Annotated in this window: 48 protein-coding genes, 1 tRNA gene and 1 pseudogene (2 of these 50 only partly in view); 25 read left to right on the forward strand and 25 right to left on the reverse strand. The window is 61.1% G+C overall.

Annotated elements, in window-relative coordinates; genetic code table 11:
- Window positions 1–45: the 3' end of an HlyU family transcriptional regulator gene (locus tag NL532_RS11445; RefSeq protein ID WP_023701148.1), read on the forward strand. 249 nt of this gene lie to the left of the window's left edge; only the last 45 of its 294 coding nucleotides appear in the window; the start codon falls outside the window, past its left edge; its stop codon occupies window positions 43–45.
- 101 nt (window positions 46–146) lie between these two features.
- A complete protein-coding gene (gene greA / locus NL532_RS11450) occupies window positions 147–629 on the forward strand; it encodes a transcription elongation factor GreA (protein ID WP_023683799.1) in 483 nt (160 codons plus the stop codon).
- Between the two features lie 47 nt (window positions 630–676).
- Here greA and NL532_RS11455 read toward each other — a convergent pair whose 3' ends face one another.
- A complete protein-coding gene (locus tag NL532_RS11455; RefSeq protein WP_245263542.1) occupies window positions 677–1,255 on the reverse strand; it encodes a hypothetical protein in 579 nt (192 codons plus the stop codon).
- Window positions 1,256–1,473: 218 nt separating this feature from the next.
- A complete protein-coding gene (locus tag NL532_RS11460) occupies window positions 1,474–2,109 on the reverse strand; it encodes an FMN-dependent NADH-azoreductase (RefSeq protein ID WP_023672454.1) in 636 nt (211 codons plus the stop codon).
- A 109-nt stretch (window positions 2,110–2,218) separates the two neighbouring features.
- Here NL532_RS11460 and NL532_RS11465 point away from each other — a divergent pair, with 109 nt between their 5' ends.
- Window positions 2,219–3,175, forward strand: coding sequence for a LysR family transcriptional regulator (locus NL532_RS11465; protein WP_023734949.1), 957 nt, complete (start codon window positions 2,219–2,221; stop codon window positions 3,173–3,175).
- On the opposite strand, the gene NL532_RS11470 is transcribed toward NL532_RS11465, so the two are convergent.
- Window positions 3,108–3,734 carry a TetR/AcrR family transcriptional regulator gene (locus NL532_RS11470; protein ID WP_023828076.1) on the reverse strand — a complete coding sequence of 209 codons (627 nt, stop codon included), beginning with the start codon at window positions 3,732–3,734 and terminating at the stop codon, window positions 3,108–3,110. The two genes, NL532_RS11465 and NL532_RS11470, sit on opposite strands and share 68 nt — an antisense overlap.
- Before the next feature lie 66 nt (window positions 3,735–3,800).
- Between NL532_RS11470 and NL532_RS11475 the strand changes: the two genes are divergently transcribed.
- Window positions 3,801–4,226 (forward strand): VOC family protein, encoded by a 426-nt coding sequence (locus NL532_RS11475; RefSeq protein WP_023748200.1) that lies wholly within the window; start codon window positions 3,801–3,803, stop codon window positions 4,224–4,226.
- Between the two features lie 94 nt (window positions 4,227–4,320).
- Window positions 4,321–5,232: an arginase family protein gene (locus tag NL532_RS11480; protein ID WP_023828075.1), complete on the forward strand. Its 912-nt coding sequence runs from the start codon at window positions 4,321–4,323 to the stop codon at window positions 5,230–5,232.
- Window positions 5,233–5,236: 4 nt separating this feature from the next.
- Here NL532_RS11480 and NL532_RS11485 read toward each other — a convergent pair whose 3' ends face one another.
- Window positions 5,237–6,187: a S1C family serine protease gene (locus NL532_RS11485; RefSeq protein WP_023828074.1), complete on the reverse strand. Its 951-nt coding sequence runs from the start codon at window positions 6,185–6,187 to the stop codon at window positions 5,237–5,239.
- Window positions 6,188–6,356: 169 nt separating this feature from the next.
- On the opposite strand from NL532_RS11485, the gene NL532_RS11490 reads away from it, so the two are divergent.
- The 3 genes from NL532_RS11490 to NL532_RS11500 all read left to right on the forward strand — a co-directional run bounded on the left by NL532_RS11490 (window position 6,357) and on the right by NL532_RS11500 (window position 8,933).
- Window positions 6,357–7,229 (forward strand): S1C family serine protease, encoded by an 873-nt coding sequence (locus NL532_RS11490; protein WP_023689760.1) that lies wholly within the window; start codon window positions 6,357–6,359, stop codon window positions 7,227–7,229.
- An 8-nt stretch (window positions 7,230–7,237) separates the two neighbouring features.
- Window positions 7,238–7,948 (forward strand): helix-turn-helix transcriptional regulator, encoded by a 711-nt coding sequence (locus NL532_RS11495; protein WP_196813812.1) that lies wholly within the window; start codon window positions 7,238–7,240, stop codon window positions 7,946–7,948.
- A 118-nt stretch (window positions 7,949–8,066) separates the two neighbouring features.
- Window positions 8,067–8,933, forward strand: coding sequence for an SDR family oxidoreductase (locus NL532_RS11500; protein WP_023744356.1), 867 nt, complete (start codon window positions 8,067–8,069; stop codon window positions 8,931–8,933).
- Window positions 8,934–9,062: 129 nt separating this feature from the next.
- Here NL532_RS11500 and NL532_RS11505 read toward each other — a convergent pair whose 3' ends face one another.
- Both NL532_RS11505 and NL532_RS11510 read right to left on the reverse strand, forming a co-directional pair.
- Entirely contained in the window at window positions 9,063–9,578 is a 516-nt protein-coding gene (locus NL532_RS11505) for a TIGR00645 family protein (protein WP_023672463.1), read from the reverse strand.
- Window positions 9,579–9,904: 326 nt separating this feature from the next.
- Window positions 9,905–12,115, reverse strand: coding sequence for an OmpA family protein (locus NL532_RS11510; protein WP_023828073.1), 2,211 nt, complete (start codon window positions 12,113–12,115; stop codon window positions 9,905–9,907).
- 202 nt (window positions 12,116–12,317) lie between these two features.
- Here NL532_RS11510 and NL532_RS11515 point away from each other — a divergent pair, with 202 nt between their 5' ends.
- Window positions 12,318–12,764 (forward strand): YcgN family cysteine cluster protein, encoded by a 447-nt coding sequence (locus NL532_RS11515; protein ID WP_023672465.1) that lies wholly within the window; start codon window positions 12,318–12,320, stop codon window positions 12,762–12,764.
- A gap of 220 nt (window positions 12,765–12,984) precedes the next feature.
- Entirely contained in the window at window positions 12,985–13,329 is a 345-nt protein-coding gene (locus NL532_RS11520; protein ID WP_023672466.1) for a hypothetical protein, read from the forward strand.
- A 268-nt stretch (window positions 13,330–13,597) separates the two neighbouring features.
- On the opposite strand, the gene NL532_RS11525 is transcribed toward NL532_RS11520, so the two are convergent.
- Window positions 13,598–14,308, reverse strand: coding sequence for an SIMPL domain-containing protein (locus tag NL532_RS11525; protein WP_023672467.1), 711 nt, complete (start codon window positions 14,306–14,308; stop codon window positions 13,598–13,600).
- A 134-nt stretch (window positions 14,309–14,442) separates the two neighbouring features.
- On the opposite strand from NL532_RS11525, the gene NL532_RS11530 reads away from it, so the two are divergent.
- Window positions 14,443–14,518: transfer RNA gene (locus NL532_RS11530), tRNA-Ile, on the forward strand.
- A 21-nt stretch (window positions 14,519–14,539) separates the two neighbouring features.
- On the opposite strand, the gene NL532_RS11535 is transcribed toward NL532_RS11530, so the two are convergent.
- The 3 genes from NL532_RS11535 to NL532_RS11545 form a co-directional block, all read right to left on the reverse strand.
- Window positions 14,540–15,772 (reverse strand): tyrosine-type recombinase/integrase, encoded by a 1,233-nt coding sequence (locus NL532_RS11535; RefSeq protein WP_023828072.1) that lies wholly within the window; start codon window positions 15,770–15,772, stop codon window positions 14,540–14,542.
- A complete protein-coding gene (locus tag NL532_RS11540; RefSeq protein WP_031202594.1) occupies window positions 15,769–16,020 on the reverse strand; it encodes a helix-turn-helix transcriptional regulator in 252 nt (83 codons plus the stop codon). The genes NL532_RS11535 and NL532_RS11540 overlap by 4 nt, the downstream gene beginning before the upstream one ends.
- Window positions 16,021–16,466: 446 nt before the next feature.
- The gene (locus tag NL532_RS11545; protein WP_196813811.1) at window positions 16,467–16,637 is read right to left on the reverse strand and encodes a hypothetical protein; all 171 of its coding nucleotides are present in this window, start codon (window positions 16,635–16,637) and stop codon (window positions 16,467–16,469) included.
- A 63-nt stretch (window positions 16,638–16,700) separates the two neighbouring features.
- Here NL532_RS11545 and NL532_RS11550 point away from each other — a divergent pair, with 63 nt between their 5' ends.
- The 6 genes from NL532_RS11550 (at window position 16,701) to NL532_RS11575 (ending at window position 21,906) form a co-directional block, all read left to right on the forward strand.
- Window positions 16,701–16,913, forward strand: coding sequence for a hypothetical protein (locus NL532_RS11550; protein ID WP_245270161.1), 213 nt, complete (start codon window positions 16,701–16,703; stop codon window positions 16,911–16,913).
- A 96-nt stretch (window positions 16,914–17,009) separates the two neighbouring features.
- Window positions 17,010–17,720: a dCTP deaminase/dUTPase family protein gene (locus NL532_RS11555; RefSeq protein ID WP_031202592.1), complete on the forward strand. Its 711-nt coding sequence runs from the start codon at window positions 17,010–17,012 to the stop codon at window positions 17,718–17,720.
- The gene (locus tag NL532_RS11560) at window positions 17,720–18,658 is read left to right on the forward strand and encodes a thymidylate synthase (protein WP_286488112.1); all 939 of its coding nucleotides are present in this window, start codon (window positions 17,720–17,722) and stop codon (window positions 18,656–18,658) included. Before NL532_RS11555 ends, NL532_RS11560 begins: the two co-directional genes overlap by 1 nt.
- A 129-nt stretch (window positions 18,659–18,787) precedes the next feature.
- Window positions 18,788–19,810: a toll/interleukin-1 receptor domain-containing protein gene (locus NL532_RS11565; RefSeq protein ID WP_196813810.1), complete on the forward strand. Its 1,023-nt coding sequence runs from the start codon at window positions 18,788–18,790 to the stop codon at window positions 19,808–19,810.
- A 512-nt stretch (window positions 19,811–20,322) separates the two neighbouring features.
- The gene (locus tag NL532_RS11570) at window positions 20,323–20,538 is read left to right on the forward strand and encodes a hypothetical protein (RefSeq protein ID WP_023828065.1); all 216 of its coding nucleotides are present in this window, start codon (window positions 20,323–20,325) and stop codon (window positions 20,536–20,538) included.
- 141 nt (window positions 20,539–20,679) lie between these two features.
- Window positions 20,680–21,906: a hypothetical protein gene (locus tag NL532_RS11575; protein WP_155923726.1), complete on the forward strand. Its 1,227-nt coding sequence runs from the start codon at window positions 20,680–20,682 to the stop codon at window positions 21,904–21,906.
- Window positions 21,907–22,291: 385 nt separating this feature from the next.
- Here the strand turns inward: NL532_RS11575 and NL532_RS11580 are convergent, their stop codons facing one another.
- Window positions 22,292–22,540 (reverse strand): conjugal transfer protein TraD, encoded by a 249-nt coding sequence (locus NL532_RS11580; RefSeq protein ID WP_023828063.1) that lies wholly within the window; start codon window positions 22,538–22,540, stop codon window positions 22,292–22,294.
- 1 nt (window position 22,541) lies between these two features.
- Window positions 22,542–22,868 (reverse strand): conjugal transfer protein TraD, encoded by a 327-nt coding sequence (locus NL532_RS11585; protein ID WP_023828062.1) that lies wholly within the window; start codon window positions 22,866–22,868, stop codon window positions 22,542–22,544.
- Between the two features lie 172 nt (window positions 22,869–23,040).
- Between NL532_RS11585 and traA the strand changes: the two genes are divergently transcribed.
- Both traA and NL532_RS11595 read left to right on the forward strand, forming a co-directional pair.
- Window positions 23,041–26,094, forward strand: a complete 3,054-nt coding sequence (gene traA, locus NL532_RS11590) for a Ti-type conjugative transfer relaxase TraA (RefSeq protein WP_023828061.1) — start codon at window positions 23,041–23,043, stop codon at window positions 26,092–26,094.
- A gap of 127 nt (window positions 26,095–26,221) precedes the next feature.
- Entirely contained in the window at window positions 26,222–26,425 is a 204-nt protein-coding gene (locus tag NL532_RS11595; RefSeq protein WP_023828060.1) for a helix-turn-helix transcriptional regulator, read from the forward strand.
- Here the strand turns inward: NL532_RS11595 and NL532_RS11600 are convergent.
- A pseudogene (locus tag NL532_RS11600) lies at window positions 26,416–26,622 on the reverse strand (helix-turn-helix domain-containing protein); the annotation flags it as partial. The gene NL532_RS11595 and the pseudogene NL532_RS11600 overlap by 10 nt on opposite strands.
- Before the next feature lie 100 nt (window positions 26,623–26,722).
- Here NL532_RS11600 and NL532_RS11605 point away from each other — a divergent pair.
- A complete protein-coding gene (locus NL532_RS11605) occupies window positions 26,723–27,148 on the forward strand; it encodes a hypothetical protein (RefSeq protein WP_245270159.1) in 426 nt (141 codons plus the stop codon).
- A 225-nt stretch (window positions 27,149–27,373) separates the two neighbouring features.
- On the opposite strand, the gene NL532_RS11610 is transcribed toward NL532_RS11605, so the two are convergent.
- From NL532_RS11610 to NL532_RS11635, 6 genes are all read right to left on the reverse strand, one after another.
- Entirely contained in the window at window positions 27,374–28,171 is a 798-nt protein-coding gene (locus NL532_RS11610; protein WP_050590917.1) for a DUF6339 family protein, read from the reverse strand.
- A complete protein-coding gene (locus NL532_RS11615; RefSeq protein WP_023828058.1) occupies window positions 28,168–29,076 on the reverse strand; it encodes a hypothetical protein in 909 nt (302 codons plus the stop codon). The genes NL532_RS11610 and NL532_RS11615 overlap by 4 nt, the downstream gene beginning before the upstream one ends.
- Window positions 29,073–30,911, reverse strand: a complete 1,839-nt coding sequence (locus NL532_RS11620) for a hypothetical protein (protein WP_023828057.1) — start codon at window positions 30,909–30,911, stop codon at window positions 29,073–29,075. Before NL532_RS11620 ends, NL532_RS11615 begins: the two co-directional genes overlap by 4 nt.
- A complete protein-coding gene (locus NL532_RS11625) occupies window positions 30,893–31,873 on the reverse strand; it encodes a PD-(D/E)XK motif protein (RefSeq protein WP_050590915.1) in 981 nt (326 codons plus the stop codon). The genes NL532_RS11620 and NL532_RS11625 overlap by 19 nt, the downstream gene beginning before the upstream one ends.
- Before the next feature lie 22 nt (window positions 31,874–31,895).
- On the reverse strand, window positions 31,896–34,514 hold the full coding sequence (locus NL532_RS11630; protein WP_023828055.1) for a Z1 domain-containing protein: 2,619 nt from the start codon (window positions 34,512–34,514) through the stop codon (window positions 31,896–31,898).
- 170 nt (window positions 34,515–34,684) lie between these two features.
- A complete protein-coding gene (locus tag NL532_RS11635; RefSeq protein ID WP_023828054.1) occupies window positions 34,685–36,289 on the reverse strand; it encodes a DNA cytosine methyltransferase in 1,605 nt (534 codons plus the stop codon).
- Window positions 36,290–36,365: 76 nt separating this feature from the next.
- On the opposite strand from NL532_RS11635, the gene NL532_RS11640 reads away from it, so the two are divergent.
- From NL532_RS11640 to NL532_RS11655, 4 genes are all read left to right on the forward strand, one after another.
- The gene (locus NL532_RS11640; RefSeq protein ID WP_023828053.1) at window positions 36,366–36,872 is read left to right on the forward strand and encodes a very short patch repair endonuclease; all 507 of its coding nucleotides are present in this window, start codon (window positions 36,366–36,368) and stop codon (window positions 36,870–36,872) included.
- A 133-nt stretch (window positions 36,873–37,005) separates the two neighbouring features.
- Window positions 37,006–37,626, forward strand: a complete 621-nt coding sequence (locus NL532_RS11645) for a type IV toxin-antitoxin system AbiEi family antitoxin domain-containing protein (protein WP_023828052.1) — start codon at window positions 37,006–37,008, stop codon at window positions 37,624–37,626.
- Window positions 37,619–38,488: a nucleotidyl transferase AbiEii/AbiGii toxin family protein gene (locus tag NL532_RS11650; RefSeq protein ID WP_023828051.1), complete on the forward strand. Its 870-nt coding sequence runs from the start codon at window positions 37,619–37,621 to the stop codon at window positions 38,486–38,488. The genes NL532_RS11645 and NL532_RS11650 overlap by 8 nt, the downstream gene beginning before the upstream one ends.
- Before the next feature lie 164 nt (window positions 38,489–38,652).
- Entirely contained in the window at window positions 38,653–40,203 is a 1,551-nt protein-coding gene (locus NL532_RS11655) for a restriction endonuclease (protein ID WP_023828050.1), read from the forward strand.
- A 212-nt stretch (window positions 40,204–40,415) separates the two neighbouring features.
- On the opposite strand, the gene NL532_RS11660 is transcribed toward NL532_RS11655, so the two are convergent.
- Window positions 40,416–41,696, reverse strand: coding sequence for a hypothetical protein (locus tag NL532_RS11660; protein WP_023828049.1), 1,281 nt, complete (start codon window positions 41,694–41,696; stop codon window positions 40,416–40,418).
- 617 nt (window positions 41,697–42,313) lie between these two features.
- On the opposite strand from NL532_RS11660, the gene NL532_RS11665 reads away from it, so the two are divergent.
- A complete protein-coding gene (locus tag NL532_RS11665) occupies window positions 42,314–42,982 on the forward strand; it encodes a hypothetical protein (protein WP_023828048.1) in 669 nt (222 codons plus the stop codon).
- A gap of 19 nt (window positions 42,983–43,001) precedes the next feature.
- On the opposite strand, the gene NL532_RS11670 is transcribed toward NL532_RS11665, so the two are convergent.
- From NL532_RS11670 to NL532_RS11690, 5 genes are all read right to left on the reverse strand, one after another.
- Window positions 43,002–44,651, reverse strand: coding sequence for a DUF4403 family protein (locus tag NL532_RS11670; RefSeq protein WP_081730885.1), 1,650 nt, complete (start codon window positions 44,649–44,651; stop codon window positions 43,002–43,004).
- Window positions 44,652–44,761: 110 nt separating this feature from the next.
- Complete coding sequence (locus NL532_RS11675) at window positions 44,762–44,995, reverse strand: Sec-independent protein translocase subunit TatA (protein WP_023828046.1); 234 nt, start codon at window positions 44,993–44,995, stop codon at window positions 44,762–44,764.
- A 175-nt stretch (window positions 44,996–45,170) separates the two neighbouring features.
- The gene (locus tag NL532_RS11680) at window positions 45,171–45,713 is read right to left on the reverse strand and encodes a M35 family metallo-endopeptidase (RefSeq protein WP_031202583.1); all 543 of its coding nucleotides are present in this window, start codon (window positions 45,711–45,713) and stop codon (window positions 45,171–45,173) included.
- Window positions 45,714–45,765: 52 nt separating this feature from the next.
- Complete coding sequence (locus NL532_RS11685) at window positions 45,766–51,315, reverse strand: hypothetical protein (protein ID WP_023828044.1); 5,550 nt, start codon at window positions 51,313–51,315, stop codon at window positions 45,766–45,768.
- Window positions 51,312–57,671 carry the 3' portion of a hypothetical protein gene (locus NL532_RS11690; RefSeq protein WP_286488113.1) on the reverse strand. 2,352 nt of this gene lie beyond the right edge of the window, so only the last 6,360 of its 8,712 coding nucleotides appear in the window; the start codon falls outside the window, past its right edge; its stop codon occupies window positions 51,312–51,314. The genes NL532_RS11685 and NL532_RS11690 overlap by 4 nt, the downstream gene beginning before the upstream one ends.

Below are 57,671 nucleotides of genomic sequence, written 5' to 3' on the forward strand. Positions count from 1 at the left end.
GGCATGCAACTGGTCGACGAGCAAGGCGAGAGGATGTTCGGGTAAGGGCCGAACTGGTCGAGGCGCCGAACATAGGTTTTGCGCCGGTCATCCGTCGCCAGAATCTCGAATAACGGCAGTGGGCGGCAAGCAGAAAGTATCGACAATTGAGCGTAGCGTTTGCCAAGGAGGAAAGCGCCGAGGCAGCATCGGAAACCATCCTGCCGGCTCGCCCTGTCTCCGATCGGGTCAACCTTGTCACGGAAGCGGGCCTCAAGACGCTGCAGGTTGAATTGACTCGCGCCCAGCAAGCTCTCGAGGCCGCTAGCGTGCTGGAAGATGTCAATGAGCGGCGACGCCAGTCAGCGGTTCCGGTTCGAGATATGCGTTACTATGCCGAGCGCGTCCGTACGGCACAGCTTATGCCGGTGCCCACCTCTAATGAGGTGATCGCCTTCGGGCACACCGTTACCTTCAAACGTGATGATGGCCGCACTCAGACCTTCCGCATCGTCGGAGAGGATGAGGCCAACCCGTCTGAAGCTTCCATATCGCATGGTTCGCCGGTTGCCATCGCGCTGACCGGAAAAACCGTTGGCGACTTTGTCCAGCTAGGGCCGCGCGAACTTGAGATCCTGTCCATTTCCTAGGACGCAGGTATGATGCGCGACCGAGGCCGGTGCACCTTGAGACGTGATCAGATGCCCGCAATTGCCAAAAGCCAAGCCAGGATGTCGAGCAGCAGAAAAACCAGCGCAATCTGCAACGCCAGCCGGAGCCGCTGGATAATTCGCCAGTTGCCGGCCATGTCCGCCTTGATCCGAAGGGCAAGCGCGCGGCGCATGGCCGACATTGTCGTCGGCCTGTCGCTGTCGACATATTGATCAAGCAGATCTTCCGGATCGAAGCGGAATGTATATTGGTGATAGGGCCAAAGCATGAAGACGATCAGCCCGCCGATGCCGAACAACAGGGCCACTGCGGTCCAATCCCAAAGCCCAAGCCCGTTGGAAAGCGCCGCACCGCCGAGTAGCGAGTTGGCAAATGCGGTGGCCAAGACAAGGCTGCCGGCGCGGGTGCTCATGTTCTCCACAAGCGTCTGCTGTTGAGTGAGACCTCTCACCGCCTCCTGATAGATGAACGCGAGACGCGGATCGTCGTCGGCAACAGCGCTTGCGACAATTCCGTTGTTCTCTCCTCCACTCGGACATTCGGCCATAAGTTGCCTCTCTGTTTTGACAGGGTTGCACGAGTTTAGCCCGATCCGTCGGTGCAAAAACAGATTGGCCGTGGACCAACGGCAAATCCGATGGCGATGCCGGGGGCTCCAAGCCTATGAGGGCCAGCTGATGAACGGGCAAGAATAGTTGGCAGCCATCGAAAACCCCGCCACGAACACCACGCCATCTGCCGGTGGACCCTGCTCTCGGCCCCGGACAGCAAGAAGGCAGGCGCCGAAGCGCCTGCCTTTTCAATGCGAATGACGGGGTGTGCTTACGCGGCGATTTGCGCGCTCGCGGTCTTGGCCACCACGGCATCGACCTTGGCCGTCGCATTGGCGAGCGCGGCGGTGACGGCATCAGGGCCCATGCCGACGCCTTCGATGCGGATGACGTCGACATCGGTCATGCCGAGAAAGCCGAGCACGCCGCGCAGATAGGGGATGGCGTGATCGAACTGCACGGCCGCACCTTCGGAATAGATGCCGCCCGAGGCGAGTACGATATAGACCTTCTTGCCGGTGACGAGGCCCTTGGGACCACCCTCGCCATAAGAGAAGCTCTTGCCGGAGCGGGAGATGTGATCGACCCAGGACTTCAGGGTTGAGGAGATGTTGAAGTTGATGAAGCCGGTGGCCAGGATCACGGTGTCGGCTGCGAACAGTTCGTCAAGCACGATGTCGGAGACGCCGACGACTTCGGCCTGGCGCGGCGTGCGGGCTTCAACGGGGGTGTAGATGCCGGTCGCATAATCGGTGTCGATGTGCGGCAGCGGGTTGGCCACGAGGTCGCGTACGACGAGCGTATTCGACGGGTCGGCGGCGACGAGCTTTTCAGCGAATTCGGTAGCGATACGGGTCGAGTGCGAGGCAGCGCCGCGCGGGCTCGAGGTTACAAGCAGGATAGACATAGCGGTTCTCTCCAGTGGGAATTGATTTCTCCCGCCTGATATGGGCCTACCGACCCATTCAAAAAACTGGTATATTTTCTATACGATCCATCCATAAAGTAGGTATGCCGTGCAACCCAATCCGACGCTCGACCAATTGCAGATCCTGGTTGCGGTCGCCGACACCGGCAGCTTCTCAGCCGCCGGCCGCAAGCTTAACCGCGCGCAGTCCGTCATCAGCTACGGCATCGCCAATCTTGAAGCGCAGCTTGGCCTGAAACTGTTCGAGCGCGAGGGCACGCGCGAGCCGCAGCTGACCGAAATCGGCCGGGCGATGCTGGAGGACGCCCGGCGCATGGTCGGCGTGCTGCAGCGCATCCGTTCGCGTGCCGACGGTCACCATCAGGGGCTGGAGGCTGAAGTTGCGCTATCGGTTGACGCGGCGCTGCCCTCGCCGGTGCTGGTGCGGGTGCTGAAGGCGTTCGAGGCGCAGTTCCCGACCGTGATGATGCGACTGCATATCGGCACGCTCGGTCTGATCCCCGACCATGTCGTCAGCGGACAGTCGGATCTTGGCATCGGTGGCTTGCTGGGCGAGGTCGACGTGCATCTCGTGCGCATCGGCTTCATGTCGATCGTGCTGGCTGCCGCCCCCACCCACCCTCTGGCACTGCTGCCGAAACCGGTGGCGCTCGAGGATGCGCGAGAGCACACCCAGCTGGTTGTCAGCGACCAGTCGGAACGCACCAAGGGACGCGACTTCGGCGTCTTTGCCTATCGTACATGGCGGCTGACAGATGTGCGTATCAAGCATACGTTGATGCGCGAGGGGCTGGGCTGGGGCGGGTTGCCGCGCTGGCTGATCGCGGACGATTTGGCCAGCGGCAGGCTGGTCGAACTCGACCTTGAACCTTTTAGCGAGGTGCGCTCATCGCTCTACGCCATGCACCGCGCCGACCGCAGCCCGAAACCGGCGGCGGCCTGGCTGATCGACCAGTTCAAACGCCAGCTCGGCTGCTTCAACGAGTTCGAACCGGACGACCTGCCTGAGGGCGAGCCGGAGACAGCCCATCGATCAGAGCCATGAGCACGGCGCGATAGTCTTCGGCCGAGGCGCCGGCCTCGACGGCAAGTGCTGCGCGGTCGAAGGCGGCGGCGAGCAAAGCGGTCAGCGCATCGGCAGGCAGTCTGGTCATCGACTGTTCGCGCATCGCCGCAACCAGGCCTTCGCGCAGCGACCGGTTGCCGTGGTGATTGTCGATCGCATCCATGGCGGCGCGGCCAAGCACGGCCGGCCCGTCGAGCAGCAAAAGCCGCGTGCGGCCGGGCGCGCGCATGGCGGCGAGATAGGCGTCCGAGCCGGCAATCAGCGCATTGCGGGCAAACAAAGAAGGCGGCGAGGCGCGCTCGATCTCTTGCGCCACCGCCGCCGCCTCCTGCTCGACCACGGCGGCAAACAGCGCCTGCTTGTCGGCAAAGTGGTGATAGAGCGCGCCGCGGGTGACGCCGGCGGCCGCAACGATCTCCGGCGTGCCGGTCTCGGCATAGGACTTTTCGATGAACAGTTTGCGCGCCGCAGCGATCAGGTCGGCGCGCGTCGCTTCGGTGCGGTCGCGGTTGGAGCGGCGCGGGGTTTCTCGTTGCATACATGCAGCCTGTATGTTATTTCGAATTACATGCAAACTGTATGTTGGCTGACGGGAGAAAGAAAGATGAAGACGACGAGCTATTATCCGGTGCTGATGACGGGCGACGTAGCCGGCACGAAAGCCTTCTATATCAATCACTTCCGCTTCAAGCCGCTGTTTGCGAGCGACTGGTATGTGCATCTGCAGTCTGCCGAGGATCGCCGGGTCAATCTCGGTATCGTCCAGGGCGACCACGAGACGATCCCCGAGGGGGGGCGCGGCCGCACATCGGGGCTGCTGATCAATTTCGAGGTGAGGGATCCTGATGCTGTCTATGAACGGATCGTTGCGGCCGGCCTGCCGATCCTGTGCCCGCTGCGCGACGAACCCTTCGGCCAGCGCCATTTCATCACCAGGGATCCCAATGGCGTGCTGATCGACGTCATCAAGCCGATCCCGCTCGGCCCGGAATTTCAGGCGCAATTCGCGGCGGGCGCGGCGGGCGCCTGAACGATGGCAGCAAATGTCGGCAGCGGCTCCGGCCGCTGTGGCCGGACCCGCACCATGCGGTCTATGTTGGTGACGTTGAAGCTGGGCCTGCCGCATGCGTGACATCTGCCTTGTTCGGGCGCCATCCAATCTCGGCCTTCGGCCCTTGGAGCCGGGCCATGTGCCCGGCACCTGGCGTGCGCCGCAGGCGCTGAGCCAAGCTGGTTTGATCGAGTCGCTGGCGCCGGGGCGGGTGGTCGATCTCGACAGACCCGCCTACAGTACCGAACCGCAACCGGGCACTAGGCTGCGTAATGGTCCGGCGATCCGCCGCTTCAACCTCGATCTTGCCGAGATCGTCACCGGTGCGCTTGGGCAAGGCGAGTTCCCGCTGATCATCGGCGGCGACTGCTCGATCCTGCTTGGCGCACTGGTCGCCGCGCGGCGCTCGGGCGCGGTCGCCCTGGTCCATGTCGATGGCCACAGCGATTTCCGCCATCCCGGCAACTACGATGTCAATGCCTCACTCGGCTCGGTTGCCGGCATGGATCTGGCACTTGCCACCGGACGCGGCGAGGCTTTGCTGGCGCAATGGCCAGGTGTTGTCGGTCCGCTCGTCGCCGACGAGGCGGTGGTTCAGATCGGCGAACGCGAGAGCCGCGATGCCGATTTTGCCTGGCCCGACATCAATGCGACCGCCGTGACGCGCATCGACGTCTTTGCCGCGCAGGAACTCGGCGCGGCTGGAGTGTTGCAAAAGACAAGAGCGACGCTGGCGCGCGCCGGCTGTCCCTACTGGCTGCATCTCGATGTCGATGTGCTCGACCAGACGGTGATGCCGGCGGTGGATTCGCCCGGCAGCCCCGGCATCGACCCCGATGAACTCGTTGCCATTCTGTCGGCGCTGACAGCGGACCAGCGCTGCACCGGCTTGGACATGACGATCTACGATCCCGACCTCGACCCGACCGGTGACCTTGCGCGACTGCTGGTGTCGCTGCTCGGGCGGGTGCTCAATCCTCGATAAGGGCTCAACTCGCCCTTGCTACCGGCGTCACCGTCACCTGGCTGACGCCGGTGCGGCGCACCACGGTGCACAGCGTCTCGCGGCCGATGCGTTCGGCGTCGAGCATGCGCACGAGGTCGTCGACGCCGGTGACCGGGCGACCGTCTATTGACGCGATGATGTCGCCTTCCCTGAGGCCGGCCTTCGCCGCGGGTCCGTCTTTCTCGACGCTGCGCAGCCGTACCGCCGTACTGGTGGTCACTTGCGACAGAAGGGCGGCGCGGCGCGGCAGGTTGGTGGTGTCGGCGGAGATGCCGATGAAGGCACGGCGCACGCGGCCGAAGCGGATGATCTCCGAAATGACGAAATTGGCGGTGTTGGAAGCGACCGCGAAGGCGATGCCTTGCGCGCCGTGGATCATGGCGGTGTTGACGCCGATGACTTCGCCTGCCGACGACACCAGCGGTCCGCCGGAATTGCCGGGATTGAGCGCGGCATCGGTCTGGACGACATCGTCGATCAGCCGCCCGGTCGAGGCGCGCATCGAACGGCCAAGTGCGGAGACCACGCCTGACGTTACGGTCCATTCGAAGCCGAGCGGATTGCCGATGGCAATGGCGATCTGGCCGCGCCGCAGCCGCTTGGAATCGCCGAGCGGCGCGACTTCGGTGAAGCTGCCATCGGCGCGCACCAGCGCGATGTCGGTGTCAGGGTCGCGGCCTAGCACGCGGCCTTCGCTGGAGGCGCCGTCGGGCATAGAGACGCGCACCGTTTTGGCATCGCCAACGACATGGAAATTGGTAACGACCAGCCCGTCCGGCGCGATGACGAAGCCGGAGCCATGGCCACCTTGGCCACCGACGCGCTCGATGCGGCAGACGGCTGGGCCGATGCGGTCGACGGCGTCGGCGACTGTCGTCGAATAGGCGTCGAGCAGTGTGTCGTCGGTTTCGAATTTGTGGGCGGCGAGGGCCATTGGCGGGGCTCCGTGTTTTCAGGCGCGATGATGACTATATGTGCGGAGCGGCTCGAACTGCCGCGACCTGACCAGATGGCCAGTCACACCAGTAACTAGCCGTCAGACGAGTACCTCCGGGCGCACTGCCGAGCGATATCTGGGGCATGAGAAAACCCAGGAGATCATCATGAGTGACTTCAACCTTAATGCATTTTCCGACGCCATCGCCGATCTCGCCGCCAAGGCTGCGCCGGCAACGGCAAGTTTCACCACCCATCACCATCGCACCGCCAGCGCCTTCCACTGGCGTGACGGCTATTTCGTCACCGCCGAGGAAGCTGTCGAGGCCGGTGAGGAGATCGAATTGACATTGGCTTCGGGCGAAGCGGTGAAGGCCGAACTGGTCGGTCGCGATCCGTCGACCGGCGTAGCGCTTCTGAAGCCGGCCGGCGCTGCCGCAGCGCCTGCGCTGGCCAAGGCTGACGCGGTACGGCCCGGCAATCTTGCCATCGCCATCGGCAGTAGTCAGGGTTCGGCGCTGGCCGTATCGGGTTCGGTCGGCGAGGTCGGCCCCGCCTGGCGCTCGATGCGCGGCGGCAGCATCGATCGGCGCATCAATCTCGCCGTCAATGCCGGCGGCCGTTTCGAGGGCGGGCCGGTGCTTGACGCCAAGGGCGCGCTGATCGGCATGCTGCTGTTTGGGCCACGTGGTCGTGCGCTGGTCATGCCTTATGAGACGATCGAGCGGGCCGTGGCGACGCTGCGTGAAAAGGGCCATGTCGCGCGCGGCTATCTCGGCGCCGGCCTGCACCCGATCCGTGACGGCGCGGCGCGCGGCGCCATCGTCATGAGCCTCGACGACAATGGTCCGGCCAAGGCCGCCGGCCTTGCGCTGGGCGACATCATCGTGGCGTGGAATGGCGAGGCCGTGCACGGCCCGCGCGAACTGATCCGAAAGCTTGGGCCGGATAGCGCGGGCGCCGCGGTGACGCTCGGCGTGGTGCGCGGCGGCGAGCAGCGCGACGTCGCGCTGACCGTCGGTGAAAAACCGCTGAGCTGAGAGGGGCGATGGAAAGCGACACGCTGACAAGGCCGGAGGCGGGTGGGCCGGAGGTGGGTGGGCCGGAGGTGGCGGGCGGCGGACGCCAGCTCGTGGTGCTGATCGCGCTGCACGATGCCGCGCGTGCCGAGCGCCTGTCAGCTTCGCTTGCCATGGCGGACGATCTGCTTCCGGTCGTAGCCGGCAGCGGGATTGCCGACGTCGCTGTCTTCGATGACGCTGTTGCGAACAGTGCGGCCTGGCTCGATCGAGCCGATGGTGGCAACAGCGCAATCCCACGGGTGCTGCTATCCGCGAGCGCTGGCCGGCCGGAAAACCGGGTGCTTGCCGTGCTGCCTTTGGCGTCGGATGCGAATCTGGTCGCGGCTGCCGTCAGACTGGCGGCGGCCGGCTACCGGGTGTCCAGGGATGGGCGTTCGACGCCGGATCGTCATGGCGGTTTCGATCACATAGCGAGCGGAACTGAAACCGATAGCGGGCTGTTTGGCGAGGAATCTTTTGACGACGGCGCCGCCCTCCGACCAGCGCTGTCACCGCGCGAGACGGAAGTGCTGGCGCTGCTCGCCGAAGGCGCACCCAACAAGGTGATCGCCCGGCGGCTGAACATCTCCGTGCACACGGCGAAATTCCATGTCGCCGCGATCCTGATCAAGCTGGGTGCTGCGAACCGCACGGATGCCATCGCGATCGCAATGCGGCAGGGCCTGGTGCTGGTCTAACCCCCTTTTCCGTTTGAGCCTACGTTGCGTAACCCGTTGCAGGCTGCCGAGGCCTTGCGCAGTGCATTGCCGCCGCGCAATGGTTCGCGTCAGTGATGTAGCAGGGAGGTGCCAAGACATGTCGCTCAAGGGAAAGACGCTGTTCATCTCCGGCGGGTCGCGCGGCATCGGTCTTTCGATCGCGCTGCGCGCTGCGCGCGACGGCGCTAATGTGACGATCGCGGCCAAGACCGCCGAGCCGCATCCGAAGCTGCCGGGCACGATCTATTCGGCGGCTGAGGAGATCGAGCAGGCCGGCGGCAAGGCGCTGCCTGTTTTGTGCGACATCCGCGAGGAGGCGCAGGTGGCCGAGGCGGTTGCCAAGACCGTCGAAAAGTTCGGCGGCATCGATATCTGCGTCAACAATGCCAGCGCCATCCAGCTCACCGGCACGCTGGAGACCGACATGAAGCGCTACGATCTGATGCACCAGATCAACACGCGCGGCACCTTCCTGGTGTCGAAAATGTGCGTTCCGCACCTGAAGTTGGCTGAGAATCCTCACATTCTGAATCTGGCACCGCCGCTCGACATGAAGGCCAAATGGTTCAAGAACCATGTCGCCTACACCATGGCCAAGTTCGGCATGTCGATGTGCACGCTGGGGATGAGCGCCGAGTTTGCCAAGGACGGCATCGCGGTCAATTCGCTGTGGCCGATCTCGACCATCGACACGGCGGCGGTGCGCAATCTGCTCGGCGGCGCGACGGTCGCGGCGATGAGCCGCTTGCCCGACATCATGGCCGATGCCGCACACGCCATCTTCCTGCGGCCATCGCGCGAGACATCAGGCAATTTCTACATTGATGAAGAGGTGCTGCGGGCCGAGGGCGTGACCGATTTCGCGGTCTATGCGCCGGGCGCGACCGGGCCGCTGGCCGGCGACTTTTTCGTGCCGGACGCGGTATTTGCCAATTCGCCGACGAACGTCAAAAGCATCTACTGACGGAAATCACGGGCCGCCGGCGCTGCCCCCCATCCGCCTGCCGGCGTTTTTCGAAAAACCAAGCAATTGGCTTTTCGCCCGCTGTGCGGACCAGCCTCACCTCCCCATGAACGGGGAGAAAGGGGCTCATCACTCCTCGCCCTTCTTGCCTTTGCTCAGTCCCATCAGCCGGTCGATATAGGCCAGCATCAGCGCCGAGACGACGAAGGCGAGATGGATGATGGTCAGCCACATCAGCTGGTCGATCGTATAGGAAGACGAATTCAGGAACACCTGCAGCAGGTGGATCGAGGAAATGGCGACGATGGTCGAGGCGACCTTGACCTTCAGCGAGCCGACATCGATGGTACCCAGCCAGTGCACACCGCCATCCTGGTCGTCGAAACGGCTGACGAAATTCTCGTAGCCGGAGATGATCACCATCACCACCAGCGAGGCGACAAGTGCGGCGTCGATAAGGCCGAGCATCTTCAGGATGGTGTCGGTGTCGTCGAGTGTGAAGGCGACCATGACGAACTCGTAGAGTTTCTTGCCGAAGGACAGCGCATAGACGGCGAGCGCCAGGGCCAGCCCGATGTAGAAAACCACCAGCAGCCAGCGTGAGGCGAGGATGATCGATTCGATGGCGAGTTCGAGACGTTTCATGCAGCGGTTCCGGTGAGCTTTCTGAGGTCGACTGGGGTATTTCGGTCAGCTTGCCGCGGTTTGCAAGGCAAATTGCGGCGCAAAAAAACCCCGCCGGGAGGGCCGGCGGGGGTTCAATGCATCCCGCTGGAGTCGGGACGGGGCAGGGAACGCCCAGCCTTGAATCTGGGGAGGGCGGCCGCTCTATTCAATGAGCCGGTTCTAATACCAGTACAATTCTTGCTGACCGGGATTGCTGTCCGCAGCTCGACCCATCCCGGTCTGCCGGGATGGGTCCTTGTTGTCGATCTGATTCCAGAAAGCTGCTCAAGCCATTGGAAAGCAGATCAATTGTTACTCGCTACCGGTGCCACCAGCGAGGTGATGCGACGGATGCCGACACGGCGGTTCTCGCGGTTGGGCGCCGTGGTGTTGACCTTCAGGTATTCCTCGCCATAACCCTGAGTGGTCAGGTTTTCCGGCGGGATCCCGAAGGCATTGGTCAGCGCTTCGGCGACAGACTCAGCGCGCCGGTCGGACAGAGCAAGGTTTGCTTCCGGCGTGCCAACCGCATCGGTGTGGCCTTCGATCAGGAAGGTTTCGGCCGGGTTCTTCTTCAACAGTTTCTCCATGGCCGTGGCGACGCCTTCCAGTTTCTGCACTTCGGTGTCGGATATCGAGGCCGAGCCGAACTCGAAGTTCAATGTATCGAGGTCGACGCGACGGGCAATGTCGCGCACGCGCGCCGAACGCTTCACTTCGTCGATGGAATAGAGGCGCTGGACCTTCTCCACCGGCGGTTGTTCGAGGAACTCGTAATAATCGTCCGGGCTTTCGACATCTTCCGAATCGAGGATGTACTCGCGGCGCGGGATGGTGAGCCGCATCGGCGGCAGGTCGTCACCGGGATCGCGCCAGTCATTGTCGTCGTCATAGCTGCGCTCGTCGACATAGCTCAGCACATATTCGTGCCCATCCGGCGTAATGCGCGATCGCCTGATGACGTCGCCATTGCGGTTGCGGATGGTGACGATCTGGATGCCATTGTCGCGCTCGACGATTTCCCGAGAGCGATCGCCCGACAGTTCCTCATAGTAAACATTCCTGGCGCCGCGGTGCATGCGCGGAGCGTCATTGCTTTCCACGATCGTCTGGTTGTTGAACTGCAGGATGACGCGGTCGCCGAGTTCCTTGACGACGTCGACGCCTTTCGGACGCCGGCGGTCGCGGACGTTCTCATCGGGTGCACGCTCGACGCGTTTGCCTTTTTCCTCCGTCACCGGGGCGATCTTTTCTGGCTGAATTGCCTGCTGAGCTGACTTGTCGTCGGTGGGCGGCGGTCCCTGGTCGACCGGAGCCGGCTTCGGGGCTTGCGCCTCGGTGCCGCCCTGCGCGGGCTGCTCGCCCGTCTGGCCGCCAGCATTCTGGCCGTTCCCATTTTGGCCGTTCCCATTTTGGCCGTCGCCATTCTCGCTGTTGCCGCCCTGGTCCTTGCGGTGCTTGCGCCTGGCATCCTTCTGGCTGTCCAGGATGGGTGCTTCGTCGGGGTTGGCCGTGGCTTCGCCTTGCGCCGGCGTCTCACGTTGCGCGGGCTGCTCGGCATTGGCCGGTTGCTCCGCAGGCTGTGGTTCACCGGTCGCAGGCTGCTGTTCGCCCGTCACCGGCTGTTCGCCGACAGTTTTTTTGCCGTGCTTTTTCGCCTGATCCTTCGGCTGTTCACCTTCGGCGGGAGCCGCTTGCTGATCGGCCGGGGGCTGAATCGGCTCGGCCTGCGGCGCGGGCTCTCCGGCAGGCGCAACTTTGACGTCTGGCGCTTTGTCGGCAGGCGCGGCCTCAATCTGCTGATCCTGCTTGCGCTTTTTCTTGCCCGACTTGTTGTCGTTTGCCGGCGCCACCTGTTCGGTGGGCGCTGCCTGCTCGGCAGGCTGCTGGGCCGGCTGTTCAGCGGGCGCCGCTTCGATCTGCTGTTGGTCGCGCTTCTTCTTGCGTGGCTTTAGCGGCTGTTCTTCATTTGCCGGAGCTACCTGTTCGGCCGGTTGTTCAGCCGGTGCTGCCTCGATCTGCTGCTGGTCACGCTTCTTCTTGCGTGGCTTGAGCGGCTGCTCATCGGTCGCCGGCGCTGCCTGGGCGCCGCCCTCATCCGCAGGCGCCGCCTCGATCTGCTGCTGTTGATTGCGCTTCTTTTTGCGCGGCTGCTGTTCCTCGGCGGCAGGTGCGGCCTGTTCGGCCGGGGCCTGCTCGGTCTGCTGCTGATCCCGCTTCTTCCTGCGCGGCTGTTGTTCCTCGGCGGCAGGGGCGGGTTGCTCTGCAGCCGGTGCAGGCTGCTCGGCGGCCGGCGCTGCCTGTTCGGCCTGCTGGCGTTTCTTTTTGCGCGGCAGTTCCTGGTCGGTCTGCTGACCATCTGCAGCAGGGTCGTCCTGGACCAGGATCAGTGGCGCGGCCGTGTGCTGCAAGGGGCCGAAAACGGCGTTGCCCTGCAACGGGGATGCGCCCAACGGCGCGGATGCCATAAGCAGGCCAAGTGCCGTACCTGCCAGTACCCGTGGTTGGCGTTTCATCTTAAATTCTCCTTGTGGGGTCCCATCCCTGCCCAAACTGTCCTTGACCGGATTGGTTCCGGTTTGCAGGCATTACCCGCACCCAAGGACGATTGACCGGCGTTTTGAAGGCAACTTCATGTTTTTCCTATGGTGCGGCCGGAACTTGAAGTCACACAACAGCTTGACCTTGCCGCATGCGGAGGCCACATCTCGACCCATAATGGAAACGCCGTTCTGGAAGACCAAGACGCTGGAAGCGATGACGCCCACCGAGTGGGAATCGCTGTGCGACGGCTGCGGAAAATGCTGCCTGTCTAAACTCGAGGACGAGGATACCGGCGAGATCTACTGGACATCAGTCGGCTGCCGGCTGTTCGATGGGCAAAGCTGCCGCTGTTCGGACTATGCCAACCGGCTGGCGCGCGTGCCGGACTGTGTCGGGCTGACGCCGCAGAATGTGCGCACCATCACGTGGCTGCCGAAAACCTGTGCCTACCGGCTGGTTGCCGAGGGGCACGACCTCTATTGGTGGCACAGGCTGGTGTCGGGAAGTGCCGAGACCGTTCATGATGCCGGCATCTCCATGCGCGGCCGCGTCCGCGCCAGTGAGACCGATCTGGCCGAGCCGGACGATTATTTCGACTATATGCTCGACGACGAGCCCTGAGCATTCTGGAACGGACGTTGCCATAGGGCGTTCCGCGCCATTGGACGTTTTTGACGGTCAGGATCGTTTGCAGCGGTGGAAGGGGCGGTTGCTTTTGACCTGTCGGGCAGATTAACCGAAAATGAACGGCCGGTTCGCGAAGAGTTCAGATTGCAAGGAGCATTCTCCCCCCATCGGTTCGACCAAGACGGGCGCAAGCCCTCAACAAGGAGAGAAGACAATGTTCAACTCATTCAAGACGGCAGCCCTTTCGGGTCTCGTAGCTCTCGGCACCCTTGCCGCAGTGCCCGCCCAGGCGGACTCGATCTATCTCGGCTTCGGCAACAACCATGACCGCCGCGTCGGCGTCTACACCGGCGACGATGAGGACGGCTTTCGCCGTGACCGCAATTGGCGCCGCTGCTCGCCGGACCGCGCCCTCGACAAGGCCGAGCGCATGGGCCTGCACCGCGTCCGCATCGTCGATGTCAATCGCCGCGTGGTGAAGGTCGCCGGCCGCCAGTATGGCGATCGCGTAGTGGTCGTGTTCGCCAATGAGCGCGGCTGCCCGGTTATCTATCGCTAAGAGAACCAGACTGATCTTCTGCGAAGATCAGTCTGGGATACGACCTTCTGCGAAGGTCGATCCGGAGGCATGTTCCTCTGCCAGGATCAGCCTGGAGTACCTGGAGTAGCGGCATGACCCTTCTAGGGTCAGCCAGGAGCCCCTTTCCCTCCGCGGAAAGGTGCGGCTCGAAAAAACCCCGGAGGCCAGTCCTCCGGGGTTTTTCATGTCGGAAATCTGCGGTTCCGGCCGACGGGTTCAGCAGAACCGCGCCCAGCCCGGCGGCCTGCTACTTAAGCTCGAATGTCACTGTTACCTGCACGGCGTAGGCATTCTCGCCGGCCTGCACGGGAACCGCGGCGCCTGCCGCATCGAAGGCCTTTGCATTGATCGGCATCGGCGCCGGCGCAACGTTCTGGTCGGTGATTTCCAGCACCCGGCCTATGCTGACGCCGGCGGCTTCGGCCAGCGTCTTGGCCTTGGCCATGGCATCGGCGACCGCCTTCTTGCGGGCTTCGGTGACGGCAGCTTTCGGATCCTCGTTGGAGAACGAAATGCCTCCGCCCTGATTGACGCCGAGCGACACAGCCTTGTCGAGAATCTCACCTGTTTTGTCGATGTCGCGGATGCGCACCGAGAGTGTGTTGGTCACCTGGTAGGCTACAAGCTCGGCTTCCTGGCTGCCGTCCGGTTTGTTGGTGTAGTTGTAACGCGGGTTGATCTGGATGCCGGCGGTCTGCAGGTCGCGGTCCTTGATCCCTGCCGACTTCATTGCCGCGATCACGGCGGCCATGGCGTCGTTGTTGGCGTCGAGTGCCGCGCGTGCGGTCTTGGCCTCGCGCATGACGCTGAGCGTCAGCAGCGCCAGGTCAGGCGCCACGGTCGACTGGCCTTCACCCGACACGATGATGCGGGGCGGGGGCAGCGAATCGGCAGCGCTTGCCATCGCCGGAAAAGCGATCGCGGCGGCAAGTGCGAGCGGCAAAATATGTCTGGTCATGAAAATCTCCTCGGTGTGCGATCCAGTCGCGCCTGTCGACTAGGGCGCGAATATGGGCTGATTTGGGCGATCTCGGCCAGCCCGTCCGGAAAGCCTTGTGCCGCGCAAGGAAAAACACTAATCCAGCGCGCGTGGGGCCTGTAGCTCAATGGTTAGAGCCGGCGGCTCATAACCGCTTGGTTGGGGGTTCGAGTCCCTCCGGGCCCACCATTGGCTTTCGCTGCCGTTGATTTAACTGGGTTTTTTGTACTTTTTTGTCCCACTCTCTTCCACCCCCTCCAAAAGTGGGACATTTTTCTCGTTTCGATCGAATACCAGAAGCGTCCGGGCAGACTGCGCCACTATCCGGCGGCGTGCCTTACGGATGTAATGATCAGGCTGCTGATACGTCGTCCAGCCGTAAATCGCCTTCAGCTGTTCATGTGTGGCTCCGTTTTCTGCCGCAACGGTGGCGCCTGCCTTGCGGACCCCGTGGGCGCTGCAGCCCGGGAGCCCCGCTTCGTCGCACCATTGGCGCATCTTGTTACCAAGGCCGTTTTCCGAGAAAGGCCGACCATACTCGGTGACGAGGAATGTCAGGTTGCCGGCCGGGGCGAAGGAAAGCTCATCCTCGAGTTCTGGGAGCAGAGGCAGTTCGACGACAATCGCTTCCTTGCGCACCTTGCTCTTGTCGGTCTTGCCAGGCTTGATCCTGATCCACTTCTCCCAGGTCCCGGTATCCTTGTTGCGAACCTGGGTAATGTGTTGTCTGCCGAAGATTGCTGCATCGGACAGTCGCAAACCTGTGAACATGAAAATCGCCAGCGCCATACGAGCCATAGTGCCGCGCGCATGCCGTTTCTCATACTGGACGATCTCCGACACTTCCCAGGTGTGGAAACCTTCGCCATTGCCAGAAGTCAGGCGCTTTATTCCGTTTGCCGGATTGACCTCGACCATCTCGGCATCCTTGGCCCAAGCGAACATTGCGCTAATGGCTTTTATAATATTGTTGGCTGCCCCCGGAGCGTCTGACCGGGTATCACGGAGCTCCTTGACGTGAGCCCGCTTCATGGCCGCGAATGGTAATGAACCCTTCGTCGAGAAGTCCGGATTGACTGGCCCGCTCAGCGGGTGAGGCAGTTTGCAAACGCCCTCGAGTATTGTTCGTCGTCGAAGCATCGTGCCTTCGCCGACCTCTGCGCCACCGCGCCGGAAATACTCCTGGCAAAGCCACATCAGACTGCCGCGAGGAGCCACTGGCCTCACTACAGGCCTGACCACATTCTGAGCCGAAGCATAGGGAACGCCATCTCGCGCGCAGCGCACTTCTTCGTGGAACTCGGCTGAACCTGGCTTTTCTCGCAGACGGATCTTTTTTCTACCCGGTGCGCGGAAGTACAGCCGGATATTGCCGTGCCGATCCCTGTCTTCGACAACGCCTTTCAGATTGAATTTCACCATGGTGCTCGCCACGTCCATCATCTGCGATCCCAAGGATTATCGCTGGAGGACACGCCGTCAAGTTTGCTGTTGCGGTGTGGAAGCCGCCGGAATGCCTCTGCCAGTTCCTCCACGTCCCAGACATAGCGCTCTTTGCTGGGCATCCGCGGTTGTGGCATACGGCCATCCGCGACCATCTGGTCGAACGTCGTTGGACTGACGCCGATAGCTACCGCTGCCTGTTCTCGATTAATGCCGAACAGCAGGAGCCCGCCAAGTGAGCGTTTCATTGCTTTTCTCGCTGCACGTCGCCTCGCGGGCTGAGTTCCGCGACAGCGGAGCATTCACCTAAGAAGCAATCACGCTACCCTTTCCCTGCAATGCATGGAATGGATCTGTCCGGCCGATGCGGCAAACGGCGGTAGCGGCGTGAAAATAGGATAGCAGACCGCGGCTGCGGGGGTTCGAGCCGGGAGCCCGCTACATCGCAAGACCCACTATCGAAGAGGCTTTCTTCTGCTATCGGGCACGCCGCTTAGTCGAAATTTTTCCATTTTTGGCGATGGGGCCGACTTTCTCCGAAGACAGAGGTCACAGGTTCGAATCCTGAACCCAGCAGGAATCGAAACCTGTGGCCTACAGATTAGGAATCTTTGCCAGTGAAAAGTGGATATCCTCAGCGATCTAGAAAAATGACGTGATTTCTAATAAGGGCGGGCGATTACAAGGGTCAATTTCATCCCGACAATTCGGCGCTGTTCTGGCTGGCGATCACCTCGATGTGGCAAGGGCCCTTGTCGTGTCCGGCGACGGCGACGGGATGACTCCCGCAGATGATAAAGCCGATGGCCTGATCCTGCGCCCGGAGCCGCATTCGCAGTGAAATGGACGGTAGAACGCGCGCCATCGGCAGTCTCCCTGGAAGGATGGCCGGGAAGGCTGGAAAGTCTGCCTGTGGTCCGAGACGGTGATGAAGCCCTGGCGTTATCACGCGCTGCCGATCAACGTGGCAGGCGTGCCGCTAGAGCCGGCGACGGCTGATGCACTTGGCTCCATTGCCGCAGAGATGGGAATTGGCAGGTCGGACCTCATTCAAATTGTCCTTCGCGAATGGCTGGAAACCAATGCCTATCTGCCAGTCCGGGTGGTCGACGAGGAAAGCGAAACGGACGGAAGCGCGTAGGTGCAAGCCGCACTTTGCTCTGCAGATTTGCTCGGAATTGTACAGATGGTGGTTGGATGATAGCCATAACCTGCAATGCAAAGCAGGGATAGCTTCATGCTGTTGACCGACTCCGAAATCCGCGCCGCCCAGCTTGTCAAATACGGGTCTGATGCCCGTTACAATGCGACATCATATGATCTCGGCATCGGGGAAATTATCGATGCAAGCGGTCAACGACACAGCGAGGTGGGATATGCGGTCAAACCTCAAGAAATCGTCTGGCTGATATCACGGGAGAATATCAAGTTGCCCACTGACATCACAGCGCACGCCTCCATCAGAACAGGCCTGTGCAACAACGGTCTTCTCGCGCTTAATATTGGGATAGTCGATCCGACATGGGACGGTCCCCTTTCAACGGCTGTAGTCAATTTTTCAAAATCCGAGTACTTCCTGAAGATCGAAGAGAAATTCCTTCGCCTTTCGTTTCTCAAGCACAACGAACCTGAGCTGGCTAGAGTTTCGTCTCCTTCATCCAGGAAGGAATATATTGCCGAACGTATCGGCCTCGCAAAGACAAAATTTGGCACCACATTTCTAAATGTTGATGAGCTCTCCGGAAATGTCGCGCGACGAATAGTCGAAAAGAGAAAGGAAAGCATCTTCTTGTATGGCGCAGTAGCTTCGATGATTATTGGTCTCATCGTGATCGTTATATCAGTTGCGACGTATGCGATAACTTTTCCCCGGTACAATCCATATGGCGATTTCGATCAGCGATTAAAACTGATCGAGCAAAATCTCAAAGTAGGAGGGGAGCACTGATGAGGCAGCCGCGATTCACATCGCTCAACTCTGCCTACGCGCATCTTCTAAAAGGAATACTCGACGATGGTCGCGAAGTGTCGCCGAGGGGCATCAGGACCAAGGAGCTGCTTGGGATCGGTTTTGTTCTAACAGAACCCCGCGCAAGGATTCTCACCTCTGAGACACGCCGTTGGAGCTTGCCGTTGGCGTTAGGGGAACTCTGCTGGCATTTGCGTGGCAGCAGCGATGTTGCCTCGCTCGCCTATTACACAAAGGCATGGGAGAAATTTTCGGACGATGGGACTTCAATCGCGGGCAGCTGCTATGGAAAAAAGCTCTTCGCAACATCTCCGGCTGGAAACAGCACCTGGAAGCGCTTGGCAACTGTATTAAGGACTGATCCCGACAGCAGGCGTGCTGCGGTGTCGTTTCTGTCAGGATCAGATGATCTCTCCAACTCGCGCGATATCAGCTGCGTCAGCAGCATCCAATTCATGATTCGCGGGAGTAAACTAGATATGATGACTGTCATGAGGAGCAATGATGCATTTCTCGGGCTGCCATACGATGTGTTCCTGTTCTCGTTCTTGCAGGAATGTATGGGCCTTGAACTTGGGTGTCCCCTAGGAGAATACCACCATTTCGTTATGTCTCTGCATCTGTATGAGAAGCACTTGGATCGGGCCAAAGCGATATCTCAAGAATTGCAAACAAGTTCTGGGCTGATGCCTCCACTGGAGTCTTTGCTGCAAATCCAGGAACTCCTGTCGGCCGAAGAGGCGATTCGAAGCGGTCGTGCCGTGAATGTGGTCGTTGATGCATATTCGGATCCACTCGTTCGAGAATTGGTGGAATATCGGAAGCGCCTATCCGCCCGTGAGCCATCCCCGTCGGTTCGAGTATGCGACACCGGGTCGATCGACGCGAGATGGCGACCTGGCGTGCGGCCCCGCTGACGTTGTGCCACATAATGACCGCGCTGAATGAACGCCAATTTTCCGATCCGCCATTCTCAGCACGCCTCGTTTCGGGTACATGCATCGCGGCCTGCGCATGGATGCATTGGCACGTTCGGGAGCGCAGCCTTGAGTAAATCGGTGTTTGTCAGCCATGCCACTGTGGACGCAGTGCTCGTCCGCGCCTTCGTGGACTTTCTGGTAGATGGCATCGGCGTGCCGACCGAAGAAATATTCTGTTCTTCGCTCCCGGACTTTGGAATCCCCACCGGGCAGAATTCCGTCGAGTACATGCGCAGTCAGATAGACGGATCGCTCATCGTGATCATGCTGATGTCGCCCAGCTATATGGCGAGAGCATTTTGTCAGGCGGAGATGGGTGCCGCGTGGGTAAAGGCGAAGGAAGTGTTCCCCATCGTCGTGCCGCCCGCGAATTTCGCCGACGTCGACGGCGTTATGCTTGGCAAGCAGGCAATCAAGGTTGACGATGACATTCGATACAACGAGCTGCGTGAAAAGCTCGCCGAGCTAGTCGGCTTCAAGCCAGTCAAGGCGACTCGCTGGGATCAGAAGCGCAAACAGTTTTTCGGCGCACTACCGGAAATGCTGACGACGCTCGCCAAGGCGACGTCCGTTCCATTGGCCACATACAAGGAGCTTGAAGCAAAGTACGACGATGCGCTGCGCGATCTCGAGAAGCAGGAGGAAGAGATCGGCCGTCTAAAGGCTGAAATCGTGGACCTGCGGAAACTTAAGAACTCGGCCCAAGCCAGCGAGGTCGCCGCAAAGTACGCTGACAAGACGGTCAGTACGGAATTCGAGCGCTTGGCCCTCGTGGCGAAGAAGGCGATCAAAACCATCGGCGCTTCCGGTGTCCGCCGCCTCTACCTTGCGGATCGCTTCGGCAAGCCCTTCGATGTGCGAGGGTGGGATCAAGAGGATTTTGACGCGGCGATCCGACGGAATGTGTTGACCCAAGATTGCACGCCTAGGCGTGACCATCGCGAAGTATGGGCGGCGGATCAGGCGCTAGACCAGATGGAAAAGTTCGTAGCGGCCAACTTGGAGGAACTGGAGGAATATGCTGAGCATCACTACACATCGCCTATGGAGCCAGACAATGAGGATTTCTGGAACGCGCATCTGTTGTGAGGGTGGCTGCCGTTAGTCCGGCGAGCCGACGCGAGAGGACTCTACGGTGACCCTGCAATAAAGGCCTTGGTGATGGCCTGACATCAATTCCTTGGCAGCTTGTGGATTCCCGCCTAATCGGACCGCCTTTGTTGCAGCTCGTGCAGAAAGTGCCCTTTCGACGGAGCTGAATAGCGCATCCTTCCCGCAGCGCCGAATAGACTAGCAGGATTTACGTGCGCATGATGCGAGCAGTTCTTGCACCCAGCGCGGAGCACGTGCCACTCGCGCAGATCGCCAAGCGATACGTCCAGACCAGCGGCATCGTAGGTTCCCAGGCGTGACGACCTTTTCCATCACATGTCGGCTGTTGTAGTGGATCAGAAGCATTCCTGGCCTACCTCGGATAGCGGCTGGCTGACGTTCGAATCCGGGGATCGAGAAATAGTCTCAACAAGGGTCCTCTCCTCCCAGTCGCAAACCTCGATCCGAAAATTGTCCTCCGCCGTTTTCGCCATGGCTTCGAGGCGAATATGCAGCTTCGCTTGATATTCAGGGTGCATCGGAAGAGGAAAAGCAGCGGAATCGCGACGGCCAGAGCCGTCTTCATATCCGCAGGTGTTTCGGCTGAAACAGCGGCCGATGGCATGTTTGCTGTGGAAGGCTGGGACGATGCCGGGTTTCCGGACGTGGGCGAGCCCACCGAAGCCGGGGATATCGCGGCAACTGTGTGGATGGATGCCAGCTAGGTTGGGATCAATGCTTGCTGCGCAAGCTGGCCTGCCGATCAGGTGCCTCCGCATCTCGTACTTGAGCTTGTTGATTGATGCCGCGAGCGATAAATTAGCGGAGACTCATTGGCCTGCGCCGACGGGCGAATGGAGAGGGCCATGTCGACCTTCGATAGCTCAGCTTATTCCGACATTCTCCGCAACGCGCGCCTTGCGAGCGAAGCGCTCGGTTGCGCATCCACATGGCACAATCATCTAGCCCAGCTCGACACCCGCCCCGCCCGGACGCCTATGGACCAGTGGAAACATGACGCGGCTACACGCAACGCGATGTTGGGGCATGTGGACTTGTCTTCCGACATTCTCCGCCACGCGCACACTCAGCTAAGCCAATTCGATGCCAGCCCCGCGCGCGCGATTATAGACCAGTTGCAGCACGACGAGGCGGCACGTAATGCGATGTTGGGGCATGCGGACCTGCTCACGCGGTTTGACGGGCTCGGAGACTTGGTGCGGACGCATGATAGTCTGTTTGTGAAACAACTTATTACGCCGTCAGCAATCGCATTCGGACAAGAGCAGGCCGGAGTAGCTCAGAACCTCGCCTTGCCGTCCGCGTTGGAGTCTTTTCGAACCCCTTTCGATCTGCTCTCCTCGAAGCTTATGATGCTGGATCTGCTGGGCATCAGGAACATGGAACCACACCTAGAGGCATTCACGCGTGCCTCAGCATTTTCCGACCTGATTAGCCAAAGCTTGCGGGTAGATCGTGATTTCATGGCGGCGAGCAACGCATTCGCGCTCTCGTCGATGCCCACGCTCGACACGCTGGCGGGGTATCGCAGTTTCCTGGATGCTGCCGGGCTCGGCCTGCCACGCTGGCCGAAGTTTCGTCTGTTAAGCTGGGCCGAGAAGCGCCGACGATTCAAGGCGCGGCTACAGGGGAAGGCAGAAACCCCGCACATTAGGAAGGCGAAATCGCTCGTGCATCGTTATGAATTGACCCTGCGCGAGGTTTTGGATGCAGCGATGGCCGCTACCTACGGCGAAGACTGGGCCGAGGCTCGGCTTCCCCTTTGCGGCTGCAAGGATCTTCTTGGGCGCTGGAAGAAGCGCGGTGGCGATGTGCTCGATCATGCGGACTATGCACACTATGCCCGCATCATGAGCAATCCCGAGCATTTCGCTGCGATCTTTGAGGCTGGCTTCGACGATCCGCACGCGCTGGCTGCATTGCTGGATGATGCTGGCCGCCTGCGCGCTGCCTCGCACCACGCACACGAGTTCACACCAAGCGATCTTCGCGATCTCCGCATCACATGGCGCACGATTGAGACTGGCCTGCTCGCGTTTACTGCCGACTACGAGGTAGAGGCTTGGGGGTAGTTGATGGCGAGAGATCGCGCCCCCTATCCCGGCAAGCGCTGTGGCTTCGCGACAGTCTCCACACGGCGATGCGCTCGGATGTGCGGGTGGCGCTGCGGCTGTATCGGGAAGTGCAGAACCAGCCGAGGGCGAGGTGGCGAAGGCGGTGGTCCTGCCAATGTCGAAGAGGCGTCGGCACAGCGCCAGGTCATAGGGTGCCGCCCCGACGCGCCCTTCGGGCTTGTCTCACTTGGGATAGCTCTTTCTTTCCTAGCTCTGCATCTGCCCGCAACGAATTGGCTCAGCTATCGCCATATCTCACAAATCTGCTTCCGTAATGGCGCCTGACGGGCGGGGCCACGATGGTCATGGCCTCCGCGCCGCCCGCCGCTCGCGCCAAACAACGTTACGGACGCTGGTCCCTTTGCCGTTGATGCAGCTCCGCATCGAACGCCCGCTTTCCCTTTGCGGACCAAAGGTCGCGTGCGTGCTCGCCCTCATGGCTCTGCAGCTTTGTGGCGATCCACAGTAGCGCGCCATAGATGGTAGCGCGGTCATTGCCAGTTAGATCGACAATGCCTGCCTTGACGACGAGACCGCCGAGTTCGATCAGATGCCGGGTGCGCTTGCGGCGCTCGACCTGCCACGTCCTCATGTCATTGCGAGCCCGTGCCGCCTGCCGGCGATTGCGGGCTGCCCGGTTGTGCTGGAGTGCTGCGTGAATTGCGCTGAGACGCCGGAGCAGTTCGGCGGGACCTGTTTTCGAAAAACATCACTCCACGCTTGGCCCATGCCTCGCGCTTCGAGGTGTCTTTCGTCTCGGCAATTGCGACCAGTGCGCCGGCCAATTCGTCGGTGGTCAGCTGATCGGCGCCGGTGGCGATCACCAGCTCGCCAAGTTGCTGCACCTTTCGCGTTTTGAGTTTTTGCGCTTTTTCTTCCAGTGCCTTCAGTTCCGCGTCGAAGTCCCTTGGTTTGCGCATGGCCGTCTCCATTGATTGTCGATGCGGCGATGATAGGGGACCGCCTGCCGGAAGGCTTCAGGGTTGCCGAGACAGCCCGGGACGGGCTGGTCCATCCCGAGATCTTTTCGAGGGAGGGCGCGCTTATACGTCGTGCCGACGTACGCTTTGCCGTGCAAATGATCTGGTCGCGATGGCGATCTACCATCTTCACGTCAAGGTCATTGGCCGCAAGGCAGGGTCAAGCGCTGTCGCGTCCGCCGCCTACCGCTCGGCTTCGCGGCTGCGTGACGAGCGGATCGAACGCAGCCACGATTTTTCGGCCAAACGCGGTGTCGTCCATTCCGAGGTGATGTTGCCGGAGAATGCGCCGGAGGCCTGGCGCGACCGCGAGAGGCTTTGGAACGATGTCGAGGCGTTCGAGGTGCGCAAGGATGCGCAGCTTGCCCGCGAGGTCGAGTTTGCGCTCCCGCGTGAACTCAGCCAGGCGCAAGGTATCGAACTGGCGCGCGACTTTGTTCAGGCCGAGTTTGTCAGCAAGGGCATGGTCGCCGATCTCAATGTGCACTGGGACAGGGCGGAGGATGGCAGTCCAAAACCGCATGCCCATGTCATGCTGACCATGCGGTCCGTGGACGAGAATGGTTTTGGGTCAAAGGTTCGAGACTGGAATGCTACCCAGCTGGTCGAGCGCTGGCGCGAGCAGTGGGCGGAGCTGGCCAATGAACGCCTGGCCGAACTCGACATCGACGCCCGCATCGATCATCGCAGTCTGGAAGCGCAGGGCATTGCCCTGGAGCCGCAGACCCAGATTGGTGCACCGGCGCAACGCATTGAGAGCAGTGGCCTAGACGCTGGTGACATTGAAGCAGATCGCGCCGAACTGCACCGCGAGATCGCGCGCAACAATGGTGCGCGCATCATTACCGATCCACCCCTGGCGCTCGATGCCATCACCCATCAGCAATCGACCTTCACCCGAAAAGACATCGCGAAGTTTGCCCATCGCCACAGCGATGGAGTGGAGCAGTTCAACGTGGTCGTGGCAGCCATCACCAACGCACCCGATCTGGTCGAACTCGGCAAGGACGGACGCGGCGAAGACCGTTTCACCACCAAGCAGATGATCGAGACCGAACAGCGCCTGCATCGCGCTGCGGAACACATGGCCGGGGAGGAGCATCATTCGGTGAGTAACGTACATCGCGAGGCAGCGCTGGCGCGGGCTGCGCAAGGCGGTCTTGTCCTTTCGCGCGAGCAGAGCGATGCGCTTGCGCACATCACCGATGGTCGCGGTCTTGGTGTCGTTGTCGGCTTTGCCGGGACGGGCAAGAGCGCCATGCTGGGCGTTGCGCGCCAGGCATGGGCAGCCGCAGGCTACGAGGTTCGAGGCGCGGCGCTCTCCGGCATTGCCGCCGAGAATCTGGAGGGCGGTTCAGGCATCTCTTCACGCACCATCGCCAGTATGGAGCATAGCTGGGGACAGGGCAGGGATCTGCTCACCACGCGCGATGTCCTGGTGATCGATGAGGCCGGCATGGTCGGCACGCGCCAGTTGGAGCGCGTGCTTTCCCATGCGGCGGACGTTGGCGCAAAAGTCGTTCTCGTCGGCGATCCGCAGCAGCTGCAGGCAATCGAAGCCGGCGCTGCATTCCGTTCCATCCATGACCGTCATGGCGGCGTCGAAATCGGTCAGGTGCGCCGGCAGCGCGAGGACTGGCAGCGCGATGCCACGCGCGATCTGGCAACCGGCAGGATCGGTGCCGCGATCGGCGCCTACGACGCGCAAGGCATGGTGCATCTGGCTGCAACGCGCGACGAAGCGCGAGGTGAACTCGTCAAGCGCTGGGATCGCGACAGGCAGGCGCATCCAGAGGCGAGCCGGATCATTCTCACCCACACAAACGACGAGGTGCGCGCGCTGAACCAGGCAGCGCGCGAGCGCATGCGCGCTGCCGGCGATCTCGGCGACGAGGTCCAGGTTACTGTCGATCGCGGTGCAAGGGCATTCGCCAGCGGCGACCGGGTCATGTTCCTGCGCAACGAGCGCGGGCTCGGCGTCAAGAACGGCACGCTGGGCTTCGTGGAGGAAGTCAGCACACAGAGCATGACCGTGCGTATCGATCAGGAAAGATCGGTTCGCTTCGACCTGGAAGACTACGCGCATATCGACCACGGCTATGCCGCGACCATTCACAAGGCGCAGGGCATGACCGTCGACCGGACCCATGTGCTTGCCACGCCGGGCATGGATGCACATGGCAGCTACGTCGCACTGTCGCGGCATCGAGACAGAATGGACCTGCATTATGGCGGCGACGACTTCAGTACGCGGGAGCGGCTGGACCGTACGCTCTCACGGGACCGCGCCAAGGACATGGCGTCGGATTACGAGCAGGTCGACCCGGCTCGGAGCTATGCCGAGCGGCGCGGTATCACCTTCCGCCAGCGCGTAGTTGAGATCGTGCGCAAAATCGTGCCGGAGAAGCTGCGCGACCGGATCGACGGGCTGCTGGACGGGTTGCGCTCGCGCGGAGACGCCGAGCCGGGCCAGGACCGTGGACCTGGGCCGGGAAGGGAAGAAGTTGGGGTGCGGATCGGAGAAGTGGGCCCGACGCCCGGTAGAGGAAATCTTGCCGCCGGAGCGCAGCGCGACGCGAATCTGTCGGGGATCCCCGAAGCAGAAATTCGCCGAGCCCGCACCCAGGCGCTTGTGCGTCACGCGCGCGCTCTCGACGCGATCCTCAGTACTGGAAATGCGGACGGGCAGGGCAGTCCCGACCAGATGCGCAAATTGGGAGATGCCCGAAGCGCTTTCGAGAAGGTGCGGCCGCATGGCTGGCGCGATGCCGAAGCGGCCTATGTGAAAAATCCCGAACTTGTCCGCGAGGCGGGGGCCGGCCGCGTCAGGCGCGTCGTGCTTGCTCTCCAGCTCGAAACGGAAATCCGCACCGGACTGGACACCGATCCAGGGCGCCGGGCAGACCGCTTTGTGGAACGTTGGCAAAAGCTCGAGCGAACGAGCCAGGGCCAATATCAGGCCGGCGACATGTCGGGGTACAAGTCAACACGGTCAGCCATGTCCGACATGGCCAAGAGCCTCGAACGGGATCCGCAGCTTGAATCCCTGCTCACCAATCACAAGAAGGCGCTTGGCATCCAAGTCGAATCAGGCCGGCGTCTGGGTGTGGAACTCGCGTTCAATCACGGCATGGGACTCGGGAGAGCGCGCGGCATCGGGATCTAAACCATCCGATTTGTCGCCGATTCCACGTCACCTTACGATATGGCGGCAATCCGTATTGCACGGCCGCAGCACCCCGTTCTGTGTGATCACCAGACATCAGAAGCATCCAGCACTAGCCAGGCCAGCCATGTCAGAGCCCGACCGTATCATACGCCTCAGAACCGTTCTTGCCCGGACCGGCCTGTCCCGCTCGACCATCTATCGCAAGATCGCCGAAGGTACGTTCCCGGCTCAGATCAAGATCAGCATAAACGGGGCGGGCTGGCGGGAATCCGATGTCAATCGATGGATCGACAATCCGGTTGCATGGCGAACGGTGCGTCAGTTCTGAATGCGAGACAATCGAACTCCATGTCCGCCGCCATTCTCTGGGATGAACTCTATCCCAGCAGCTTCGAGTGATAGCTTCAGTGCTTGCAGGATTGATTCAGATGCGGGCTTCGAACCACGTTCGAACTGCGCGATAGTCCTCAAACTTACCTTGGACAAATCCGCCAGTTCCTGTTGAGAAATGTCGAGGAGCCCACGGGCGGCGCGAACTTGGGCCGCACTTTAGGAAACGACCGTTGGAAGTGGTGCGGCCACTTCCAGCTGTCTGACCACGCCCAAGCTGTTAGGAGCTCGGATCATGACTGATTCCGACAATAGCACGACTTTGCCATCCGTCACGCACAACCGACGCGATCGGCACCCCGCAGACGCATCTGGATATTTCGACGACGCAGACCCCGCCATTCCACTCCGGCGAGAATGGTTGCGGGCGCAGCATGTTTCGCGGGTCCTTTGCCGCCTTCAACAGCGTTTAGAGAGGCGCATTCTCGACGTTGCGGCCCCGGCCGCGATGGATAAGAAGGTTGGCTATTCGATTGCCTGCCAAGCGGAAGTCGAGGCCACGACTGCTGCCTTGAGGCTTCAAGACAAAATCCCCCATGTACGGGCGCGGTCGCTTCTTGGCATTGTCGCCAAGCTCGAAATCATCGCCGGCGCAGATCGCGACATCGACGATCCAACAGACTTCCTTGGCCGCATATTGCTTCGGTGCTTGATGATTTGAAGAAAATCGCTGGGAGCCTGTCGTTCGAACGACCCGATCGATCGGTCGTTCACGCGGACTGTCGGCTTTATCAGGAGATAGCGACCGATCTGGTCGGTCTGGAAAAGCACACTGCTCGCCTCATAGCGGCAGGAAGGGTGGTTTGTCCCAGCTAGCACAGGCGGTTGACCGGTTTGGGAGGCGTTCAGGCTTAGGCGAGCATCACGATGGGCCGCCAATTGCGGACTAGGTCCGACCGAGGAAGCGGCCAACCCAACCGGGTCTGGCAGGCGCTGGCGGTGCACTCTCTCCGGTGAAGAAAGAATCCATGATGGTCCCCAGTTCGGAATCCTCAATCTCCGAGAGGACCTGGATCTGATTCCGCAGTCTCAGCCGGATGATGGCTTCCCGCGTCACATCTTCCATAGCCGGACGGCCGAGCCGAGCTGCCGCCCTGACCCAGGCCTCGGCGAACCCGCGCGCAAGTCGCGCGTCACTTCCGATGGATGGGCGCTCGGTGATCTGGACAAGAGCATCTTCCGTGAGCTCTGCCAGCAGCTCCCAGCGGCGGCCGGTCCGAGGACCTCTGTCGAGTATTCGCCCTCTCATCCACAGTCTCTGGAATGCATTGCGGATGCCTCCCTGAAATCGCTCGACCGGCCTTCCGGCGAATCGCCATGCCACAAGATCAGGCAGAACTACCGTCGCGACGAACGCCCACACGTCATCCCGCAGTGCTTCGCCGCTTTCAAATTCAGGCACCTGTGCAAGGTGGATGGATGCAAGTTCGTCGAACCGAGCTCGCTCGATGGCGCTGCCTCGGTCCGGAAATCCGCAGGCCTGGCCGATCTCGAGCAGAGCCGATCGGAGTGTCCGGAGGAACTCGTCGGGCACCGGGCTTCCACCGCTCGCAGCATAAGTTGCCTCGACAGGAAAATGGGCAGACCCCAGGCCTGCATCGACGGTGGCCATGAGACCTGCGGTAGACGACAGGCATGCGTCGACTGCAATGCGGTCGAGTCTCGGCAATAGTGCCACGCTCATGCGCGAGCCTCCTGCGTCGCGACGTCCGCAGCGGCGAGAACCGCTGCGTGGAACGAGGATGGTCTTAGATCGAGCATGCTCCGAATCGTCTGGATGTCCTGGCCGGGAAAGGCCAGCCGGATCCAGAACTCGACTCTGCGTGCTATGGAGCTGGAGTCGCTCTCTGCGACCGCTTGCTCGAAATCGGACTGTCGCAGCGATGTCGCGATGATCTGCGTCATGACATCGGCAAGCACTACCTGGAGAGTGGCGCGATCGCCGGCGAGAAGACGCTCGGTGAAGTCGGGGCGATCGCTGTTGAGGAAAAGTCGAACAGCTCCGCCGAAGTCCCGGTGGAGGTTGCCTGGAGCCCAGTGCAGGTACCATGGCGCATAGGCTTCCGGCCTTCCGGCGAAGCGGCGAGAGAAACTCAGTGATTCCATCGGGAATCTGGGCTCCTCGCCCTCGAGACGCAGATCGATCCGGTCAGACCAGAGCTTCGATGCCGGTCGCGACGGAGACAGCGTGTGGGTGCCTGAACCGGGGTGGCCAAGGAGGATCATTGTCTCGGCAAGAAGGCGCTGGGAAAGGCTGTGTCCCGCCACCCGCTCCTCGAGAAGAATTTCTCCAGCACGAATTTCGCGACGCGTCGCTGCAATGATCGTTCGGGGCATGTTGCCCGCACCCGTGCCGACGCGCATCAACAGCACTAGGGCGAGCTGCGCCATGTCGATCCGCAGCTGTGAGGCGGCGATATCAAGATCGACAGCAATCCGGCGCCTGAGGGTCACGTCGCGTCCGCTGTCCCAGTCCGCAATCCAGGGATCTTCTATGACGACTTCACGATCGTTCTCGACAAGTACCCATGGGCCGGCATGCACGGCGTCGGAGCCCAGAGTCAGGAATGGAAAGGCGATACGGCTCATGCGTCGGCTGCTGCGGACAGTCGCGCACCGAGCGTCACGGCGCAATCGGATGGCATCGCAACAGCCACCTCGAACCTGCCGACTCGATCACCGATCTCGATCCGCGTCCCGCTGCCGAGCGATTCTCCGAAATCATCGCGAGCGTCGAGCACACGAGGTTTGACGGTCGACGGCGCTTCGGCTGCGGTGCCGCCGTCCATCACAAGTGCAGGTTCAACAAGCAGCGAGTTTGCCGCGCCGTCGCCCCTCACGACCATTTCGAAAACCGCGACAGGCCCGTCTCGGCCTTCCTCCAGTCTCAGGAACAAGGGCCGAGAGACGCTGGTGCCGCCACGGCTTGCACCGCCACCACCGCCCCCGGGAGCTCGAGGACCTGCACCTTCGCCTTCACCCTCGAGTACCCGTCCAAACAGGCCGGCGACCGTCGCAAGCGACGGTCCAGTATCGCCGCCGATCGGCGCCGCCGCCGGCGGATTTGCATATTCTGCCGCGGCAACCTTGATGCGGCGGACGGCGATCCGCACGATACTGCGCGCCTCCTTGTCGGCCAGCGCCTCGAACTGCCAATCATCGTGGGCGGGCGGCTCTGCTTGTGCGAAGGCAGCCTCGACAATCTGCTCATCTGAAGCGACAAAGACACCAGCCCACTCGAAGCGATCATCGGGAAGCTGCACACCTTCGTAGTAGCGAACCACCAGTTCCACGGGCCGCATCACTGCGATCGCGGCGGATCGCTCCGGGAACAGGCTACCCTCATGACCTGCTGGCGAGATTCGATCTGCCCGGAGCCCTCGAACCATGCTCAAGCGACCAAGCATCCTGTTCGGCCGAAAGGAGCGTATCTCCTCCCCACTCGCCGGATCGGTCCGCAAGGCCTTCATTGCACGCGCGTAGAGATCCAGTGGAGGAAAGTCCTCAGGCCGCGGCAGTGGATATTCCGTATCCTCGATGAACATGCGGAAGTGCATCTTCCGGGTCTCGGGCGTGTCGTCGATGAGCCGGGGCCAGAAGAACCAGAGCAGTGCCTCCTGCACGAGGCTCATCGCATGCTCGCCATCGGCGCCGACAAACGCAGGGTCAAGAATCATGATCGAGGTGCCTGATCGGGTAGCGTCGCGCCCCGGAAAGCCGATCGCGTCGGCAAGGTCCGCAGCCTCCTGGCCTTCGATCGGGTCGACGTACTCCTCGCCGTCTGCAGGAACACCCCACCAGTGCCTCCCGGTGAACCTTCGTCTCACTCCGTGCGGGTCGTCCGCGTCAAATGCTGATCCAAGCTGGGCAGCGATGAGGCGGCGGACCGGATCGCCTGCAAAGGAGGTCTGACTGTCGATCACGATCGTCGAACAGCGGCTCGCCAGATAGAGGGAGGTCTTGCCATAGCCGTATGTGCCGCCGCCGTGCACGGTGTTACGGCGTGAACCCACGTTCCTCAGGAAATCGACAAAGTCGGTTGGCCCGTCATCAGACGCCAGGTCAGCTCTGGTCGGTCCGGCGAGACCGGCTGTGCCGAAGTCACAGATCTCGAGCACGCGCAGGCTTTCGGAATGCAGGAAATCGTCGAGGCTGCCCGCCGCCTTGCCGTCGAGCGGTCGCTGGCTCAGTATCTCGACACGCAGAACCGCGGCCTGTTGCGGATCAAGCGTGCGCAACCGAAAATGGACCTCGGCTCCGCCGTCGGACAGGGCTGCATCGCAGCTGTTCTGCACGGCCTCTCTCACCACCGTCTGGACAAGATCGATCGAGGGCGCACCGAGCAGCTTCAGATAGCCGTCGGCGGCCAGGTTGCCGGAAGCCGAGTAGGCCTCGGAGTGCAATGTCAGGGGTGGTCGAGGCATGCGATCATCTCGCTGATATGAGCGTCGGCACGAACGGCAGCCAGACGGCTGGACTCGGCCGCGACAAGGTCGATTGAGTAGGAAAGGCTGGAAATGCCCGTGGGCAGGGCCCCGGTCGCGAAGCTCTCCGGGGTAATCCTGGGGAAGTCGCCGGCGACAACATAGTGGTGCTCGCCCTCAAGACGAAAGTTCGCCATGTTCCATACCGGGGCGTTCGGATCAGCGCAGCCGACAGCCGCAAGAAGATTCCGGACCCCAAGGGAGTCCGATGCCGCTGTCATGGCTTCTGCGGACAGCGTCGACACCGAAAGGTCGCCGCCCGTCGACTGCTCGAGCTGATAGAGCACGAGATGCAGCACGCCTCCCGTTGGAGCGAGCAGCTGATCGACCGAGGAAATCTTGACCGAAAGGCCAGTCACTCTCGCGGAGGTCTTGACCTCGAGCGCGAGGCTGCCGGCGCGAAAATCATGACGTTCCATCATGGGGCCGCGCCAGAGCCGCCAGGCGCGCGCATCAAGCCGAAGCATCCGCCGGAGCATCAGGAGCTCGCCGACGAGACCCCTCACTTCCTGGGTAGTTACTCCAGAAGCCGGATCGGCGAGCAGCGATCTGAAGTCGTCGAGGGTCGACGCGCAGGCGTCGACTGGAGACGAGCCAGCCCTGATACGCTTCATCATCTCTGCGCTGACATCCGCAAAGACCCCGTCCAGCCCGGCTGCCAGGCAGACAATGTCAAGGTAGCGTACCGAGACACCATTCAGAGAGTAAGTCGCGATGCCGATCCCAAGCGACGGACTGCTCGGAACCTGCGCGATCCGTTCGCTGTGTCTTATCGGGAGGAGCACGCGCAGCTCGCCCGCATTGCCTAGCGCAAGGCGAACGCTTCCGAAGCCAGTCTCGATTCCCGTATCCACGCTTGGAATCCCGAGCTCGCTCGATGCGTGACCACCACGGCGCAGCATGGACCACTCTTCAAGCGATGGCTCAGTGGACACGACCGGCCTCGAGCTGTTCTGCGATCTCGTCCTCGATGTCTTCGAGATCGTCTGCCGATGGTGGTTCCAGTCTCACACTGTAATATCCGCCTGACCCGTCTGCCGACCCGGGAAAGACAATCCCGAAGCCGACCAGATCCCCGACGGCTTCGAGGCCGACGCGCTGGCCCGACGGCCTTCTCGGCGTCGAGTTCCTGTCGATCGGATAGAGAAGCAGGAGCGGCACGTTGCCGACGACGCCGGCGCGCACGGCCTTCAGCCTGGTCCAATCTGTCTCTGCCGCGGCGTCTCCGCCAGTACAGTCGAAGAGGACGTCCCTTCGCGACATCAGCGCCTTGATGTCGGCGAAATCATCCGGCCGCTCCAGTCGCGTTCTTGTCGAAAGTCGTACCGGGCCAAGTTCGCCCATCGGTGCTGCCGACGGTTCCCCGCTTTTCGGTTCCACGACTCCGACGTTCCATGTCCGCGCGCTGTCGCCAGATGCCTCGATGTATCCCAGCAGGAACTCGGCTGAGAGCTCCCTGTGGGACGCCTGCACAGAGTATGCCCGAAGAAACTGCACTATCAGGCGCCCGGGCACACCGCGAAACAGGATGCGCGCCGATTCCCGGTCGCGTAACCCGAGGTCGGTCGCCTGTGTCATCAGATGGGCGGCGGCGGTCCAGTTTCCCCTGACGATCTCAGGCCTGCGATGATCGAAGCGGATTGTCTGCACGTGCTTGCCGGCATAGCTCACGTCGGTGAGGATGGCCGCTCTCATCTTGCTTGCGGCAGTGATCGCCATCCCCGGGATCGACCTCACCCTGACCGCGAATTCCATCGGAGTCGTCTTGCGGACCGCATACTCCGCCACATCCCCCCTGATCTCGGCCTCGATGAGAGCGAGCGAACGGAACGCCGTGCTGAGCGAATCGGTCATCCAGATGCGCGGCATGTCTTCGTATCCGGGCCGATAGCCGAACCACCGTCCCATCTGCAGCAGCGTATCGTACTGGCTGGATGTGCGCAGAAAGTAGCTCACGCACAGGCCCTCGATCGTCAGGCCGCGAGCGAGGATGGAGCCACCGATCACGATGTATGTCCTCGGAGAACCGTCATAGTTGATCCGATCGTCGCTGGTGCCGTTCTCGACAGGAACTTCCAGCGCCTCGAGGACCGCCGCCATGAATGGCATCAGCTGATGTCCGGTGACGTAGGGCAGGGCGCAGAGGTCGTCGGGCACGCGCTGCTGCTCGGCCTCCCAGAGACCAAGCATCCTTGTCCCAAGAGCAGATCCGGGGTCCGTGATCTGGTCGGCGATAACCTCGAGCCATGCCTTCACCAGAGTGGCCAGCCGCTCATGCATGATCACATACGCTGATGTGTGGATCAGCATCGACATGTGGCTGTCCGCATCGCCTCGGAACCGTCGCGCTGCGCAAGACGCCAGGAAATAAAGGACCGCATCTTCGAGCGAATCCGTCATGCGTGGCTGAAAATGATCCTTTTCTGCCCGGCTCGGAGGCTGAAGGAACGCGATGTCGTCCTCCGGGATCTCCCGGATCATGTCGAGCCCCTCTTCTTCAGGCTGCGGGGAATCCGCGTCGACGGGCGGGCGGCCGAACAGACGCTCGGTCCCGAAATAACCATCCGGCGTCGGCAAGGCGGTTATGAAGTCCTTCGGGTAGAGGTCGTCGAGTTCCCTTCCCCCAGCGGGGAAGGGGTTGATGAGCACGTTCGCGAACGGCGTGGCGGTATATCCTACGTAGGAATTTGCCGGGATCTTCTTGAGGATGAGGCGGATCCTCTCGTTTATACGCGTCATGTCGTACTCGCCCGAGGCCGTGTTCACACTCGCCTGGTCGCATTCATCGTCGATGACAAGCACCTTGAGACGGCGCAGAATCGCGGGCAGAGTGCGCTCCAGTGTGAGAAGCAGCTGTCCGAGCGGAGCAACATTCTTCTTCACGACTGCGAGCTGCGCCGCCCCATCCACGGGCATCGGAAAGCCGCCATTGGGCGGCATCCTGAAATCGCCCTGCTCGTCTTCCCGAGTCTGGAGCTGCCACTGGTCTCTCAGCCGATCGACCAGATCCTTCTGCATGCGCCCCTGGGTCTGCTTGCGAAGCTTGTTCGTGAGGCCAGCCAGAATGATCACCAGATTGTAGCCGGCGTCGACAGCCTTTGCGATGACGGCGGTCATGTTGGCGGTCTTGCCGGACTGCACGTGTCCAACGACCAGACCACGACATGCAAAGCTCTCCTTCGAGGGATTCTCAAGCAGCGAGACGATCTCGTCGGAGGCCTTGCCGATGCGGTCATCGACAGTGTCTGCGGACCAGCCCTTGGAATCGACGAGATACGCCCGCAACGCGGGCCAGTGACGATCAGTTTCCGCCGGCCCATGATACCAGTCCTGGCGGATTCGGAAGATCGAATTCACCCTGAGGATTTCGACGGGTCGAATGGATCCGCGAACCTGTTCGATGGCGGCAGCAAAATCCTGCTCGGTCTCGTCCGAGAAGCGGCCAAGGAACGGTTCGAGGTCCTGCCGGACGAGGCGAGCCGCGTCGTCCAGGCCGTCAGCCGATGACAGGCGCGCGCGCAACTGCCTGACAAACGCATCCATTTGTGTCGCTGATACCGACATCACCCGCCCCGCTGTGAATAGACTCATCGCCCCGAATGGACTTTGTACGCCGCAGGCCATCTGCTGCAAGCTGAAATGAAAAAATCGCGAACGACTTCGCCACTAGAACCGTACGCGAATATCAGCGTGAGTCTTTCCAACCGGCCTGGTCAGGCAACTTGCGACAGCTTCATTTCGTTTTCTGTTGCATCGCTTCTCTCGGCAGTCAGAATTACGAAAAGAGCTTCACCGATCCAGCGGGCGAGGAGAGGCGGCACCGCATTGCCAACCTGGGTATATTGCTGGGTACGATTGCCCTGGAAGAGATAGTTGTCGGGGAAGGTCTGAAGACGCGCCGCCTCGCGCACCGAAAGGCTGCGACATTGCATTGGGTCAGGATGGATAAAGTAGTGTCCATCCTTGGAGATATGACTCGTGACGGTCGTTGAGGGAGCCTTGGAGAGTTGCACCCTGAAGCGATCGGCAAACTTGCCCGAGTTCCAGTTCTCGTGCTCCGGTGCCAGCTCCTCCGGAAAATCCGACGCCTTCGGCGAGCGGCCGACGACTTCGGCGAAGACCGCTGCAAAGAAGTAACGGGCAAGATCGCTCGCCATATGGCTACGAGTCGCATGATTTGGCAGCGTCTCCAGCCTGGGATCGATCAGCCAGTCACGAAGGTCGGCTGGACAGGCTGGCGAGATGCCGACGCCCCGCGCCTCACGGCCAGGTATGTCGTTCAGATTCTCGAAGGTCGCATGATACCGTTGAGCCGTCTGCGCAAATGCTGCTTGCAGATCATCCGCGAGACCGGTGTCCACGTCGGCGACAAAGGCCATGGCGATGCTGACCATCTGTTTCCACTCCTCCCGGCTGTCGACCCCACGGCTGAGACCGCTGCGCAGCTTCGGCATCCCATCCAGTACGTTGCCGACGGTTGCAGTCAGGCTATGGCGGACCATCAGGTCGGCGAGGGCGGAATCAGGCAAATCCGCAGCCAGGTCGGACCTGAGGCCGACGACGATCACTCGATGGCGTGCTTGAGGAATTCCGAAATCCTCGGCACGAACTATGAAATCAGTGGCGCGTGGTTCAAACCTGCCAAAGCCGAGTTGTCCTCGGCTACGCGGATCCAGTGCAATCAGCCGGTATGGCTCTCCATGCGGCCGGTCTCCACGCAGGTCACGAAGTACCTGATCGAATATCCGATTCTCGCCATCGACCGACGAAGACAGCATGCCCTTGACGTTTTCCATGACAAAGGCCGCAGGCCGGAGTCGATCGAGGATGCGGATATATTCCCTGTACAGGAAGTGCTTTTCATCCTCGCTGGCCACATACCCTTCCTTGCCCTGGTTGCGGGCACGGCCAACAAGCGAATATGCTTGGCAGGGCGGACCGCCTATGAGGATGACATTGCCGTCACTTTCGGCCCGGATGGCGTCGAGTCGAGCATTCAATCGCTCCTCGGGATCCTCCTTGCCAAGCTCGAGTTGCCAGGCCTCCTCTTCCGCTGCGGCCCATTCCTTTGGGTGCTTTTTGGACCAGTCGGGTACTTCGCCCCCCTCATTGATCAGATTGTAGTAACTTTCAGGAAGGGAATTGCCAAACTGGCGCAGGAAGCTTCGCAGCTGCAGGGTCGAGTGCGCCGCCTTGTCCTTCTCGATCGACAGAGCGATCTTGAACGCGCATTTCCCATCGGCGCCGGAAACGCTCGAAAATCCCTCGGCCAGTCCTCCAGGACCTGCAAATATGTCAACAACTGCATATGTTGGCAAGAATCACGCTCTTTCGACCCCGGGAGCAAAGGTCTGATTAATATCAGCTCTGCAGAGAAATGACAGGCTTGGATCGATGGCAGATGTAGTTGATCAGGCGACCCGTTCTCGGATGATGTCCGGCATTCGAGGGAAGAACACGAGGCCGGAAATGGCATTGCGAAAGGCGCTGCATCGGTCGGGGCTGCGATATCGATTGCACGGGGCACATTTGCCTGGCCGACCGGATATGGTTCTGTCTTCGCGACGGGCGGTAATCCTCGTTCACGGATGCTTCTGGCATCGTCACGCCGGTTGTCACTGGTGCAGCACACCAGCGTCCAGGCCGGAATTCTGGGCTGCGAAGTTCGATCGAAACATGACCCGGGACTGCGAGGTGGTCGATGCCTTGCATGCGGAAGGCTGGCGCGTTGCTATCGTCTGGGAATGTGGGCTTCGGGCAGCGTATCTCAATGAGACGGTAGAACGGGTGCTCGCCTGGGTATGGTCGGAAAGCGGTGATTTCGAAAGCGATGTTGTACGCCCACGTGTCGATTTCTCCGCTGACCAGGAGAGCGTCATTGTGACTGGAGCGGCGAGTTGAGAAAGCCAAGGGCCAGACATTGGGATTGTGACAAATCCTGGGTATGATTTAAATGAGACCCAGGATTTGTCACGGAGCGACAATGTGACATATCCTGGGTATGATAGAAACGAGACCCAGGATATGTCACGTCATGGACCGGACTCAAACAACCCAACGCCAACAACTGGCTGCCCTCCTGGACACCCAGCCAATCATGCGCGCATATGAACTCCGCAAGGCCGGGATTGCGCCCGAGACGATCTCGCGCGCTGTCCACAATGGCCAACTCATCCGCATCTCCCGCGGCCTCTATCAACGCGCCGACAGTGAAGTCGAAACCGAGCAGGCGCTCGCAGAAGCTGCAAAGAGGGTCCCCAAAGGCGTCATTGCCATGGTTTCGGCGCTCGCCTTTCACGGGCTGACCGACCAGATGCCTCGCAAGATATGGGTCGCAATCAGCGCGAGGGACTGGGCACCGGTTCCTTCATATCCGCCGATCCGCATCGTCGAACTTCGTGACAGGTACATGGACCAAGGAATCGAGCATCATCGAATTTCGGGAGTCGACGTTCCGATCTTCTCGGTCCCGAAGACGCTCGCCGATATCTTCCGCAACCGCAAGCTGGTCGACCGCTCGGTTGCAGTGGAGGGGCTGCGAGCTGCCCTCGACCAGCGTAAGGCCACACCTGGTACTATCGCGGAGGCGGCAATCGCAGGCGACTCCTGGAAGATCATGCGCCCTTATCTCGAGGCTCTGACCTCGAATGGCTAGAGGCACTACAAATCAGGCTGCCTCGATCAAGCAGCGATTACTGAACCTCGCGCGCAAGGAAGGCCGGATCTATGAGGTCGTGCTGGTGCGCTACGCGCTGGAACGGATGCTCTACCGCCTGTCTGTCTCGGACCAGCGCGATCGTTTCATTCTGAAGGGAGGGATGCTCGTTACCCTATGGATCGACGGTGGCAATCGCGAGACGCGAGACGCTGACTTTCTTGGGCACGGCGATGCCAACCCGGAAAAGCTCAAAGCTACATTTGCCGAAATCATGGCAATCGCTACCGACGATGGGCTTGTATTCGATACCCAAGGCCTGACTGCAACTACGATCCGCGAAGAGATGGAATATGGCGGGGTGCGCCTACGCACGACGGCCTTTTTGGAGCGGTCCAGGATCCCAGTTACGATCGACATAGGGTTTGGCGACGCTCTGGCGGCAGCGGCGCAACCGCTCGCCTATCCATCGTTGCTTGGCATGGAGACGCCGCAGATACGGACCTATCCCCCGGCAACAGTTATCGCTGAGAAATTTCAGGCCATGGTCGCGCTGGGCATCGCCAACGGTCGCATGAAAGATTACTACGATCTGTGGGCGATCCCCAAGGCAGTCCCTCTCGCAGATACGGATCTGGATGCTGCTATCCGAGCGACTTTCGAGCGGCGACATACTGACATTCCTGACGGTAGGCCACCTGGTCTTTCAACGACATTGCTGGACGATGCGACCAAGCAGCGCCAATGGCATGCCTACGCACAATCAATCGACCACGACGGCCTGTCGCTGGTGGAGGTTGTGGATGCCGTCTGGGCGCTGGTGGGACCATCGTGCGCGCGCATCAGATCGTCTGACAATTAAATTGTGGCCCGCAACCCGGACGTATCTGCTGTAAATGGCACCCTGTCGGCAGCTCGCCAATCCGAGTGACGCTGTGTTTCGACCGACAGCCTACAATAGTCGTTGATCCGGGATGCAAGTCAGAGAGCCGGTGCGGCTGGTACCTTGGATAAGGGATAAACAAGATGGAGGACGATGCCGGGGGCAATGCGCGAACGCTCGAGATCGATCTCGGCGAAGAGCTCGAAATGGATCTGGCGACGCTTGATCCACATGCTTACGATCGGATTCTCGTTTACGTGCCGCTCCCTTCATTCGGGTCAACCCAGTCCTATCGCGACATCTGCGGAGATCTTCTTGACGCTTCGTGGGCCATTGAACGGATGGCTGCACATTCGAAGTGTGTCAGGACCGAAAACCCACCCGGAGGCTACCGCTGCATCAGGGCCGTCCTCACTGGACCAAGGCCGGGAATGTTCGGCGCCATCGCCGACTGTGCGCTTCTGCTCGGGGAACTCGAGGATTTCACAGACGATGCAGAACTGGAGGAACTGCAGAACCTTCGCGAACAGGTCTATGACTATGAGGACAACCTGGAGACTCTGGTTCCCCGAGCGCCGGAGATTATCGACTGGTATTTCGCCAACCTTCACGAAGTGAACAACGAGTTGCGGTCCGAAGCTCCGGAGGCATGGAGCAGTCAGATGGAGCGCTTCCCAGAGCGTCGCCTCGGGTTCCATCGCAGCGGCTTCAGCGGCATACTAGGGGGGAGCTGCTATGCTTCGCGGACCGGGTGGCTTGTGCCGGTGGCGATAGGCCCCGACCGATTCTTCGCGGGAACGGATCAGAAGTACCGTCTGAATGACTTCCTGCCCGCCGACTTCGTCATCATCAACGGCGAGTCGTTCGTGCATCACGAGGGCCTCTTGGTCCGCTTCCCATCGGGTCGGTATTTCGAATCCCGGGTCTGCGCGGGGCTCGTGACCCAGGACGACGAGTATGGCGAACGCTGGTCATCCGACCCCTTCAGCGCGCTCCGTTCGCCGAAAGCAGAGAAAACTGCTCCTATGGGCATCAGGACTTGGGACACGGCAGAAGGCATGCCAACGCTCGCGGAAGGCTGCTACCTTCACGAGACTGGTACGCTTGCGTTCGTCAATGATGGCTATTTCCTCCATTTCCTCTACGACATCAGGCCGGCGCAGCTGCAGACGGCCAAGGCGCTCCGCGAGGCTTCGGCCCAAATGACCGAAGAGCTGTCTACCGCGACCGGCGCCGCGCCGTTCTTTCAGTGCGACTGGACGAGCTTGGACGACGAGGCCTTCGAAGAGCTTTGCTACCAGCTGATCTTCGACAACCCGAAGTTCAATTCTGATACCATTCGGAAGCTCGGCAAATCGAGGTCGAGGGATGGCGGCCGCGATATCATCATCCATGAGGCAACAATAGGCGCTTGGGTGGAGCCGAAGAAATGGATTTTCCAGTGCAAGCTTGTCACCAACGGTTCGTCCCTCGGAGCCACACGCCTGACGGACGTCGGCGACATGCTCGAGCAATACGGCGCCCGAGGGTTCGGCGTGATCACCTCAGCTCAAATGGACGCCACACTCTACGACAAGCTCGACGCGATCTGCTCGAAACGCCGAGTCGACCAATACCACCTGTCGGTTCTGGAGCTCGAACGGGCGCTAGGGCGCAATCGCCGTGTCAGGCAGAAATTCTTCCCGGGATCATGATCTACCCCCTCAGCGGCCAACATGGAGACACGACCCGGGCGCAATAGACGACCAGAAAGCGGCAGCTTTTCAGCGTGGTCTGATGATCGCGCATCTCACATGCGGAATAGTTTCCTCTAATCCGCCGGATTTTTCTCGACCATCGACCCTACAGCGCTCGCCCATTCCAGCGGTGAGCACGCGGTGGCCAGCTTCTTTTCGTTGTCAATCGACTAAAGTTGAAGGCTGACGGAAGGCGAATAACCAGAGTAGCGATTGCCGCTGTCTGCCTCTTTTTCAGGGTCTGGCTCATCGAAATCGACTTTCGATGATCTTGCCGAAATATCGAGGAAATGGGGACTGATCAGAGCATCGATCTGCTTCAGGCGCTGCCGGATCCAAGTCGCCATCGCGCTAATTCTGCCGACATCCTCAGGCGTCGCATTCTCGAGATGGGTCAGCACCGCGTTCAACTTGTCCCGATGGGTCAGTTGTTCATGGATCGCATCCACAAATTCCATACGGCGCTTCTCGCGGCTATTAAACGCTTCCTCGCGTTGCCGCTGGGCTTCGGCGTCTCGTTGACGACGCTCTCGTTCCTCGCCTTGTCTCCTGCGTTCGCTGATGAACGCCGCGTGTCCAGCGAAGCCTGCCAATATGTCCGGCAGCATGCTTTCCAAAGTTTGCGTCTTTCCGTCGGAATATTTGCGGCGAAGGCCTGAATACGGGTTGGCGTGAATGACGATAGCGAGCCGCCCGGATGGAGACTCGTCGTACTTGGGCCAAGCGTCGTTGGTGTTGCCCCAACGCGTTCTTTCATCCCGCCGTTTCAATTCTGCCGGCGTCGGTTGATGCAGGGTCTTTTCGGGCTGCTCCTCCAGGCCGAACGCAACTGATTCATTCTCGACAACGAGTACCAACCCGTTCTCGGTTGCCTTGGGCAAATGGCCTTGAGTTTCTGCAAGAGCGAACAACTGACTTAGGATGCGAATTCCCCTTTCAATGGAAGCCGCAGCAATTTTGAGAGGGACAACGCCCCTGGACCGAACGATCGCGAAGCCCTGATCGTCCGGACGCGCTTTTGAGATCGCGCGCCTTGTGACAGCTAGAGACGGGAGCTCAACGACGCTGGGCGTAGACTCCGGCGTAGCGGCCACCATCGGATTAGCCGCAGCGTGCTTGTTGAGCCTATCTCGGGCTTTTTCTGTGGCTTCGCGGACGGATGGCGACAGGTGCTGTTCGGAACTTCCTGCGATCCTCACCAACGCCAAGTTTGGTTCGGCCGATGGGGGCAGCGCTTGCTTGTTGACGCGCTTGCCGTATTTCAGTTTTGCCCAGTATCCGCGTTCTGGTGTTGGAATGTGGTGGCGATCGCAGGTCTTCTTCAATGCCGTACCCGTAACGCCGTAATCCGCAGCAACCTTGGTCATCGGCTTGGACCAGACCTGCTCGTAAAGCTTCTCGCGAGAAACCGTCCTCACCCTCTCGACCTCTTCTTCCGCCCACGCGTCCACGGCCCGACTCCAGTGATCAATCGATCCAGATATGGAGGTAGGCGTATTGATCCTGTCAGTTTTGACGGTACTTCATCAAATTCTCGCTGGATCATCAACGATCGACTGTGGGAAAAAGCGTCGGCATGGGCAAAGCTCAACGGCGCCTTAAAAAACGGATCGGCTGAAGCAGGCGGCGAAACGCGCGCCTAAATCGCTACGACCAGTGAAGGTCGCTATCGGTGGTTGCGTGACCGTGATTTGGACTTGCGGTTTTTGCCGACAGCCGATCCGGCTCACGGCTCTCCGACTAGCACGCCTTGCTATTCCTTTCTGCGACCGATTGATTTGACGACTTCTCTCGTCCTCCGCATGAGGACATCTTGCGAGACATGGACCAAGATCGTGATCTCGGCAGGCCCTGAAGAGGCCCACGTATGCCGCGGACTGCTGATCTCCGCGGCAGCATGGCTGCGACCGTTCTCGACTCGCAGCGAGCGTCACCCGCAATGGCAGTGAGATCGCACAAAGGCTCTTGCGCCAAGTGGCTGACAGAGCGATTCTGCGCCTGACGATAGTAGAGCGCTTTGCAAGGCCCTGCGCAGAAACAGATCAGGTGAGGATTTAGATACCAGGGGATGACCAAGGCGCATCTTACGCAATTGTGGCAATGGCTGTCTGTTGTCTGCGTCTTCTTTTTGGTGGCGAGCGTGGTTTCCCTACAGGGAGGGTCAGAGTTTTTGGGAAGCCTCTTTGGCGACAAAGTTGGCGTAGACGACAACATGCCGGCCACCGGTTATTTTGGGGCAATTGTTGGCGGAGGCTTGTTTGTGCTGTCATCAAGCGTCTTCCTCTTGCACGCACGGCGCCATGGCGACCACTGGCACGCTCGCATACCAGTGGTTTGGCTTGACGGACTTGATACGGCCACACGGGAAGGAAAGATCTTTCAGATTTGCGTTCTCGTGATTTTCGTTCTTGTTCCGGTCGCTGGAGTTATGTGCTGCATGGCCGAAGCTGAATCGGGCGACATCTGTGAACAGGACACCCGGTACTTTTACGAGGGCTCCGAGACCATGCTGCTGTGGGCTCCGGTGGCCAAGGAAGGAAATCAGATGAGGCTTCGCCAAGCTGGAACTGGTGCAGAGCCTTGTTTGTCCGGCGTCGAGCTGTTTCCCCGTTCTCTAACTCCGCTAACTTTCTACGGCTTGCCGCTCGCGGCTGGCGTCATTGCAACGATGGCCCTCATCTCTTTGTTCTCCCGTCGAAAAACTGGCCAGTCAGAGGGATTTCCGGAGGTAACGTAGCGTCGGTCCTTGTCGAAGTTCACTTAAGAAGAGCAGACGTGATCTCGGTGTCGAAGGTCAAGGCGAGCTTCGTCGTGACGACGAGATTGTCGGGAGCAATATGGACACCTGTCAGCTGGATCGTGGGAGTTCCAGCGGTGATTTTCAGGCCGGGCACATTGGCCTTCGCGATGCCGGTTGTGATTTGCGATGCAGCCTCGTCGATCGGCTTGGTGAGATCGAATTTAGAGCCTTCTTTGAGCGCCGAAAGAATTTCCGTTTCGAAAAGACTTTGGACGATCATCCAGAACTTGTTGTCGATGACAGTCGCAAAGTGAATGCCTTCCACTGTGATGGCTTTGCCGCCCTGAACCAGCGTCGGCTTACCAGACAGATAGACCCAGCCAGTTGTGTCGAACCACTGGCCTGGCAACTTGGCATCGATCTTCAGCCCAACAGCGAGTGATCCATTGCTGGGATAGAGGTCCACGTCGTCAATCCGGATCTCGATCGTGTTGGACGCGATGTTCTGCTTGAAGGTTTTCCCTTTCAGGGCAGCCGCCAATTCGGCTTTGAGAAAGTCGTATGGAGCGATTGCCTGAAGGTTCACATCGAGCCCGCCATGATCGGCAGACGCGGAATTCAAAGGAGGAATGGCTGTGCCGGTCGTCGCGATCTCAGATGGCGAAAGGACTGTCGTCGCGCCGACGCGAACGACCATTCTTAGCGCGTCGTCCTCTGCTATGAGCCCAGAAAAGCCCGCTGTCTTGGGCTCGATATTTAGAAAGAGGGGAGTCTGCTTGAGTCGGTCGATCTTGATCGAGAACGGGTGCCACTGCTTCGAAACGCCTGACCGGACAGCGTCACAGGGAAGAAGGCTCTGAGCCGCGTTCTGTATGTCGTCGCGGTGCTTGTCGAACTCGCCGTTCAGAACATCCGCAAGCCCAAGATTTACCGGACCGGCGCACACTTCAGGGTGACCGAGAGCACCGAGATCAATCCCAACGCAATTCCTCCCGACGAGTTCGACGGATGCACTATCTACCCATTTTCCGACGGGGGCAGCCTTGACGATCGGACACCATCCACTGTCTAGACCGACATTCATATTGATCTGCGGCGAAACCCGAGCGTCGAAGCTCTTCCCAGATAGAGAGAGCACTCTTGCGAGGTCGCCGCCAAGACCGGCCTTGCCCGTTATGTGGACACTCTGGCCTACTTGGATATCGGCGCCGGATTTTGCGATCCGAAGAGACCGATCCTTGTTCACGCTCGCGTCCCAGTGATAATCGGCACATTGATTCCTTGTGCCGATACTAGGACCAACGATGTCTGGCACGTTTATGCACACCCTCTCAATTCCAGCGCCTCGAAAGTCCAAGTATGGCTTGTCAAAACACTCCTGGTGCGATCCCACGCGGCCTGGATTAACGAACGGTATGTTCATGCACGCAACGTGGCCATCCCCGTTCAGCAGGACCGAGTTTGGGACTTTCGCTTCCCCGGCCTGAACGAGTGCACTGTAAGGAATCGACGCCACCAGCGTGATGACGCTATCTGAGATAGTGGGAGGAGGAACGGCCTCGCCACCATGAGGCGGCGCTTGGAAGAGTTGATCGCCGTTGCAGGCTGCCAGCGAGATACAAACCGATGGCGCCAGCAATAGGAGACGAGTTTTCGCGATCGTCATAATGTTTCCCCATGTCTTAATTCTATTCACAAATTACTGTGAGAAGAGGGTGCAGCGCGTTCCGCATAAGTCACTGATCGCGCTGGTATCGTTACTCGTAACAATACTATTCATTGCCCCGGCAACCTTTGGGAAGTTTTCGTGGAGGAATTGCCCCGCGCGAGACCACGAGCCTCCGGCTCGCGTGCCAAAGGCACGGCATCATCCGTTGCCGTCAATTCTTGCCGAAGGTTCCTGATGCCTTTTCCCACATCTCCCATGAGGGCGGAGATTCGCCCGCGCCCGAAGAAAATCATCACGACGACGATGACGAGCAGCCAGTGCCATATGCTTAGCGTACCCATTTTCTATCCTTCCTTTGTCCGATCGAGTTAGGATCGGTCGAATGGTTAGGTTGACGATGTACCGCCGACCGGATCGACCGCCCGGCGGCTATGGGATGCCGGCAACGATGTCCTCGGCGAAATATTCGAGGTTGTTGGCTGTGCGCCTTGCTTTTTGGGGCTCCGTTCTTGCCAATTACTCGGCGTCGGCGATGGTATAGTCAGGCTTGCCGTCGCCCGTGACGTCGGTATCGACGATTGTGGCGCTGGTGGCTTGATGAGACGCCTCGTGGACGATGGTCCCGCCTCGGGAATCGGCGCCCTTGTCCGATAGGTCGAAGAAACCTGACTCCAGGAAAATCTCGGAGAAGCCCCCCTTGGGAACAAAGGCCAAGGTACCCGGGTCGTCGTCTGGCATTGTCTTGTTCGGACACCAATAGCTCTGGAACACCATAAAGCCGAGGACCTCTTCGTAGACTTGCTTGAGTACGGGATCGTCGTCGCCTTCATTCCCCCCGAACCAGCGCTTGAACTTCGCGCCACTAGCGGAATTGGTGGTCGGCAGACTGTTGATGGTGTCCGACAGCATCGAGCGCGCTTCCACTACCGCGGCCGATGCAATGGCATTTTGTCCCGCATCACATGCAACGCGGTACGCGTCAAATGCGTCGGAGCGGGCGGTTGTTGCCGCCATGCACAGCAATCCTGCGACGCCGGCCAGTCTCAGTGAATTCCTCATGTGATTTCCTCCGCTGTCGTGCGCGTTTCGCTTCGGGCAATTTCGATACTTGCTACTTTGAGGTCGCATCTTCGGGCTGCATTTTTGGCGGCGTGCTCGCGCTTTCCATCGGGAGGTCGAAAGCTATGCGTGCCGAGAAGCGTGGACCGGAATCGACCAGGGTATTTGGCTCGAACATCGTTTCGGGAGATATCGGCTCGGCCGGGTAAGTCGCCGGCATCCGCTGCTCGATTTCCTCAAGGTAGGCATAGAACCGGCCTGGGCCTAATTGCGCCAGCCGCTCGGCGTCGATCGAACACTGCAAATTCCAGCGGCCTACGCCGTCTGCGATGTGCGGGTTGTTGTCGAACGCATGGAACTCCGCTGCGTTGACCGGCGTGCGCCTCCACCGATTCCCGTTGTCCTTACCTTCATGGACCACGCTCATTCGCATCTGAGGCTTGTCGAGTGCGTCGTAGATCGGGTGCCCTGCTCTCTCGTAGCGCTTGTGGTGCTTGACCCTTTCGGACGCCTGACCGAAAACGCTGGCGAACACCATGAGACCGCCCTTCTCTCCGCGGATCGGCGTAACCTCGGCGGTGCGACCGGGCAGGATCTGGCTCCATGCGACCACCGGCTCCGAGACCTGGAGATCCGGTTCGGTATGCTCCTGGTAGCGAACCAGGCCGAACCGAACGAACGGGTCGGTCGATCTCGAGGGCGTGATCTCGATGTCGACGAACCATTCCTCCCGGTCTGCGTCGAAGCACGGCTCGTAGGTGATGAGACTGACGTCCATCATGTCGAGCTTGAGCTTGGTGCTGTCCTGGTCGGCAGCCGTCGCGCTGTCTTCGTCGTCCGCCCTGGCGATTGGCATCTTCACGTTACGGACAATGCGCGGGTCGTGCGGAGAGTTGTTCAGACGCTGCAGGATATCCGGGGGAATAGGGGGATCCTGTGGCCTGTGAATGAGATGGGCGACATCGGCGAAATTGTACGGGCCGATCAGCGGCTCGGTGCTGGGAGCGCTGTCCCAGCGGATCGGATCGCCGCCCCAGCGCGTGATGAAGGCGCCGCCGGGTCCGACAAATTCGTCGGACAGCTCATCCAGCGCAACGCTGCGCTTGTAGTAATCGCCGAGTTTGCGCGACAGCGATGCCTCCAGCTCGTCGAAATGGTTCGGTGGCCAAACCACGACGCCCAGCCGTTCGCCTTCGCCAGATGAAAACCAGCCGCGCGATAGATAGATGCGGGTCACCGCACTGCGCTTGAGCGTGTGGACGACCAGCCCCTGTTTGTCGACCGTCAACCGCTCGGTCCGGAACACCGGCATGGGCGAACGGACGACACACTTCGCAGGGCGCTCGCTGGCAGGCAGCCAGATTTCGTGCGGCAAACTTTCCCTGATCTGCTGCTTACGGTTGAGCGGCTGCCTCCGCCCCAGTTCCTGCTGTGTAGGTTCCTTCGGGCCGCGCCAGCGGTCGACGGTTTCCCAATCGGCCGCGAAACGCGAGAACGCCACCGCCTTGACGACGAGGCGACGTGCCTTCGCGTCCGGGAAGGTGTGCACCTGGTCGGACTTGAACATTAGACGCCGCACCTGTCCGCTGCCCGCTGGCTTGCGGGGTGTTGCCTCTTCCTTGTTCACGACGACCAGGCCGCGCCGCGCGGCTTCGTGCACCATGGCCAGGCTGATGGTCGAGTTCCCCTCCCATTGCGGCCACAATGGCGTCGCCCCCTCAGCCGGCAATGCTTCACAACGCAGCAGGGTGACCTCAGACCTCTGCAGGGAGACACGGTTTCGGTCGTCGATATCCGCGAAGCCGTAGACGTCGAGCACCGAAGAAAAGCGGCGTTTGCCCGCCTCGTCGAGCAGGCTCGGCCAACGGCCCGCGCGGCGTGCCTTGAGGCTGCGCCGCCGGCTGATGTCGTCCATGACAGAGCTGCGCGGCGCCACCGTTTCCGCGACGATTTCGAACCCGTCGGCGTCCGTAAGGTCGATGGAGATCGCGCCCGTCAGCAGGTAGTCCTTTGAACCGACTGCTGTTGCCGGCCGGAACACATCTCGCGCCAGCGCCAGCGCCTCGATATGCCGCTTGGCCCCTTCAGTCGTCTGCGCGGCAATGGCCGCCGGCCGAACGGCGTCGGCTGCACCGAACAGGTTCCTCGCCAGATACTTGTCCGAAGCACCTTCGCCAATCCACTGCACCGCGGCGATTGCCTGGTCGAACCCGTCGGGCAGTGGCGATACGGCCCATCGCGGCGCCGATGCCGGGCGGCTCGCCGCACAAGCGACACGCACCGGCGCCACGGCCGAGAGCTCGTCGATCGGCCGCACGCACGTCGCGTGTTGCAACAGAAGCTTCGCGATATCCAGCAGCAGATCGTCGTTCGCGCCGCTGTGGCCGCCGATGGAGCAGTGACAATCGGCTGCGTCTCCAACCTGTGCGGCGAGGCATTTTTGCAGCGTTTCGGCAGCCTGATCGCCGAACATCGCGGCGAGCTTTGCCGGCGCTGCCGGAGACCCCATCGGATTGACGAGCGCTCCGAGCACCTCTGTCAGCGAAAACCATTTCGCCAGGCGCTCCGGGCTCGGCAGACAGAAGGCCACCAGGTCATAGTCTTCCGAGGGGGCGAGTTTCATCTCGACCACCTTCACACGAGCGCCGGTCTTGCCGAACTCGCCCGATGGCGACAACTGCTGATCGGGAGATTTGGCGAATGCCAGCACCTCGCTCGCTGCCTTGGGCCTTGGCCGGCGGTTCACCGGCGACATCACGATGGCCAGCGGCCGGGCATTCGGCCACTTGCTGAGCCCGCCATCGTAGACGGGGATTGTCAGAGAGCCATCGAGATACGCCCCGGTGGTGCGGTGTTTGAGACGCAGCACATAATACTCGGCGGCGGGGTCCGGCAGAAACGCTTGCCGCTCGCCGACATCATGGCCCGCGATGAACACGGTCTCGCCCTGTTCGTCGGGCGCGTCGTAGACGATTTCGCGGAACTGTTCAGCCGGAATCATGCCGAAGCCATATGGCTTGCGGGTGACGGCGATCGGAAAGCCGGCCGGCCGGCGGGCGCGGGAAGCATTCTTGTCGTTCATGTTCGGCGCCTGGCGATCGCGACGTACGTCGCGCAGTCCGCCCTTGAGGCGCTCGCGAAAGTCGCTCGTATCGAACACGCCGTGACGCGTCGCCTCGTCCTGCGAGATGGTCGGCGGCACGATGATGCGCATGGTGGACGATGGGTTAGCCCGCCTGCTCGCCGGCACGTAGGGCGCCCCAGCCATGAACTCGCCGCCATCTGCCGGCTCGGAATTGTTGAGGCGAAGCGCCGCACGATCGGCCTGCTCGAAGCCCATCGGCGCGTTGCTGCGCAGTGCAATGTGGTTCGGCAGCAGCACGTCCGGGCGGCCGATCGCTTCCTGGCGCAGGAAACGCCGCAGTGATGCCGGCGTCGGCTCTTCAGTCAGTTTTGCGGGAAAGGCGAGCAGGCTCTCCAGGTCCTGCGTGGTGTTCGCCACGTATTGCCGCTTCAAATGCGCGCCATCCTCACGCAACGGGATGGCGCGGCCGCCGAGGAAGGTCGAGCGCATGGCGAAACGGTAGCCAACGCCATAGCGAAGCGGTGGTGGCCGCGACGCCGGCTCGTTCTTGGCATCGGGAAGACCGAGCGTTCGGCGGAAGGGAAGCGCGGCTTTCCCGGCAGCATCGTCGGGCACCGGACGCTCGGGCGCGCAAAGTACTGCCATCGGCGTGCCGTCCCATTGCGCAACAGCCTCCTCGACAACCGCGTCGGTGTCCGCGCCGCCGCTGCCGCGCGGAACCAGCCGCGAGGCGAAGACCATGCTGGCGGCGTCGATCTCGCGGCGCTCAGCGGAGCCGGGTGCTCCGATCAATGTGTCGAGCGCGGCCTTGACAGCCGGCTTGGGCTCACGCTTCACGCGGAAGTCATAACTTACTGTACGGCTCATCAGGCTGCGCCAGCGATCCACCTTGTTCTTTCGGACCGCGACGTCGAGCCGGCGGCCGATGGTCAGATCTTCGGCAAAGAGCAGGGCCCGCGCACGCTGCTCGCCTTCTTCCGGTTTTGTGCTCTTCTGCGCAGCCGTGCGGGCAGCGGTGCGGATTGCTTCGTCGGCGCGCAACCGATCCATGACGACGAAACCCGCTGTCTGGAAGGCGTTGGCAATCGCCTCCGCCTTGTTGATGACGTCGTCCTTGCCGGTCGGTTCGACGGCGCGGCGCATGTCGAGCGACACGAGGCCGTAGCGGGGGTTACCTTTGGCGGCGCCGGCGCCGGTCAACGATACGCCGTCGAACTGGTCGAGGTTGGTTATCAGATCCATGATCCGGGCCTCCCAGCCCTTTTCGCCCTGGATCATCCCCGGAACATCGATCTCGTCCTTCGGCGCAGGCCAGAAATGATCGTCGGCCACCTTTGCGGTGGTCCAGACGCGCGGCGTCGAGCGGCCTGCCTCGTCCGCTTCGGCGGCGAGGAACATATACGGGTCCATCTCCATCGGCTCGAGTTCCAAGTCGATCGCCAGACAGAACAGGCGCGCGAAACCGGCGTCGCCCTGCAGGGCATAGAAGGTTTGCGCAATGCGCTCGAGGCGCTTCTGTTCTTCCGGCGGCGTCTGGGGGGCCTGAGCCCAGCTTCCGTAGAGCTGCGTCTTCGCGGCCGTCCCAGGGCTGTCAGGTTCCGGCTGGCCGGGATTCTGAACAGGAAGCTCCGCCGGAGAAACAGGTTTGCAAAGCCGGCTCAAAAGCTTGTGGGTCGTCTTGTCGAAGGTCTGCTTTGCTTGCTTGCGGTCGTCGTTGGTTGCTTTGACGACGCTGTCCAATTCCAGCTTCTTTTTTTCACGCAGCTCGGCCAGGGCTTGCTCCTTGCTCAGTTCCTTGAGGTCGGTTGCCGGAGCCGCCGCTATGCCTTCAATCGGCAGGTCGTCCAGATCCGGCAGCGGCTCGCGGATGCGGTCCGCGACGCGCTTGGCCCGGTCAATCTCGAGTTGAAATGCCAGGTCGCTCTGGCGTGCCGGAATGATGGTCTTGATCGTTACCGTTTCGCCAGGCTTGACGGCGGAAGCGCGCATCTGACCGCGCCCGCCCTGCTGCAACTCGGCGGGGTCGGCCTCGTCCGTCAGAGCCGCGTTGAAGCTTGCGCCCTCAAGCGAATGGCTGATGAGTTTCGTCAGATCCGTCCATGGGTCAGCGCCTCCAGCCGTTTCGAAGGCCTCCCTCCAAACCGCGTTGATCTCGTCCCACGCCTTGGAGGTTTTGGGATCGCCGAGCTTCTTGATCGCCGCGATTGCCATCAACGTCGAAGGCTGTGCAATGTCGGGTTCGGCCGCCGTCCAACATTCGCCGTCGAAGCTTTGTGCGGCCCTCGGAGCGACCGCGATCTCGACCGCGAACTTTGCCACAGTCTTGGAGCTGCCGGGCAAGCCGATCCCGCCGGCGATCAGCATGGCCATTTTCTTCGGCCACTCCGACAACTCAAAACTGCCTGGCGCGCCCGCAGTTGCTGGTTCCGGCGTGACGATCAAGGTCAGCTGTCGGGCTCCGCTCTTGGTATATCCGTTGGCGACAACCCGCATGAAAGGGCGAACCGGTTCGCTCATGATGCTTGCTCCAGAAGTGCGATGTCGAAGTAGTCGAAGTATTTCGACGTGTCTTTGCCCTGGCACACCGTGGTGACCTTGACGCCCGTGACGAAGCCGTATTCGTCCGGTGTGATGGTAGCGCCGGTGGCGCCGGTGATGATCGAGCGGTCGATGCCATCGGCCGAGATGCCGGCAAATCGCGTCGGGCTCTCCAGCGCGCCGGACTGGCTTGAACCACCGCCGCCGCCACTGCCCATCGCAGGTTGGCTGCTGGCAGCGCGTACGCTGTAGTCGTAGTCGACGATGCCCATTGAGAAGGCGAAGCTGAAGATCGCTTCACCTTCCATGGCGCCGCCCTCGGCCATGCCAAGCTTGACATAAAGGGACGCGTAGAAATTGAAGATCCAGATGCTGGCGGCGCCACCGGCAAAGAACGTGCCCGAGAGTTCGGTAACGCGATGGCCGCTGGCGAGCTCCTGCGTGCGGATATAGAAGCCGCTCATGATGCGCCCGTACGCAACCAATGGGCCGAACGAGAAGTCGGCGCTGCCGCCGAATTCGAACGACGCCTCGAAGCCCACGATCTTCTTGGCACTGGCGGTAATGGCGAAATAGCCGGCGCCGCCAAACGGCGGTACGCTGATGGTGAAGGGCGCAAGCCGGCGCGCCAGCGAGGCGCGGAACAGGGCTTCGCTGTCGGTAAACGGCAGCAGCGCCGCGACATTCAGCGAGACGTTGGAGAACGAGATGCCGCCAAGCTGGATGGTCCCCAGGTTGATGCCGTAGCCTGCTTCGATGCCCGGTAGGCCGTCCAGTGGCTGCAGATAGAAGCCGCTGCCGCTTGGGCTGAGAAATGACTGCAACTGCTGGGCGAATTCGAGTTCCTTTCCGATCTCGAACGTATTGTAGTTGACGTCGAAGGATGGCTTGCCGCCGTCTTCGATCAGGAACGACGCGCCGTGGAATTTCAGCGCGACGGCTTCGAAGATGCCTCCGAGCAGGTTGACCTCGAACGCACCAAGCTTGCCATCGGCACGGAACTTGACCGGGTCCTTGCCAAGCAGATCGATATTGACCCTGACGGCGACATCGAAGCGGCTGCCATTCATAAGGCTGAAGATCTTGCCTTGGCTCTGGCCGGCGCCGTAGGTGCCGGTCGCCAGGTTGAGATCGTAGGCGAGCGTTGTGCGCAGCGGGACGAGATTGGCGAGCGTGTCTTCGATCTCGTCGCGCAGCGCCGCGACATCGATCATGCTCAATATGTCGCCACTGGTCGCCTTGACGACGAGATCCTTGAGATTCCTGATGATTAAGAGTGGCGCAGCCTGGCCGCCCAGCCAACCGTCGAGAAAAGCGCCGAGCTGCTTGCGAACCTCCGTCTGCCCGAAATCGGTGGCGTTGGCCGCATCGCTGATCCAGTCCGCTTCCTGCTGAAGCCGGTCGCAGGCTTCTCCATCGCAGGCGAAACCCTCGAGCTTGGGCACAGTCAGGGCCTGGACGACAAGCCCGGTTGCCAAACCTTCCGCCAGCGACGGGTCTTTCAGCACCTTGTTGCGGGCCTCGAGAATGGCGGCGTAACCCGTGGCGAGAGGCTCGAGAGCGGGCTTGATGAGGTTGAACGCTTTGTCGCGAAGCGCCGCCGGTAGCGCCGACGCGCGGTCGAGCAGGCTGCGGTATGCGTTCACAGCAGTGATTTCGGCATTTCGCAGACCGTCGCGGATGGTGTCGAATTCGGTGCTGGCGCCTCCATCCATGAAGAACTGTTGGACACTGGTTCCCTCACCGGTCTTCACCGGCAAAACGAGAAGCTTTTCAATGGTTTCTGGACTTCCGCCAGCGTCGAAGTCCTCGCGAAGGTTCACTGGTAGAGTGCTCGTCAGCTTGGTGAGGGCTGCCACGACGCTATTGCGCTCGGGATTGAGAATCTCGGGCAATGCGGCCACAATGTTGCTCACCTCCGAAATCCCGGCGGTGGCAAGGAGACTGCCCTTGGACAGAAGCTTGAGGGAGAGGCTGACCACAACCGTTAGGCAATCGGCGACTTTTGATTGGGCGGACTGAAGAGCTGCCTCCAGTTTCTTCACCGCGTCGGCGATGTCGGTCGAAGCAATCAACGTTGCCGCGAACCCGCCAGCCAGCGCAGCTTGGTTGTTGGGTTTGCTGAGATAGTTGGAGAATGCCGCGGCCATCTCCTTGAGCGCGGCCGCGAGGCCGTCCAGCGCAACCTCGACAACTGCGCGAGCTGCCTCCAGCCGCTGCAGCAGTTTTGCCGGATTGAGAGTGTCGCCTGTGCCGTCGCCGATGGATTGAGCTTTGATATCGTCCAATGACCGCTGAACCGCCTGAAGTCCGCGGCCGAGGTGAACGGTATGCCGATAGATCGAACCGATCTGGGTCTTGATGATGCTGTCGAGGGTTGTGGTATCCTTCAAGACACCTTGCGCGGCCTCTTGCAGGTTCAGCGGTAAATCGCTCTTGTGGTCGTCAAATTCGCTCTGCGCCTTGACGAGCTGCGTGTCGATCTCGCCGACAGACGTCCATGCGTCGGCAATTCTTTTCAGGATTGTGCCCTCCGCGGGCAGCACATCCGGAAGGTCAGGCATATCTGCGGTGTCGGCTTCATCGTCCGTCGGCCACTGGGGCGTGCCGACCACTGCGAAGCCCAGGAGTTTGGCGAGCCCGTCGAGCGCGCCCGCTGCCTCGGTGGCTGGCGTTTGGAGTACAGCGGTCAGATCGAGTTCGGCGCCAAACAGCTGACGAGCGACCGTTGCCGAGGCAGCCAGCGCCGCGTCCATGCTCTTTGCATGGACAGCGTTCAAGAGACTCTCGACCGCTTGAGCGCCGGTCTGCAGGCGGCGCAGCTCGGCAAGGAGTTGCGAAACGGCAGGAGGCAACTGTGACGGCGTGGCGTCTATCCGCTTTTCGACCTCCTCCAGGCGCGTCCGATAGGCCTGGATCGCGCCAAGCAGCCTCGACTTGTAAGGCGCGTCTGTGTTCTGCTCGATGTAGTCGAGCGCGTCCTCGATGGCGCCCTTGGCCGCACCGATCAACGTCTTGGCGAGCTTCGCCACCGCCATTTCGAGCGTGATGACGCCGGTGCAGAGTTCGACGGTTGTCTGCTTCACCGCATCGTTAAGTTCCTGCTTGGCAGTCGCGACGGCCGCGCGAAGCAGTTTGGCGGCCTCGCGCGCCTGGCCTTCGGCCGCCGCCACCTCGGAGGCCGTGCCGCCGGCCACGCGGACAGCGGCGACGAGATCGGGCACGGGCACGGGCAGCGGAATGAAGTCGTCGAGGTACTCGATAGTGCCGATCATCTGTGCGACGACGTCGGCAATGGCTGCCTTGGCGTCGCCTTTTCCGATCGCTTCAAGCTTGTCAAGCGTTGTCTCGAGCGCCGCCTTGGCGCCGAGAATGTTCGAAATACCGTTGAGCAGTTGGTCGCGGACCGCCTCCTGCAGGCGTTCTGGAGCATTGGCGGCGAGCGTCGCCAGCAGGCGCGCGAACCTCTTGCCTGCTTCGTAGATCGCCGACAGCTTCTTCGGCAGCTTGAGGAGATCATTCTCGGCGAGCGCCGCATCGAGCATCTGTGAGAGGCCGGTCAGCCCATCATCGATCTCCGGGAAATACCTCTTGATCGAGATCTTCTCTTGCTTTTCGGCGCCCTCAGCAACCTTCGCTTGCTCCTTGGCCAGACGTTCGTCGAGAGCATTCCACTGCTCTGCGATCGTCTTGACGACGGCCTTCAGCGGCAACAGCACATTGATGCGCACCAGCGAGAGTGCATCAGCCGCGGCGTCCTGCAGCGCCGAGCCGAACTCCATCGTCTCCTTGAGCAGCGGCAGGTTCGCGCCTGAAAGGTTGAACCATTTCATCAAATCTCTGAGCTTGATGATGCCAAGCAGCTTGGCGTCCGACGAGAAGAAGCTCTCGAAGACCTTGAGCTGCTCGGCGTCGTTGGCTTCGTTGTCGCTGTTCGCAACCGCCATTGCGCCGGTAGGCGTGGCAGCGGTGGGCGGCTTGGCCTTGCGGAAATACTCCGCCAGCGAGACGATTTCGGTCTCGATGGTTTTCAAAGGGTCTGGCTTAGCTGCATACGCGGGCTTATCAGCGCCGAGTGGACCCTTGCTTCGCGACAGTGCGTAGATCATCGAATTCGGTCGTGCGATGCCGCCCGAGCGGTCGCCACTGCCGCCCATGTTCAGCGGTACCGGCGTGACGAGATCCAGAAACACTTCAAGCGGATTGCCGTTGTCTGCCGCTTGGCCGGCACCGTCCGACGCCTTGTTCTCCCCCTGGAAGCCCTCTTCAAGGAAGTGTCCGTCATAGCGGACCACGGTTGGGTTGGCGCCGGAACCGGTGAATCGCTCCACCTGCTCGATATGAATGAAGGCCTTTTCGACCATCGGATAGAACGGAGGCTGCTCGGCTCCTTCGAGGACGCCAGTCGTCGCATACAACGAATTGTCGCCGCCCCATTGCGCACCGCCAGGGCTGCGCCGTCCCTGTGCCTGAACCAACACGCTATCGGTTGCGAAGGTCGTGTCGCCGCTTTCCATCTCTTCGGCAAAACGCAGCTTTTGCCCCCGGAGCGGCATGGAGCGGAGGTCCGACGTCAAATAATTGTAGTAGTCGGCGACCTTCTTGACGCTCGCCGGTGTGGTCGCGGCAACATTGTCCAGGAAGAGTAGCGGCATCGAGGTCGGCTTACCGTCGAGCGCAAACTGGAACGCGATCCTGCCTTGATCCGTGAGGTCGATTTTCGGCCAGAAGGCGAGCCCAGGGGCGTCGCCCAAGCTCAGCTTGCCGTTCGGCTCTTCTGCCAATTGACCGGTGGCGCTCACCGGCGTCGTCGGGTCGACGATGTCCGGCGTGCGCCGGGTAAGCATCAGCACGTCACTGGCGCACCACTGGCGCCCGGCATTCGGTTGCCCGACCGCGGGATATTTCTTGTCGGGCTTGCCGATCCTCAAGAACATATGCTGGCGCAGCAACGCCTTGTAGCCCTGCTTCTCCGTCAGCAGGAAGATACGTTCGGTGAGCTTCACCAGTGAAGCGCGATGACCGAGCGGGAACAGATAGCCCTTGTAGACGACTTCGGCGCGGATATCGCGGCCAAGCACGATCTGATGCTGCCAGCGTTCGATCGACATGCCGGTGAAGAACGGGCGGCCATTGGTGTCGAGCGCCGTCGCCGGCGGATTGAAGTGCGTGTCGTGCGTAAAGGACCCGCCGAGCGTCGACAGCGTCAGTTCGGTTGCATTCAGCGGTACCGGCCGATAGATCGCCTCGTCGTTGCGGCCGTCGAGCAGCGCGAATTCTTTCCCCGGCTCGAATTGCCCGGAGCCGTCGATCAGGGCGCCGCCTTCCTCGACATTCTCGCCGATCGCTTTGCGTTTGCCGGTGACAGGCAGCCCGTAGGCCGAGCCAAGCAGCAGCAATTCGTGGCGGTCGTAGGCGTCGAGCGAGGTGCGGAAGAATTTGATGTCGGCTTCCGTCTCGGTGCGGATGCCCAATCGGCGGCATAGCCAGTCGACCAGTCGCAACTTCCTCGGTGCGGGAAAACTCTTCTCCTCCTTGCAGAACGCCTGGTCATCGTGATCGCCCCACTTGCCCTGGTCCTCGGGAAATGCAGCAACATGCGTGGCGAGCGGCGAGTTCACGCCGGAGTTCGACTGCTCCGCGCCGAGGAACCACGGTGCGTAGGCGCCGCGCGGCGGAGCGAAATGACCGGGCAGCGGCGACTTGCCGTCGCCAGGCGAGGGCTGCAGGGCCATTGGCCGGAAGTCCGGCGTGCCGACCACACGCAGACTGGGCAATATGTCGTCGACCAGCAGGCGGGCGGTCCAAAGATCGCTGCTGTGCGATAAGGCCTTTGCCTTGAGTTGCGTCGGCGTCTCGCCATACTCCAGCACCGCCGGCGGACTGGCGAATTCAGGGTTGCCGTGCGGAATGGGAAAGCGCCTGGTGGCCTGCCAGACCGCGTCCTGTGCCGTCGACAGCACGAGCCGCGACGGGATCTCGATCGCGGTCTCGAGCGTGGTCGGATTCTGCGCCAGCGAGGCCCGGATCTCGCTCATGCGCTGGGCACCGGTTACGTCCTCGCCGGCGCTCAAGCCTTGATGGCCGAGCATGCGGTGATCGTCCAGGTCGGCCGCCTGTTCGCCGAGCGGCGGCATCATGCCCGAAGGCGCTTCGCGAAACAGTTTTTCAGCGCGCCGCGTGACCGCCGGCTCGTGATGTGACCAGTCGGTGAGCGAGGCGAAGGTGAAGGGGATTGCGTCGAACGCGATGCCTGCGGCGCCTGGCTTGGTCGCCGACGCGGGCGGGAATGCGGGCATCCCGTTGGCGTCATGGCCATCGCCGAGTCCCGGTCG

It is taken from the genome of Mesorhizobium sp. C120A, from assembly GCF_030323105.1.
Taxonomy (GTDB): domain Bacteria; phylum Pseudomonadota; class Alphaproteobacteria; order Rhizobiales; family Rhizobiaceae; genus Mesorhizobium.

Excerpts from the sequence above, each read along its gene's own strand:
- NL532_RS11640 (WP_023828053.1), top strand. The coding sequence starts at position 36,366 with ATGGCAGATGTAGTTGATCAGGCGACCCGTTCTCGGATGATGTCCGGC.
- NL532_RS11665 (WP_023828048.1), top strand. The coding sequence starts at position 42,314 with ATGACCAAGGCGCATCTTACGCAATTGTGGCAATGGCTGTCTGTTGTC.
- NL532_RS11560 (WP_286488112.1), top strand. The coding sequence starts at position 17,720 with ATGAGGCAGCCGCGATTCACATCGCTCAACTCTGCCTACGCGCATCTT.
- NL532_RS11505 (WP_023672463.1), bottom strand. The coding sequence starts at position 9,578 with ATGAAACGTCTCGAACTCGCCATCGAATCGATCATCCTCGCCTCACGC.
- NL532_RS11540 (WP_031202594.1), bottom strand. The coding sequence starts at position 16,020 with ATGAAACGCTCACTTGGCGGGCTCCTGCTGTTCGGCATTAATCGAGAA.
- NL532_RS11655 (WP_023828050.1), top strand. The coding sequence starts at position 38,653 with ATGGAGGACGATGCCGGGGGCAATGCGCGAACGCTCGAGATCGATCTC.
- NL532_RS11630 (WP_023828055.1), bottom strand. The coding sequence starts at position 34,514 with ATGGATGCGTTTGTCAGGCAGTTGCGCGCGCGCCTGTCATCGGCTGAC.
- NL532_RS11480 (WP_023828075.1), top strand. The coding sequence starts at position 4,321 with ATGCGTGACATCTGCCTTGTTCGGGCGCCATCCAATCTCGGCCTTCGG.
- NL532_RS11535 (WP_023828072.1), bottom strand. The coding sequence starts at position 15,772 with ATGATGGACGTGGCGAGCACCATGGTGAAATTCAATCTGAAAGGCGTT.
- NL532_RS11545 (WP_196813811.1), bottom strand. The coding sequence starts at position 16,637 with ATGGCGCGCGTTCTACCGTCCATTTCACTGCGAATGCGGCTCCGGGCG.
- NL532_RS11610 (WP_050590917.1), bottom strand. The coding sequence starts at position 28,171 with ATGAGCGTGGCACTATTGCCGAGACTCGACCGCATTGCAGTCGACGCA.
- NL532_RS11490 (WP_023689760.1), top strand. The coding sequence starts at position 6,357 with ATGAGTGACTTCAACCTTAATGCATTTTCCGACGCCATCGCCGATCTC.
- NL532_RS11680 (WP_031202583.1), bottom strand. The coding sequence starts at position 45,713 with ATGAGGAATTCACTGAGACTGGCCGGCGTCGCAGGATTGCTGTGCATG.
- NL532_RS11555 (WP_031202592.1), top strand. The coding sequence starts at position 17,010 with ATGCTGTTGACCGACTCCGAAATCCGCGCCGCCCAGCTTGTCAAATAC.
- NL532_RS11510 (WP_023828073.1), bottom strand. The coding sequence starts at position 12,115 with ATGAAACGCCAACCACGGGTACTGGCAGGTACGGCACTTGGCCTGCTT.
- NL532_RS11605 (WP_245270159.1), top strand. The coding sequence starts at position 26,723 with ATGACTGATTCCGACAATAGCACGACTTTGCCATCCGTCACGCACAAC.
- NL532_RS11520 (WP_023672466.1), top strand. The coding sequence starts at position 12,985 with ATGTTCAACTCATTCAAGACGGCAGCCCTTTCGGGTCTCGTAGCTCTC.
- NL532_RS11550 (WP_245270161.1), top strand. The coding sequence starts at position 16,701 with ATGAAGCCCTGGCGTTATCACGCGCTGCCGATCAACGTGGCAGGCGTG.
- NL532_RS11685 (WP_023828044.1), bottom strand. The coding sequence starts at position 51,315 with ATGAGCGAACCGGTTCGCCCTTTCATGCGGGTTGTCGCCAACGGATAT.
- NL532_RS11615 (WP_023828058.1), bottom strand. The coding sequence starts at position 29,076 with ATGAGCCGTATCGCCTTTCCATTCCTGACTCTGGGCTCCGACGCCGTG.
- NL532_RS11470 (WP_023828076.1), bottom strand. The coding sequence starts at position 3,734 with ATGCAACGAGAAACCCCGCGCCGCTCCAACCGCGACCGCACCGAAGCG.
- NL532_RS11580 (WP_023828063.1), bottom strand. The coding sequence starts at position 22,540 with ATGAGGACGTGGCAGGTCGAGCGCCGCAAGCGCACCCGGCATCTGATC.
- NL532_RS11475 (WP_023748200.1), top strand. The coding sequence starts at position 3,801 with ATGAAGACGACGAGCTATTATCCGGTGCTGATGACGGGCGACGTAGCC.
- NL532_RS11515 (WP_023672465.1), top strand. The coding sequence starts at position 12,318 with ATGGAAACGCCGTTCTGGAAGACCAAGACGCTGGAAGCGATGACGCCC.
- traA (WP_023828061.1), top strand. The coding sequence starts at position 23,041 with ATGGCGATCTACCATCTTCACGTCAAGGTCATTGGCCGCAAGGCAGGG.
- NL532_RS11585 (WP_023828062.1), bottom strand. The coding sequence starts at position 22,868 with ATGCGCAAACCAAGGGACTTCGACGCGGAACTGAAGGCACTGGAAGAA.
- NL532_RS11485 (WP_023828074.1), bottom strand. The coding sequence starts at position 6,187 with ATGGCCCTCGCCGCCCACAAATTCGAAACCGACGACACACTGCTCGAC.
- NL532_RS11500 (WP_023744356.1), top strand. The coding sequence starts at position 8,067 with ATGTCGCTCAAGGGAAAGACGCTGTTCATCTCCGGCGGGTCGCGCGGC.
- NL532_RS11675 (WP_023828046.1), bottom strand. The coding sequence starts at position 44,995 with ATGGGTACGCTAAGCATATGGCACTGGCTGCTCGTCATCGTCGTCGTG.
- NL532_RS11595 (WP_023828060.1), top strand. The coding sequence starts at position 26,222 with ATGTCAGAGCCCGACCGTATCATACGCCTCAGAACCGTTCTTGCCCGG.
- NL532_RS11650 (WP_023828051.1), top strand. The coding sequence starts at position 37,619 with ATGGCTAGAGGCACTACAAATCAGGCTGCCTCGATCAAGCAGCGATTA.
- NL532_RS11575 (WP_155923726.1), top strand. The coding sequence starts at position 20,680 with ATGTCGACCTTCGATAGCTCAGCTTATTCCGACATTCTCCGCAACGCG.
- NL532_RS11525 (WP_023672467.1), bottom strand. The coding sequence starts at position 14,308 with ATGACCAGACATATTTTGCCGCTCGCACTTGCCGCCGCGATCGCTTTT.
- NL532_RS11570 (WP_023828065.1), top strand. The coding sequence starts at position 20,323 with ATGCAGCTTCGCTTGATATTCAGGGTGCATCGGAAGAGGAAAAGCAGC.
- NL532_RS11645 (WP_023828052.1), top strand. The coding sequence starts at position 37,006 with ATGGACCGGACTCAAACAACCCAACGCCAACAACTGGCTGCCCTCCTG.
- NL532_RS11625 (WP_050590915.1), bottom strand. The coding sequence starts at position 31,873 with ATGCTGCGCCGTGGTGGTCACGCATCGAGCGAGCTCGGGATTCCAAGC.
- NL532_RS11670 (WP_081730885.1), bottom strand. The coding sequence starts at position 44,651 with ATGACGATCGCGAAAACTCGTCTCCTATTGCTGGCGCCATCGGTTTGT.
- NL532_RS11620 (WP_023828057.1), bottom strand. The coding sequence starts at position 30,911 with ATGCCTCGACCACCCCTGACATTGCACTCCGAGGCCTACTCGGCTTCC.
- NL532_RS11460 (WP_023672454.1), bottom strand. The coding sequence starts at position 2,109 with ATGTCTATCCTGCTTGTAACCTCGAGCCCGCGCGGCGCTGCCTCGCAC.
- NL532_RS11495 (WP_196813812.1), top strand. The coding sequence starts at position 7,238 with ATGGAAAGCGACACGCTGACAAGGCCGGAGGCGGGTGGGCCGGAGGTG.